Source organism: Corynebacterium lubricantis DSM 45231 (assembly GCF_000379425.1).
Taxonomy (GTDB): domain Bacteria; phylum Actinomycetota; class Actinomycetes; order Mycobacteriales; family Mycobacteriaceae; genus Corynebacterium; species Corynebacterium lubricantis.
In genome coordinates this window covers 1-57,671 of the sequence record NZ_KB902186.1, presented here as the reverse complement: position 1 = coordinate 57,671, position 57,671 = coordinate 1, and the positions used below count along the sequence as shown (strand labels likewise).

The 57,671-nt window shown below is 58.1% G+C and carries 49 protein-coding genes and 2 tRNA genes (1 of these 51 running past the window's edge); 23 read left to right on the top strand and 28 right to left on the bottom strand.

Annotated elements, in window-relative coordinates; translation table 11 throughout:
- Positions 1 to 263: the start of a L,D-transpeptidase gene (locus A37O_RS0104075; protein WP_425386894.1), read on the bottom strand. 955 nt of this gene lie to the left of the window's left edge; 263 of the gene's 1,218 nt are visible here — the first part of the coding sequence; the start codon lies at positions 261 to 263; its stop codon lies off the left edge, out of view.
- Positions 264 to 494: 231 nt separating this feature from the next.
- On the opposite strand from A37O_RS0104075, the gene A37O_RS0104070 reads away from it, so the two are divergent.
- From A37O_RS0104070 to A37O_RS0104025, 11 genes are all read left to right on the top strand, one after another.
- Positions 495 to 570 (top strand) — tRNA-Lys (locus A37O_RS0104070).
- A gap of 85 nt (positions 571 to 655) precedes the next feature.
- Entirely contained in the window at positions 656 to 2,536 is a 1,881-nt protein-coding gene (locus A37O_RS16055) for a chorismate-binding protein (protein WP_018296222.1), read from the top strand.
- Entirely contained in the window at positions 2,533 to 3,228 is a 696-nt protein-coding gene (locus A37O_RS0104060) for an aminotransferase class IV (protein ID WP_018296221.1), read from the top strand. The genes A37O_RS16055 and A37O_RS0104060 overlap by 4 nt, the downstream gene beginning before the upstream one ends.
- Before the next feature lie 232 nt (positions 3,229 to 3,460).
- Positions 3,461 to 4,582: a LacI family DNA-binding transcriptional regulator gene (locus A37O_RS0104055; RefSeq protein WP_018296220.1), complete on the top strand. Its 1,122-nt coding sequence runs from the start codon at positions 3,461 to 3,463 to the stop codon at positions 4,580 to 4,582.
- A gap of 69 nt (positions 4,583 to 4,651) precedes the next feature.
- Complete coding sequence (locus tag A37O_RS0104050) at positions 4,652 to 5,413, top strand: isocitrate lyase/PEP mutase family protein (RefSeq protein ID WP_018296219.1); 762 nt, start codon at positions 4,652 to 4,654, stop codon at positions 5,411 to 5,413.
- A 94-nt stretch (positions 5,414 to 5,507) separates the two neighbouring features.
- Complete coding sequence (uxaC, locus tag A37O_RS0104045; protein WP_018296218.1) at positions 5,508 to 6,914, top strand: glucuronate isomerase; 1,407 nt, start codon at positions 5,508 to 5,510, stop codon at positions 6,912 to 6,914.
- The gene (locus tag A37O_RS0104040; protein WP_018296217.1) at positions 6,911 to 8,272 is read left to right on the top strand and encodes a mannitol dehydrogenase family protein; all 1,362 of its coding nucleotides are present in this window, start codon (positions 6,911 to 6,913) and stop codon (positions 8,270 to 8,272) included. Before uxaC ends, A37O_RS0104040 begins: the two co-directional genes overlap by 4 nt.
- Before the next feature lie 190 nt (positions 8,273 to 8,462).
- Complete coding sequence (locus A37O_RS16875; RefSeq protein ID WP_281167714.1) at positions 8,463 to 9,290, top strand: MFS transporter; 828 nt, start codon at positions 8,463 to 8,465, stop codon at positions 9,288 to 9,290.
- Between the two features lie 59 nt (positions 9,291 to 9,349).
- Complete coding sequence (locus A37O_RS16870) at positions 9,350 to 10,633, top strand: cytidylate kinase family protein (RefSeq protein ID WP_281167713.1); 1,284 nt, start codon at positions 9,350 to 9,352, stop codon at positions 10,631 to 10,633.
- Between the two features lie 164 nt (positions 10,634 to 10,797).
- Positions 10,798 to 11,298, top strand: a complete 501-nt coding sequence (locus A37O_RS0104030) for a gluconokinase (protein ID WP_018296216.1) — start codon at positions 10,798 to 10,800, stop codon at positions 11,296 to 11,298.
- 38 nt (positions 11,299 to 11,336) lie between these two features.
- Complete coding sequence (locus tag A37O_RS0104025) at positions 11,337 to 11,900, top strand: isochorismatase family protein (protein ID WP_018296215.1); 564 nt, start codon at positions 11,337 to 11,339, stop codon at positions 11,898 to 11,900.
- A gap of 9 nt (positions 11,901 to 11,909) precedes the next feature.
- Here A37O_RS0104025 and A37O_RS0104020 read toward each other — a convergent pair whose 3' ends face one another.
- Positions 11,910 to 12,509, bottom strand: coding sequence for a DUF305 domain-containing protein (locus A37O_RS0104020; RefSeq protein ID WP_018296214.1), 600 nt, complete (start codon positions 12,507 to 12,509; stop codon positions 11,910 to 11,912).
- An 88-nt stretch (positions 12,510 to 12,597) separates the two neighbouring features.
- Positions 12,598 to 12,876 carry a DUF3618 domain-containing protein gene (locus A37O_RS0104015; protein ID WP_018296213.1) on the bottom strand — a complete coding sequence of 93 codons (279 nt, stop codon included), beginning with the start codon at positions 12,874 to 12,876 and terminating at the stop codon, positions 12,598 to 12,600.
- A 91-nt stretch (positions 12,877 to 12,967) separates the two neighbouring features.
- Here A37O_RS0104015 and bcp point away from each other — a divergent pair, with 91 nt between their 5' ends.
- Together bcp and A37O_RS0104005 are read left to right on the top strand one after the other, a co-directional pair.
- Positions 12,968 to 13,441, top strand: coding sequence for a thioredoxin-dependent thiol peroxidase (bcp, locus tag A37O_RS0104010; RefSeq protein WP_018296212.1), 474 nt, complete (start codon positions 12,968 to 12,970; stop codon positions 13,439 to 13,441).
- Between the two features lies 1 nt (position 13,442).
- Positions 13,443 to 14,084 carry a TetR/AcrR family transcriptional regulator gene (locus tag A37O_RS0104005; protein WP_026196130.1) on the top strand — a complete coding sequence of 214 codons (642 nt, stop codon included), beginning with the start codon at positions 13,443 to 13,445 and terminating at the stop codon, positions 14,082 to 14,084.
- A 174-nt stretch (positions 14,085 to 14,258) separates the two neighbouring features.
- Here the strand turns inward: A37O_RS0104005 and acpS are convergent, their stop codons facing one another.
- The 3 genes from acpS to A37O_RS0103990 form a co-directional block, all read right to left on the bottom strand.
- Entirely contained in the window at positions 14,259 to 14,639 is a 381-nt protein-coding gene (acpS, locus tag A37O_RS0104000; protein WP_018296210.1) for a holo-ACP synthase AcpS, read from the bottom strand.
- 2 nt (positions 14,640 to 14,641) lie between these two features.
- The gene (locus tag A37O_RS14590) at positions 14,642 to 23,482 is read right to left on the bottom strand and encodes a type I polyketide synthase (protein ID WP_018296209.1); all 8,841 of its coding nucleotides are present in this window, start codon (positions 23,480 to 23,482) and stop codon (positions 14,642 to 14,644) included.
- Positions 23,483 to 23,768: 286 nt separating this feature from the next.
- A tRNA-Leu gene (locus A37O_RS0103990) sits at positions 23,769 to 23,853 on the bottom strand.
- Between the two features lie 101 nt (positions 23,854 to 23,954).
- Between A37O_RS0103990 and A37O_RS0103985 the strand changes: the two genes are divergently transcribed.
- Together A37O_RS0103985 and A37O_RS0103980 are read left to right on the top strand one after the other, a co-directional pair.
- Entirely contained in the window at positions 23,955 to 24,428 is a 474-nt protein-coding gene (locus A37O_RS0103985) for a hypothetical protein (RefSeq protein ID WP_018296208.1), read from the top strand.
- Positions 24,429 to 24,821: a DUF3817 domain-containing protein gene (locus tag A37O_RS0103980; protein ID WP_018296207.1), complete on the top strand. Its 393-nt coding sequence runs from the start codon at positions 24,429 to 24,431 to the stop codon at positions 24,819 to 24,821.
- Here A37O_RS0103980 and rdgB read toward each other — a convergent pair whose 3' ends face one another.
- The 9 genes from rdgB to clpS all read right to left on the bottom strand — a co-directional run bounded on the left by rdgB (position 24,822) and on the right by clpS (position 31,116).
- Positions 24,822 to 25,433: an RdgB/HAM1 family non-canonical purine NTP pyrophosphatase gene (rdgB, locus tag A37O_RS0103975; protein ID WP_018296206.1), complete on the bottom strand. Its 612-nt coding sequence runs from the start codon at positions 25,431 to 25,433 to the stop codon at positions 24,822 to 24,824.
- Entirely contained in the window at positions 25,427 to 26,158 is a 732-nt protein-coding gene (gene rph / locus A37O_RS0103970; protein ID WP_018296205.1) for a ribonuclease PH, read from the bottom strand. Before rph ends, rdgB begins: the two co-directional genes overlap by 7 nt.
- A gap of 49 nt (positions 26,159 to 26,207) precedes the next feature.
- On the bottom strand, positions 26,208 to 26,978 hold the full coding sequence (locus A37O_RS0103965; RefSeq protein ID WP_026196127.1) for an MBL fold metallo-hydrolase: 771 nt from the start codon (positions 26,976 to 26,978) through the stop codon (positions 26,208 to 26,210).
- A gap of 50 nt (positions 26,979 to 27,028) precedes the next feature.
- Positions 27,029 to 27,880 carry a glutamate racemase gene (gene murI, locus A37O_RS0103960; protein ID WP_018296203.1) on the bottom strand — a complete coding sequence of 284 codons (852 nt, stop codon included), beginning with the start codon at positions 27,878 to 27,880 and terminating at the stop codon, positions 27,029 to 27,031.
- Between the two features lie 11 nt (positions 27,881 to 27,891).
- Complete coding sequence (locus A37O_RS0103955; RefSeq protein ID WP_026196125.1) at positions 27,892 to 28,365, bottom strand: MarR family winged helix-turn-helix transcriptional regulator; 474 nt, start codon at positions 28,363 to 28,365, stop codon at positions 27,892 to 27,894.
- A gap of 154 nt (positions 28,366 to 28,519) precedes the next feature.
- Positions 28,520 to 29,170 carry a rhomboid family intramembrane serine protease gene (locus tag A37O_RS0103950; protein WP_018296201.1) on the bottom strand — a complete coding sequence of 217 codons (651 nt, stop codon included), beginning with the start codon at positions 29,168 to 29,170 and terminating at the stop codon, positions 28,520 to 28,522.
- An 80-nt stretch (positions 29,171 to 29,250) separates the two neighbouring features.
- Complete coding sequence (locus A37O_RS0103945) at positions 29,251 to 30,198, bottom strand: P1 family peptidase (RefSeq protein WP_018296200.1); 948 nt, start codon at positions 30,196 to 30,198, stop codon at positions 29,251 to 29,253.
- 34 nt (positions 30,199 to 30,232) lie between these two features.
- Positions 30,233 to 30,769: a DUF2017 domain-containing protein gene (locus A37O_RS0103940; RefSeq protein ID WP_018296199.1), complete on the bottom strand. Its 537-nt coding sequence runs from the start codon at positions 30,767 to 30,769 to the stop codon at positions 30,233 to 30,235.
- A 59-nt stretch (positions 30,770 to 30,828) separates the two neighbouring features.
- Entirely contained in the window at positions 30,829 to 31,116 is a 288-nt protein-coding gene (clpS, locus tag A37O_RS0103935; protein WP_018296198.1) for an ATP-dependent Clp protease adapter ClpS, read from the bottom strand.
- A 179-nt stretch (positions 31,117 to 31,295) separates the two neighbouring features.
- On the opposite strand from clpS, the gene A37O_RS0103930 reads away from it, so the two are divergent.
- The 5 genes from A37O_RS0103930 to A37O_RS0103910 all read left to right on the top strand — a co-directional run bounded on the left by A37O_RS0103930 (position 31,296) and on the right by A37O_RS0103910 (position 36,718).
- Positions 31,296 to 31,826, top strand: coding sequence for a CAP domain-containing protein (locus tag A37O_RS0103930; protein WP_018296197.1), 531 nt, complete (start codon positions 31,296 to 31,298; stop codon positions 31,824 to 31,826).
- Positions 31,827 to 31,913: 87 nt separating this feature from the next.
- Entirely contained in the window at positions 31,914 to 33,254 is a 1,341-nt protein-coding gene (locus A37O_RS0103925; RefSeq protein ID WP_026196122.1) for a nicotinate phosphoribosyltransferase, read from the top strand.
- A gap of 11 nt (positions 33,255 to 33,265) precedes the next feature.
- The gene (locus tag A37O_RS0103920) at positions 33,266 to 35,248 is read left to right on the top strand and encodes an ATP-dependent DNA helicase (RefSeq protein WP_018296195.1); all 1,983 of its coding nucleotides are present in this window, start codon (positions 33,266 to 33,268) and stop codon (positions 35,246 to 35,248) included.
- Between the two features lie 24 nt (positions 35,249 to 35,272).
- On the top strand, positions 35,273 to 36,019 hold the full coding sequence (locus A37O_RS0103915) for a Crp/Fnr family transcriptional regulator (RefSeq protein WP_026196121.1): 747 nt from the start codon (positions 35,273 to 35,275) through the stop codon (positions 36,017 to 36,019).
- Between the two features lie 78 nt (positions 36,020 to 36,097).
- Complete coding sequence (locus tag A37O_RS0103910) at positions 36,098 to 36,718, top strand: hypothetical protein (RefSeq protein ID WP_018296193.1); 621 nt, start codon at positions 36,098 to 36,100, stop codon at positions 36,716 to 36,718.
- 154 nt (positions 36,719 to 36,872) lie between these two features.
- Here the strand turns inward: A37O_RS0103910 and A37O_RS0103905 are convergent, their stop codons facing one another.
- The 4 genes from A37O_RS0103905 to nrdF form a co-directional block, all read right to left on the bottom strand.
- Positions 36,873 to 37,619, bottom strand: coding sequence for a peptidyl-tRNA hydrolase (locus A37O_RS0103905; protein ID WP_018296192.1), 747 nt, complete (start codon positions 37,617 to 37,619; stop codon positions 36,873 to 36,875).
- Positions 37,619 to 38,872 (bottom strand): phosphoserine phosphatase SerB, encoded by a 1,254-nt coding sequence (gene serB / locus A37O_RS0103900; protein WP_018296191.1) that lies wholly within the window; start codon positions 38,870 to 38,872, stop codon positions 37,619 to 37,621. The genes A37O_RS0103905 and serB overlap by 1 nt, the downstream gene beginning before the upstream one ends.
- 165 nt (positions 38,873 to 39,037) lie before the next feature.
- Positions 39,038 to 40,732, bottom strand: a complete 1,695-nt coding sequence (gene ctaD / locus A37O_RS0103895; protein ID WP_018296190.1) for an aa3-type cytochrome oxidase subunit I — start codon at positions 40,730 to 40,732, stop codon at positions 39,038 to 39,040.
- A gap of 443 nt (positions 40,733 to 41,175) precedes the next feature.
- Positions 41,176 to 42,171: a class 1b ribonucleoside-diphosphate reductase subunit beta gene (gene nrdF / locus A37O_RS0103890; protein WP_018296189.1), complete on the bottom strand. Its 996-nt coding sequence runs from the start codon at positions 42,169 to 42,171 to the stop codon at positions 41,176 to 41,178.
- A 380-nt stretch (positions 42,172 to 42,551) separates the two neighbouring features.
- On the opposite strand from nrdF, the gene A37O_RS0103880 reads away from it, so the two are divergent.
- A complete protein-coding gene (locus A37O_RS0103880; protein ID WP_026196119.1) occupies positions 42,552 to 43,730 on the top strand; it encodes a glycosyltransferase family 4 protein in 1,179 nt (392 codons plus the stop codon).
- Here A37O_RS0103880 and A37O_RS0103875 read toward each other — a convergent pair.
- The 6 genes from A37O_RS0103875 to A37O_RS0103845 form a co-directional block, all read right to left on the bottom strand.
- Entirely contained in the window at positions 43,720 to 44,412 is a 693-nt protein-coding gene (locus A37O_RS0103875) for a sugar transferase (protein ID WP_083912582.1), read from the bottom strand. The genes A37O_RS0103880 and A37O_RS0103875 overlap by 11 nt on opposite strands.
- A gap of 87 nt (positions 44,413 to 44,499) precedes the next feature.
- On the bottom strand, positions 44,500 to 45,270 hold the full coding sequence (locus A37O_RS0103870) for a glycosyltransferase family A protein (RefSeq protein WP_018296185.1): 771 nt from the start codon (positions 45,268 to 45,270) through the stop codon (positions 44,500 to 44,502).
- A gap of 70 nt (positions 45,271 to 45,340) precedes the next feature.
- Entirely contained in the window at positions 45,341 to 46,585 is a 1,245-nt protein-coding gene (locus A37O_RS0103865) for a lipopolysaccharide biosynthesis protein (protein WP_018296184.1), read from the bottom strand.
- 67 nt (positions 46,586 to 46,652) lie between these two features.
- Positions 46,653 to 47,690 carry an ATP-grasp domain-containing protein gene (locus tag A37O_RS15795; RefSeq protein WP_018296183.1) on the bottom strand — a complete coding sequence of 346 codons (1,038 nt, stop codon included), beginning with the start codon at positions 47,688 to 47,690 and terminating at the stop codon, positions 46,653 to 46,655.
- Complete coding sequence (locus A37O_RS0103850) at positions 47,687 to 48,838, bottom strand: DegT/DnrJ/EryC1/StrS family aminotransferase (RefSeq protein WP_018296182.1); 1,152 nt, start codon at positions 48,836 to 48,838, stop codon at positions 47,687 to 47,689. Before A37O_RS0103850 ends, A37O_RS15795 begins: the two co-directional genes overlap by 4 nt.
- Positions 48,835 to 50,574, bottom strand: a complete 1,740-nt coding sequence (locus A37O_RS0103845) for a polysaccharide biosynthesis protein (RefSeq protein WP_245533784.1) — start codon at positions 50,572 to 50,574, stop codon at positions 48,835 to 48,837. The genes A37O_RS0103850 and A37O_RS0103845 overlap by 4 nt, the downstream gene beginning before the upstream one ends.
- Before the next feature lie 716 nt (positions 50,575 to 51,290).
- Here A37O_RS0103845 and A37O_RS15790 point away from each other — a divergent pair.
- Positions 51,291 to 52,817, top strand: coding sequence for an LCP family protein (locus A37O_RS15790; RefSeq protein ID WP_083912580.1), 1,527 nt, complete (start codon positions 51,291 to 51,293; stop codon positions 52,815 to 52,817).
- A gap of 189 nt (positions 52,818 to 53,006) precedes the next feature.
- Positions 53,007 to 53,720, top strand: a complete 714-nt coding sequence (locus A37O_RS0103835) for a FadR/GntR family transcriptional regulator (RefSeq protein ID WP_026196117.1) — start codon at positions 53,007 to 53,009, stop codon at positions 53,718 to 53,720.
- A 72-nt stretch (positions 53,721 to 53,792) separates the two neighbouring features.
- Here the strand turns inward: A37O_RS0103835 and nrdE are convergent, their stop codons facing one another.
- The 3 genes from nrdE to nrdH all read right to left on the bottom strand — a co-directional run bounded on the left by nrdE (position 53,793) and on the right by nrdH (position 57,006).
- Positions 53,793 to 55,958 carry a class 1b ribonucleoside-diphosphate reductase subunit alpha gene (nrdE, locus tag A37O_RS0103830; RefSeq protein WP_026196116.1) on the bottom strand — a complete coding sequence of 722 codons (2,166 nt, stop codon included), beginning with the start codon at positions 55,956 to 55,958 and terminating at the stop codon, positions 53,793 to 53,795.
- 84 nt (positions 55,959 to 56,042) lie between these two features.
- Complete coding sequence (gene nrdI, locus A37O_RS14575; RefSeq protein WP_018296177.1) at positions 56,043 to 56,588, bottom strand: class Ib ribonucleoside-diphosphate reductase assembly flavoprotein NrdI; 546 nt, start codon at positions 56,586 to 56,588, stop codon at positions 56,043 to 56,045.
- 184 nt (positions 56,589 to 56,772) lie between these two features.
- A complete protein-coding gene (gene nrdH, locus A37O_RS0103820; RefSeq protein WP_018296176.1) occupies positions 56,773 to 57,006 on the bottom strand; it encodes a glutaredoxin-like protein NrdH in 234 nt (77 codons plus the stop codon).
- Between the last annotated feature and the right edge of the window lie 665 nt (positions 57,007 to 57,671).

Here is a 57,671-nt window from a genome sequence, read left to right as displayed (position 1 = left end):
ATCTCCACGGCTTTCAGCTCGGTTGCCGAGCTCACCGTGACCGGGTCAGAGGGATCGACGTCAACCGCCCCGTCATCCACGGATACTGACGGGGCTTGGCTTTCAGGGCTTTCAGGATTCTCTCCCGAAACTTCCTCGCCCTCAGCCACGGGAGACACGTCCGACGAACTTCCCGTGTCGATTGTGCATGCCGTGAGCCCACCAAAAAGCCCCACGGTTGTTACTACAGCAAGAAGAGTTCTCGCACCGACTTTAAATTTCACAAAATCCCTTGCCACTTCATACAACACATCGACCAGCGCTACTGGTACTCAACATGACAAGCCTAAGTGGGATCACTGCGAACGCATAGCGGAAACGCGCATCGTTATCACTTTGTATCATAGCCGTTATTACCCTTAAAAACATTGAATAACCAGGCGATTTTACCTAAGTAAACAAACGGTGTTATATTATTCCTCGTTGCAAAGACAGCAACAACGAAATCAAAATACGCGCCATTAGCTCAGTTGGTAGAGCAACTGACTCTTAATCAGTGGGTCTGGGGTTCGAGTCCCTGATGGCGCACCATAGCAAAGCAGAAGCCACTTTCCAAACAATTGGAAAGTGGCTTTTTCTTTTGGTTCCAACCTGCTTCGCTCTATGCTTATTTTCCATGGATCACGATTCCCGTTCCCAGCTGCGGTTGCTGCTCATTGACAACTATGACAGCTTCTCGGGAATCCTCGCCCACCTTATTGATGAGGCCACGGGCACCAGCCCCGTAATCCTCTCCCACGATGATCCCCGGCTCACGCCCGAACTGATCGCCGAGCAGGACGTGGTTGTCATTTCCCCCGGCCCGGGCAATCCACATAACTCCCGCGATCTTGCAGGCTCCGCCCTGGCCGTAGCCCAAACCGAGGTACCCGTGTTGGGCATTTGCCTCGGCATGCAGGCCATCGCGGTCGCCGCGGGAGCCACTGTTTCGCGCGCCGCGCACCCCATGCACGGTCGTACGAGTTTCATCACGGGGTTCGCCGGGCTCCCAGGCCCGATCGAGGTGACCAGGTATCACTCCCTCGCCGTCGAGCCCAACAGCGTGCCTAGCAACCTCGAGGTCACGTCGCTGGCAGAAGATGGCACGATTATGGCTTGTCGACGACGCGATGCGCCCCACTATGGCCTCCAATTCCACCCCGAGTCGGTGGGGACCCACCACGGCCGCGACATCATCCGAGCAGCCCTGGCCGAGATCGGTGTGGCCCTGCCACCCACACAGATCTGGCTGTCGCAGCGTCTCGATCCGGAGGTCACCTTGCCGGAAATGGCCGCGACATTGGATGCTCAGGCCAAGGCCATGGCCTGGCTTGATAGCTCAGACTCTGCCCACCCAACGGGGCAACGCAGCATCCTCGCAGCCGATCTGGGGACGGGCTTTTCTGCAAGAATTGATCTGCCCGCCCAGGAACATTTGCTGCACGCTAGTCCGCAGACAGTAGTTTCCGGTGGCGGTACTTTCCAGCCGGGGCGCTTTGTCGTCATTGACTACTCGGGTACCTCCGCTCTCCTGCTGACTCCCGACATCGTTTATGTCGAAGAAGCCGGCGAAACCTGGCGCTATCTGCGCCAGGGTGCAACACCACCCACGATCACTGCTGCACCCCCTATCGCCGCTGCTCCCCCAGCGCTTCGCCAACCACCGCAGGCCGACCTGGATCGCTCCGAGTACCTCACGGCCGTGCGGCAGTGTCAGGAGTTTATTGCCTCCGGCGACTCCTACGAACTCTGCATGACCACGAATGTGCGCGCGGAGCTCGTCGTAAAGCCAAATGCTCTGGGACTTTACCTGCGGTTGCGGCAACACTCGCCTGCGCCGATGGCGAGTTTTTGGCGTATCGACGACACCGTGGTTCTCTCGGCATCTCCCGAGCGATTTTTGTCGATCGATCACGACCGCACGGTGCGCGTCAGCCCGATCAAGGGAACCCGCGGGCGCGGAGCGACCCCGGCAGAGGACGAGCATCTGCGGGAGGAGCTGGTGTCGTCGGTTAAGGATCGTGCCGAGAATCAGATGATTGTGGATCTGATGCGCCATGATATTTCGAATTTCTGCGAACCCGGGACCGTGCACGTCCCGGAGCTATTTGGTGTGCATTCCTTTGCCACCGGGCATCAAATGATCAGCACGGTGACAGGTCACCTGCGCAGTCAGGCGAGATCTTCCGAGGTTGTGCGTGCGTGTTTGCCACCGGGATCGATGACGGGCGCGCCCAAGAAGCGAACTGTCGAGTTGCTTGCAGGCTTGGAGCCAGAATCGCGCGGGTGGTATTCGGGAGTGGCAGGTTTTCTCGCTGCAGACGGAACAGCGGATTTCGCCGTGCTGATCCGCAGCGCTGTGCTCGAGGGTTCGCATCTTAGTTATGGGGCAGGTGGGGCGGTGACGGCCCTGAGCACTCCCGCTGATGAGGCTGATGAAGTAATGGTCAAGCTCCTTCCCTTGCGCCATCTTCTTGGGCTCGCCTCGACACAGAATTGGCTGAAAGGATGGTCATGAACGAGCTGCTCGCCGCCGATTCTTTTACTGTCCGCGATGGCAAGGTGCGTGGGTTAAGCCTGCATCTGGCACGGTTCCAGAAGGCATGTTTAGCCCGTGGGTACTCGCTCAGCATGGACAAGCTTAATGCGCTGGTTTCCCAGGCCGAAGGCTCACCACGCCTGGAGCTGCACGCCAGCGGGGTCGGCCTGCGAAATCGACCCGCCCGCAAAGAAACTGACACAGTGACTTTGGCGGACACCGGTGCGAGAGATACCCGGAAACTGCCTCTTATTAAGGGCCCAGATCTGGATTGGCTGGGGAGCATTCTGGCTGACAGCCCGGCAGAAGAGGTTGTGTTGGTCGATTCCCACGATCGCGTCGTCGAGGCATGCTTTTCTACTCCCGTGCTATTTCACCAAGATCACACTGGGAGTTGGATAGCGGAGTTTCCCCAGCACCCGCGACAATTGGACAGCGTGACGGCACGTTTGGTCCGCGCGGCTCTCAATGCTCTGGATGTCGATGTCTTCGATGGTCCCCCGACTACTGTCCCGATCCTTTTGGAGCAGCCGGCATGGTTTCTGAATGCGACCCACGTGCGAAGGATTGAAAATCCGGATGGGCCAAAATGGCCTACCGAGTTACTCGCGCTGCAACGCGACGTTGTTGTGTGGTTAGACGATCACGCGGAAGTTCTACCCGAAAATTAGCGAGAGGCGCGACTCATCACTGTCGCGCCTCTCATACATTGTTCAACCTAATGCACATGAAGTTCTTTAGGCATCAGTGCCAGCGGGTTCATCACTTCCCGTGACACTTTTGGACTTTATCACCAGGCACCTTATCGTGCATAGCATATACATAAGACATTTGCTGATATGACCATCTTTTTTATTTGGAGAACCCAAATTTGAATCGCTTCTACAGCTAAGGTGGAGGTCTATGACCCCGGAACGGCCTGATCTGAGCCCGCAATCCACACCACCGGTCACAATTTACGATATTGCGGAAGTCGCGGGTGTGTCCCCTTCAACGGTTTCTCGCGCCTTTTCCCGACCGGACCGAGTCAGCTTCACCACCGCAGAGAAAATCCGCACCATTGCAGCGGAACTTGGCTACCGGTCGACCTTAGAAACTCGTAACACTGTGAGTCAGAATAAGGACGTCATCGGATTCATTGCAGCCGACCTACGGAACCAATTTTTCGTTGAGATTCTCCGCGGGGCCTCGCACGCAGGCTGGGTTGAAGATGTCTGGGTCCATGCCAGCGATGTACAAGAATCCGGAATAAAGGCACGTACCGCGATAGAGAAAGTATTGCCACACGTCGATGGCCTAATTCTTGCCTCGTCTCGGCTGACCAATGCGGACATCCAAAAAATAGCGCGGACCACACCCACGGTGGCAGTAAACCGCCCTGTTCCCGGCGTGCCCAGCGTGCTCGTTGACAACTACGACGGCGCCATCCGCCTAGCCAACCATCTCGCCGACCAAGGTGCCCGCTCTGTCACGTACCTGTCATGGCCGAGCGATTCTTGGGCAGACTCCATGCGGTGGCGCGCCCTACGCGATACTTTCGACGGAAATGGAAATGACGACACTCCTCTGATCACCCGGTATAAGCCTGGTCAATCTGGCCAGAGTGGCGCCACTGAGCGGAAAGCCTCCGTAAAACTAAACAAAATCCAGTTGTCCACACCCGACATTCGCGGTGGCCAAGAGGCTTTTCAGCAATGGAAGAAACACCCCACTGATGCCGTTGTCTGCTTCAACGATCTCAGCGCGGCCGGTTTTCATTATCAGGCCACGATGGAAAACATCGCGATTCCAGAAGACGTACTCATCGCTGGATTCGACAATATTGAGGTCGCCAGCCTTGCCTCTCCCCGCATCACCACGGTTGCAGGTCCACTGCGAGCCGTTGGCCGAGTATCGGCCGCCAACCTCATCGCGTTGATCCGCGGAGTCAAGAAACCACTGACAAAACCACGCGTGCTTCCCACCCGACTCATCGTCAGGGGATCCACCTTGCGCGCGGAAACGGCGCGCGCCGAAACTCGTTAGGATGGGCGCCACACTCACTTTCACCGATTTTACTCGCATAAATTCGGACACCTAAGGAGAACTGATCCCATGTCTATCAATCGCGAACTCGCCCACACACTATCTGCTGCCCACGCTTCCGGAGACACTCTCGTCCTGCCTACAGTCTGGGACGTTTGGAGTGCACAAATCGTCGAAAAGGCGGGCTTTAAGTTCCTCTCCATCGGCTCCCACCCCGTGGCCAATGCAATCGGCGGAGAGGACGGCGAGAAGATGGACTTTAGCCATTACATGGCTATCACCAGGAACATCGTCGAGTCCGTTTCCATCCCCGTCTCTGTCGACGTGGAATCCGGTTACGGCCTGTCCCCTTCTGACCTCTTGCACCGCGTCGCCGAAACCGGCGCAGTGGGTGCAAATATCGAGGACACGGTCCACGTTGACGGCGGACGAATTCGCAGCGCAGAGGAGCATGCGGAGTACATCGCAGGTGTTCGCGCAGCAGCCGATGAACTTGATCTCGAGTTCGTGATTAATGGTCGCACCGATGCAATGAAGCACGGTGAGTCGGTCTTCGATGATCCAGAGGCCGAGGCCATCAAGCGCATGAAGCTCATGGCTGATGCCGGTGCGCGCTCCTTGTACCCCGTCGCGGCCACCTCAGCGGAACAAATTAAGCGGCTCGTCGCGGCAACAAACCTTCCTCTTAACGTCACCACGGATCCGATCGCTCAGACTCCGGCTGATCTGCAAGGACTCAAAGATCTCGGTGTGCGTCGGCTGACGTGGGGCCCGAAGTGGCAAATGGGCCTGGGGCCAGTTTTGAGCGATACGCTCAAGGCGTGGCTGTAAAATTTCGGGGACATGGGAAAAGTCACACCAAGAAAGTGATGCAACAACTGGCAACTGCTTGAATGTGAGTTAAATCGTAGCTGACAATGGATCTATGAGTAGCTCACATGCATCCCACCCTGACCGCTTACTACCGGCAGACCCCGGGACCCGCGAGATTGCCCGCAGGCTCCTGGCCAATGTCGAAGATCTGCCTATCATCTCTCCCCACGGCCACCTCGAGGCCCAAATGTTCGTGGACGATGCCGCGTTCCCGGACCCAACCAAGCTGCTAATTTCCCCTGACCACTACCTCACACGCGTACTGCACTCCGCAGGCTACGAGCTCTCCGAGCTCGGCGTGGGAGGCCACGAAGCCGATCCGAAGGAAGCTTGGCGGATCTTCTGCTCCAACTGGGCGCTTTACACAGGAACCGCCACCGGTTACTGGGTAGAGCAGGAGTTCGAGCACGTCTTCGGCATCAACCCCGACCGGATCTCAGGCGAAAACGCCGATGATCTTTACGACGAACTCTCGGCAATCATCGCGCGACCTGATTTCCGCCCACGCGCACTGGCCGAATCCTTCAACCTAGAGGTGCTGGCCACCACCGACGATCCGCTCGACGATCTCAAGGCACACAAGACGCTTGCCGACGATCCAACGTTTACCCCTCGCGTCCTGCCAACCTTCCGCCCAGACGCTCACACCAAGTTCTATAACGCGAAGTTCGCGTCTAATGTCGAACAGCTCATCGATCTCTACGGTGGCGGCAAGACGGGCTACGAGGGCTACCTTGAGGGACTGCGCAATCGTCGTCAATTCTTTAAGGAGCACGGCGGCACCTCCTCTGACCACGGCACGCACAACGCGGAATCGACCCCGCTCGACGCCGCGGAAGCCTCTCGCCTCTTCGACAAGGGCCGTGACGGCTCCTGGACCTGGGACGAGGCTTATGCCTTCGAGGCCAACATGACCTACCGCATGGCCGAAATGGCCCAAGATGACGGCCTGGTCATGACCTTGCACCCAGGTGTGTACCGCAATCACTCCACCTCTGCGTTTGAGAAGTACGGCGCCGATGTCGGCCACGACATCCCATTCCAGATGGAATACACCAAGGCCCTGCAGCCACTGTTGTCTAGCTTCGGCGAGAACAAGGACTTCAACTTCGTCCTCTTCACCATCGATGAGACCACCTTCTCCCGCGAGATCGGTCCTCTGGCTGGCTACTACCCTGCGGTCTACGCAGGTGCACCATGGTGGTTTATCGACGAGATCGACGCGATGGCACGATTCCGCTCCGCCACCACTGGTACTACCGGTTTCTCCCGCTACTCCGGCTTCATCGATGACACTCGCGCGTACTGCTCCATCCCGGCGCGCCACAACACCTCTCGTCGCGTTGAGGCAGGCTACCTGGCCAAACTCGTCGCAGAGCACCGCATCACCGAAGACCGCGCAGCAGAAATCATCGTCGATCTCATCGACGCATCGCCAAGGAGGACGTTCAAGCTATGAGCCAGGCACTCAATCGCACAAACTATGACGCGCCGGCTCCCGCCGTTCGCCTCGTCCACGTCGGTCTTGGCGCGTTCCACCGCGCACACCAGGTGTGGTACACCGAAAAGTCCGATCCGAGCTGGGGATATGCTTCCTTCACCGGCCGCAGCGCCGGTGTCGCGGATGCCCTCAAGCCACAAGACGGCCTGTACACGCTGGTCACCCGTTCCGGCGACGGGGACTCTCCTGAGGTCATCACTTCGCTCGTCGAGGCACAGCCTGCCACGAACCTTGAGCGTTTCAAGGAACTCGTCGCCTCTGAAGAAGTCGCGGTCATCACCCTGACAGTCACCGAGGCTGGCTACCACTTGGCCGAGGACGGTTCTTTGAACACCTCGAGCCCCGACGTGATTTCAGATCTTGCGGCGCTCAAGGCCGGTGACCCGGAGTCCTTGGACACTGCGGCCGGTCGCATCATCGCAGGCCTGCAAGCCCGCCGGGCCGCAGGGTTGGGTGGCATCGCCGTGATGAGCTGTGACAACGTCGCAGAAAATGGTCCGCTAACCCAGGCTTCAGTCTGCGGCATGGCCCGCGAAGTCGATCCGGAGCTTGCGGAGTGGATCGAGGAGGAAGTCACCTTCCCATCCACGTCGATCGACCGCATTACCCCGGCCACCACGGACGAGCTGATCGCCGACGTCGAGCAGCAAACCGGTTTCGCGGATCAGGCACCTGTTGTCACCGAGCCTTTCGCCTCGTGGGTCATCGAGGGAGGCTTCCCTGCGGGTCGCCCTGAGTGGGAGCGCGCTGGTGCCATCTTCGTCGATGACATCGAGCAATTCGAGCGTCGCAAGTTGTGGCTGCTCAACGGTTCTCACTCGCTGATGGCCTATTACGGTCAGCTCAAGGGGTACGACACAGTCGCCGAAGCAATTAACGACGACGACGTGCGCGCACGAGTCAACCAGCTCTGGGACGAGGCTGCTCACCACCTCACCGCCGACGGCCTGGATGTTCCTGGCTACCGCGAGCAGCTGATCGAGCGCTTCGAGAATCCTCGGATCCGCCATAACCTTGCTCAGATTGCTATCGACGGTGGCACCAAGCAGCGCATGCGTGCCGTGCCCATCATGAAGGCGGAGCTTGCCGCCGGACGTGACGGTGCCGGTGCCGCGCTCTCGATCGCCTCGTGGGTCGAGTACATTCTGCGTGCCGACGAGATCCAAGATGCGCGTGCCGCAGAGCTTGACCAGGCGCGCAAGGATGCCGATCCGGTCAAGGCATTGGTCGCGGCGCTCGACGAAGACCTAGCGAACAATGAGCAAGCTTTGGCACTGATCCGTTCGATCAACGGGGATTTGAAGGAGTTGAGCTGATTGTAAGAAGTTCACGGAGGAACCCTTCACGGGTTTCTCCCCCAGGTCCCCTGAAATTACGCGCTCAAGATAATTCAAAAGGGCAGTTTCGCATTATTCAAAAGTCTTATACATCGGTTTGTGGGCCAGTCGCAGGTAAGTAAGCGACTCCCCTGCTTACCTGCTTCCACGGTCACCTCTAGGAGTGAAAATGACCACCACAACCAAACAACAGGTGAATGCGGCGGACACCAAGTTGCCCGGCCACAGAATTCTCACCTATACATTTGGCGATGTTGCTAACAACTTGTCGTTCATGATGACGTCCATGTTCCTCATGGTCTACATGACGGACATCGCAGGCCTGACAGCCGGTGTCGCCGGCGCCATTTACGGTATTACCAAGATCTGGGCTGGCTTCGCTGACCTGATCGCTGGCCAGACAGTCGACCGAGCCAATACCCGCTGGGGCAGGCTCCGCCCATGGATCCTTTTCGGTTCCACCCCACTGGCCATCGTTTTCGTCCTGCTGTTCTCCACCCCGGCAGGGCTGAGTAACACAGCCACCATCGCCTGGATCTTCCTCTTCGACGCGGCCTTCCAGCTGGCCTACTCGTTTGTGAACATCCCTTACGGCTCCCTTGCTTCCGCAATGACGCAGGACCCAGTCGATCGTTCCAAGCTCACGGGTGCCCGTTCCATCGCATCCTCGCTGACCACGGTTGTCCTCTCTGCAGTCGTCGCACCACAGTTCGAGGACACCACAGCAGACGGTATCCGCCTCAGGTTCACCATTACCTGTATCATCCTCGGCGTCATCGCCGTGATTTTGTACCTGATCTGTTTCGCAAACTCCCGCGAGGTTGTTCCTCGTGGCCAGGGCGAGATCTCCTTCAAGAACACAATGAAGATGGTCCGCCAGAACCGGCCACTGATCATTCTCTGTAGCGGTGCCTTCTTCCTGCTGACTGCAAACTTCATTTTTAACGCGATTGGTATGTACTGGGCCCGTGACGTGCTCGGCAACGCTGGCTGGTAGTCTTCCTGACTGCAGCATCCACAGTGGGCACCATCCTCGCTGCTTCATTTGTACCTACTGTGACCAAACGCTTCGGCAAGCGCAATGGCTACATTGGGTACGGCATCCTGATCATCCTCGGTTTCTTGCTGCTGTACTTTGTGCCAAACGGCGCTCTCCCACTGGCAATCATCGCCTGGTTCATCTACGGCCTTGGCAATGGCGGCACTAACTCGTTGATGTTCTCGATGCAGGCCGACACCGTTGACTACGGCGAGTGGAAGACCGGCATCCGCGCTGAGGGCGGTTCCTACTCCATCCTCTCCTTTACCCGTAAGGTCGGACAGGGTGTTGGTGGTTGGCTTGGTGGCGCTATCATCGGCGCCTACGGTTACGTCTCCGGTGCCGCAACCCAGACCCCAGAAGCTATCCACGGCATTAGCGTCGCCTTTGGTCTCGTCACCGCGGCCTTCGCTCTTGTCGCAATTCTTGTGATGGTGCGCTACCCACTGGATGCGAAAACCCACGAGGGAATCATCACGGATTTGAATGAGCGTCGCACCCAGGCTGCGATTGGTAAGGCCAAGGATGTCGATCCTTCCCGCACTGTTATGGCCGAAGACACTCTTGTCGGTGATGGACGTAAGACCCTGCTGCGCAAGGCAGAAGACAACCATCCGCCAATCGTGACCGTCTTCGGACTCCGCGGTTCCGGTGCCACAGATATTGCGCCAATGGTGGCGAAGGAACTCGGTGTCGAATACATCGGTCAGGCCTTCAGCTCCTCCGAACTGGCTCAGGTGGAGAAGAAGGACCTCATCTCTGACAACACATTCGACCGCTGGATGCGCGCAGTTTCCGCGGGTGGTATTAACGACGGTGATTTGGACTCTGCAACAGCACAATCCGCGAACCGGAATCTTGCAAGCCAAAACACCGAGTTCGTCCTCAATGCAGTTGATAATGGTGGCGTGATCCTCGGACGCAACGGCGCCCACGTTCTGGGTGATGTCTACGGTGCCATCCACGTGCGCCTGGTTGCTCCGATTGAGAAGCGCACCGAGCGTGTCATGGCACAAACTGGATTGAGCTATAAGGAAGCCCGCGAACAGTGCATCACTGAGGACCGGATCCGTGCTGAGATGTCCGATCGACTCTACTCGTGGGATCCAAACCACGATTCCGATTACGACATCGTGCTCAACACCGGGTCTGTGACCTACAAGCAGATTGCCGAGTTCATCGCCGCGATCTTCCGCTCGAAGTACCCAGACTCATTGCCTAACGATGCGTCACTGAAGGCCGCTCCGACGGAAAATGAGCTGCCAGATGAGAATAATCCAATGGAGCCTTCCAAGGATTAGTGATGTGACAAGCTAGAACCGGGCGTGTGCAATATTTCCGCGCCCGGTTTCTCGTCGCTAAGCATGCCCCCATTACCAAAAGATACTATCAATTGCTCCCTGCCTGGAGTATCCTAGATACATTAGGCCACAAAATCACACATTTACTTTCGTTGGAGGTCACAATGTCTAAACACATCGTCGTTATGGGCGTATCCGGCTCGGGAAAGTCCACCGTCGGTGCCATGCTGGGCGAGGCCCTCGAGCTGCCTTACAAGGACGGTGATGATCTGCACACCCAAAACAACATCGACAAGATGGCGCAAGGCATTCCGCTTAGCGACGATGACCGCTGGCCGTGGCTGCAGCACATCGGCGAATGGCTCGTCGACCACCCTGACGGCGGCATTATTGGTTGCAGCTCGCTGAAGCGTTCGTACCGCGACAAGATCCGCGAGTACGCACCTGATGCGGTGTTTATCCATGTACACGGCAGCAGGGACCTCCTCTACTCCCGGATGTCGGAGCGCCCCGGACACTTCATGCCGGCGTCATTGTTGGACTCGCAGCTGGAGACGCTCGAGGAGCTGCGGACCGACGAGCGCGGTGATGTGTTCGATATCGCCGAATCGCCTTCGGAAATCGTCGCCAATGCGGTGGCGTGGTTGAAGGACCACGACAATTAACCTGCCTGTTGGCGAAGTCGTGGCGCTAGAATGGCGCTATGACTACTCGCGCTCTGATCATCGTCGATGTCCAAAATGATTTCTGCACCGGCAGCCTTGCCACCGAACGCGGACCTGAGGTGGCTGCCCTGATCGGCAGCTTCCTCGGTTCCGAAACTGCAGACCTCAACGAATACACCCACGTCGTGGCCACACAAGATTGGCATATCGATCCGGGCAGCCACTTTTCCGTACATCCCGATTTCATTGACTCCTGGCCAGTGCACTGCAAGGCCGACACCGAAGGCGCTGCGATTCACTCGGCGATTGACACGTCAAAGATCGTGGCCTTCTTCCGCAAGGGAGAATACGAAGCTGCTTACTCCGGCTTCGAAGGAAAATCTGAGGGTGTTTTGCTCGCGGATTGGCTCCGCGAGAAGAATGTCGATGCTATTGATATCTGCGGTATCGCTACCGACCACTGCGTCCGAGCAACAGCGCTCGACGGCATTAAGGAAGGCTTCCAGGTCCGCGTTCTCACCGGAATGTGCGCCGCAGTAGACAACAAGCGCGGAGACCAAGCACTCAACGAAGTCCACGCTGCTGGAGCAGAGCTGATCTAGCTCCGCTAATTATTGGGGGTTCGGAACGAAGCCGAGTAGGTCTTCCATCTCCGCCATCTCGGCGGTTTGTACCTCGATCATCTCGGCACCCAGCTCGATCAACGGCTCGTAGCCGCCGTTGTCTACCTCGTCCTGGGTCATAGCGATGACCTCGGCGTGGTGATAATGCATCAATTCGAGGAAGCGGACGCGCAGCTCCTCACCCCTGAGCTCGCTGTAGTTTTGCATCACCGTAGGATTCACCATGCCATTGGCAATGTGGTGAGAATGCAGCTCCATGGCCTGGTCCTGGCCCCATTCAGTGCCCCACTGCTCCATGATCTCATTCTCACGGGCCTGGCCATCCCTGATCCGCTGCGCCAGGTCACGTACAGCTTCGTCTTGTACATCAGAGGCCAGAAGGATGTCGCTCATCTCAATAGCCTGCTCATGGTGAGGAACCATCATGGCAACAAAATGCACGTCTGTCGTGTTCGCTTCGGCCGGCAAGGTGTCGGATTCGACTACTCCCTCGGCTTCGACGTTCGAGCTAGGTTGCACCTCTGCTTCGGGTGTAGAGCACCCCGCCAGCAATAAGCCCATGGCCACGGGTAGCAAAAAGCGACGCATTATCTCACTCCTGGTAAAAAGTTACTTTCTAATGGAATGATCTTAGCGCCGCATGTCTGGTTGCTGCTCACAACCCACGAGAAAACCTTTAAGCGCGCTCAGCGAGGATGCGCTGCAGTTCCTTCAGGTTTTTCTTCTTCTTGCGGCCATTGGCTACGCTCAACACGATCAAGCCCACGACAGCAGCACCGATACCGAGGAGAACCTTCTGGACCGTCGGGTCCTGGAGCTTTTCATTAGCCTGGTTCTTCGCGTCGTCGACCAAGTTCTGTGGCTTGGTGCGGTTTGCCAGCTCATCGAGGGTTCCCGCCAGCTGTTGACGGGTACGTTCGATGTCGCGCTGGATATCGTTGATGTCTCGTGCCACTGTTCAAACTCCGTTTGTTGTCAAGTAATTAATCGTGCTTTGCTCCCACAATAGTGTAGTCGCGAATTCAATGTCCGGTAAGGTATTGGACATGACTGAATCCTCACGTCTGGCCCCAGGCGACACCGCTCCCGCTTTTACCCTGACCAATGACAAAGGCGAGCAAGTTTCGCTCTCGGATTATGCGGGCAAGCGTGTCCTTGTTTACTTCTACCCTCGCGCAAATACACCTGGCTGCACCACCGAGGCCTGTGACTTCCGCGATAACTTCGCCCAGCTCAACGACGCTGGAGTGGATGTCATCGGGATTAGCCCGGACAAGCCTGAAAAGCTTGCCAAGTTCCGCGCCGACCATGATTTGAACTTCACTCTCCTCTCCGACGAGGACAAGTCGGTCATGACGCAGTGGGGTGCCTTCGGCGAGAAGAAGAACTACGGCAAGGTTGTCCAGGGTGTCATCCGCTCGACGTTCCTGGTCGACGCTGAAGGTGTTATCGAATCTGCGCAATACAACGTGAAGGCAACCGGCCACGTCGCGCGATTGCTGCGAGACCTACCGCTATAAAATGTCTGAAGAGCAGGAACTTCTTGTCCCGCGACGCAGGCCAGCACAGGCCCGCTCGCGGGAGAGGTTTGACCGGATCTTGGCGGCCGCACGGTCCGTACTGGTTGACGTTGGCTTCGAATCTTTCACCTTTGATGAAGTAGCCAAGCGCGCCGAGGTGCCCATTGGCACCCTGTATCAGTTCTTCGCGAACAAATACGTCCTCATCTGTGAGCTCGACCGAGTGGATACGGCAGAAACCGTGGCCGAGCTTCGACGCTTCTCCGAACAAGTTCCGGCTCTCCAGTGGCCCGATATTCTCGACGAATTCATCGACCACCTCTCGCGCATGTGGCACGAGGACCCTTCGCGCCGCGCGGTCTGGCACGCGATTCAATCCACCCCGGCCACCCGCTATACCGCGTCGGTGACCGAGCGCCCGATGCTGGAACTGATCGCCGACATCATGCAACCACTAGCAAGTAACGCTCCTCTAGAGGTGCGCTACAACTTAGCCGGCCTGCTCGTGCACACGGTCTCCTCGCTGCTCAACTACGCGGTGCGCGACTTAGACCTCGATGGCGGAGAAGCATTCTTTTCCGGGGTTGTCCCGGAGATCAAGCGAATGGTTATCGCGTACCTCTTCGCCGTGGCCCAGGGCTAGCGCTCTCACGCGTCCGGCTCGTCTACTGAGAACCCACTTCAACGGTTGAGGGGCAACGAAAGCCGAGGTCGACTCGAATACAGGTTTCGAGGCGACCTCGGCTTTCGTTTATCCTGAACCGTTAATCTGCGCGGCTGCGCCTAGCCCGCGGCTGCGCCTAGCGCGCGATTGCGCCTAGCCCGCGACGATGCAGGCCGCCATGGCATAGTCGCCGTCATGGCTAATCGACAAGGATTGCGCCGGCAGCGCCACGGATGCCACTTCGCCGTGTAGCTCAAGGGCAACACGTCCGAAGCGGTCGGCCACGACCTCGATTTCGGAGAAATCCACGCGGTCGGGCTCGATCCGGTTCGGCAGGCCGTAGAGCGCCTGCGACCAGGCCTTGATAAAGGCCTCCTTCGCCGCCCAGCGCCCCGCCAAATGCTCGGCTCGATCTGGTTTGCCGTTTGCTACCCGCAGCTCGCGGGCAGAAAACACCGACTCGAAGGTAGAACCCGGCACAGCAAGCTGCGCGCGGAACTCCGAGATACACACTAGATCGACGCCGATATGCATAATTAGCTCTCCGAACTCGTTTCACCGGTACGTAGGACACCATTGACTAGGCGGGCGGAATCGTCGAGAAGCACTGCTGCCTCAAGCTCCTTGCCACCATGACCCAGGTTACGGTCTGCCGGGCGCTCGTAGAGCGGTGCCCCGCCGTGGATGGCGTCATTGATCCGAGCCAAACCGGCTTCCTCGCGGGCAGCGGCGCGAGCGTACCAGCCGTCCGCGTCGAGACCCGCGTTGCGCAGGGCGGACAGGAAGGCACCCGGGTGCACCACGGCAACCAGCGCCGAGACGTGACCGAAGCCCAGCGAGGTCACAAGGCCAGCCTTCGCCTCCATCTCGATCGGTTCGCGCAGCCACACCATGTGGGCATCCTTCTTCAGGGCCGGGTCGACGCAATCGAGCGCGCGGTTCGCCGGAACCAAGCCAGAACGCAACACCTGAGTCAGGCCGACCAACTGGAAGGCAGCGGCGCCGCCCTTGGCGTGGCCGGTCAGCGACTTCTGGGAAATCACGTACAGCGGGTTACCCTCAGCGCGGCCCAGGGAACGGGCAATGCGCTCGTGCAGGTCGGACTCGTTCGGGTCGTTGGCGTTGGTGGACGTATCGTGCTTGGACACGATCGCGATCTCGTCGGCCGAGACGTCGAGGTCACGCAGCGCCAGTGCGAGACGAGAGTCCATGCCACCGCGGGCTGCGGACAGCGCGCCAAGGCCAGGAGCCGGGATGGACACGTGGGCGCCATCAGCGAAGGACTCCGCGAAGCCCACCACGCCGAGGACAGGCAAGCCCATCTCGTAGGCCACACGACCACGCGCCAGGATCAGCACGCCGCCGCCCTCGGACTCGATGAATCCGCCGCGGCGCCTATCGTTGGCCCGCGAGAAGTAGCGGTGCTCGATACCCTTGGCTTCCATCGCCGCGGAATCAGCGGTAGCGGCCATATCGCCGAAGCCGGTGATGCCCTCGATGGACAGGTCGTCGATACCGCCTGTGACCACGACATCTGCCTTGCCTAGGCGCAGCTTGTCCATGCCCTCTTCTACCGATACGGCAGCGGTGGCACAGGCTGCAACGGGGTGGATCATCTGGCCGTAGCCACCCACATAGTCCTGCATGACGTGCGCCGCGACAACGTTCGGCAGCGACTCCTGCAAGATGTCGTTCGGACGTGGTTCCGCGAGGATTCCGTCGACGTAGAGCGAGCGCAGGGATTCCACGCCGCCCATACCGGTGCCCATCGTCGAGGACACGCGTGCCGGGTGCACCGAACCGAGCAGCTCAGCCGGGCTAAAGCCCGAGCTCAAGAACGCGTCCACCGTGGCCACAAGGTTCCACTGCGCCACGCGGTCGAGGTTGTCGATCATATCCGCTGGCAGACCCCACAGTGCTGGATCGAAGTCCTCAGGGATCTGGCCGCCGACAAAGCGCGACATCGTCACGCGACGAGGCACGCGCACCGGAGTACCCGCCTTACGCGTCACGCTCCACTCCGCACCGTCAAAGGTGGCCGTGGTGTGCTCGGGATCGGAGTCCACGAAGGTCTTCGCGGTCTCGCGGTCATCGACCGTAAAGGTCATGTCGTGCTCGAGGTAGATCGTGGTCAGCTCAGGCGCGAGGTTGTCGACCATGTGGAAATCGTCATGGTAGCGACGCACACCCACACGACCCAGCACTTCGTCGTGGTAGGTATCGAAGATTTCGGCCTCGTCGAGCTCGTTGCCAGCGGTGTCTTCCCACTGGCCGTTCTCGTAGCGAATCAGACCCATCGACCACGCCAGCTCGATGACACCAGCGGCGGTGAGATCGCCGGTGAGCTCGGCGTCGAAACGCGTACGCGAGGAGCCGTACGGTCCGACCTCGGCGGCACCAACAATGACCACCATGTCGTCGATCGATTGGTTGACATCGAAGTCTGGCTTCGTCCACTCGATGCGCTGATACGGCGTAGGCAGTGCCTTCACCGTGCGCGGTGCTTCCGCTTCTTGCTTATCGACGACCGGCGCCGCCGCAACCTCGCGAGCAAGCTCAGGCAGATTCACATCGGCCTGGCCCAGCCCACCGGTGAAGTCGGCGACGACAGGGCCGTTCGCCGCATCAGCACGGATCTCTGGGCTGATCTGGCCGAGCAACAGCTCGGAGATCTCCTCGGTGGAGTACGTGCGCACGCCCTTGGCCTCTACGGCGTCGACGAGTGGATCGTTGCCGCCCATCAGGCCGGTGCCGCGCACCCATCCGATCAGAGCGTGGACGATGCTGGTGCGCTTGCCCCAGACTGGTTCTGCGTGCCAGCGGGTCACCACCGCGTCGAGGGCGGCCTTCGCCTCGCCATAGGCGCCGTCGCCACCGAAGCGGCCACGGTTCGGGGAACCAGGCAGCACGATATGGACGCGGTTGCCCACGTGGGTATCAGCACCCAGTGCGGACAGACCCGCGATCAGGCGCTCTACGGACCACAGCAGCAGACGCATCTGTGCTTCTGCCGCAGGACCAGCGTCAGCAAGCGTTCCGGACACGCGCGGTGCAGCAAACGGGAAGAGCAGCGTCGGCACGAGTGCCGGCTTGGTGACCTTCTTGTCCGCACCAACGGTGGTGGTCTGCTCGGTGCCAATCCACTCAACCAAGGCGTCGAGGTCGTTCATAGCCGACAGGTTCGCCGGCACCACCCACAGCTTCGCGGTGCCGCGCGCGTGTTCACGGTAGAGCTTCTTGTAGAACTCGAGTCGGTCGTGACCAAGATGCGAGGACGTGACAATCACGGTCGCTCCCCCAGCCAGCAGCCCACCGGTCACGGCGGCGCCGATACCGTTGGGTGAGGCACCGGTGACCACGGCAACATCGCCGGCATATGCCAACGGGGATTCGTCACGAGCCTGCGCTGCCTGGACCGATTTGCCCAGGAACTCGGCCATGACCGCGACGTCTTCGCCGAGGCCGGTGACATCCACGTCGAGCCCGCGTGCGAGGTCTTCGCGTGCCGAGGCCCAGCGGTCGTCGAGAAGCACTGCCTGGTTCGCATCGAAGGACGGTGCGACCTGGCGAGGCCAGTCCGAGCCGAGCTCGCGGGTGACCAGATCGAGGATGTCCTCGTCGGCCTCCTCGAAGGTTTCTGGAGTGGTGTGCTCGTGTCCGAGACGACGCAGCAGCTCGCGGGCGGTCTCTGCCAGCACACCGGATTCGCCGGTGACCTGCTCGGCAAACTCGCCGAGTGCTTCGGAATCGACCACTCCACCAGCGCCACCGCCAGAGGAAGGCAGCGCCACAGCCACGCCTTGGTCCTGAGCGACTGCTTGGACAGCCGCATCAATCAAAGCATCGAGCTCGGCTGCAGAAGTGGCAGACGGCAGGGTTGCCAGGTCGCCACCGCGCAGGGAGGCTCCTTCGCGGGTGCCCATCACGACTGCCGCCGTGACGTGGTCTGCCCAGCCCTGACCCAGCTGCCACACGCCGGTGACGCGCTCGGCGACATAGCCAGGCTTCTTCCCGGTCGGGCCGGTAATGCGGCGCAGCGAATCGGCAACAGAGTCGCCGAGGACGGGACCGAAGGCCTGGTAGCCCTTGGCCATCTTGGTCACGGTCACCTTGAGGTCGTTGAGCTCGGCATCAGCGGCACCGTCGATGGCGCCCAGGCCGAACTCGACGCCGAGGTCGAGAAGCAACTGATTGCGTCGCGACGACACGCCTTCCACCAAAGTCTCGATGGAGTCGGTCGCACCCATCTGGTCGGGGCGGACCTTCGTCCACACGCTGACCAGCATCTCTGTCGCATCCGCTGGGGTGAATGGGATGTCGGCTGGGCGTGCGCCACCGGTGGCGGCAGGTGCGGCTGGAACCTCGGTCGGTGCAGGGTTCGGCGACTGTTCCGCTGCTTCCGGCGCTGCAGGCGCTGCCGCAGCAGGTGCTTCTGCTTCCTCGACCTCGGGGACCTCGCGGACGATCTCGTCGGTGGCAAACACGCGTGCGCGATCGCGCTCGAGGTTGTTGACCTCGATCTGGGCGCCAGCGAACTTCGGCAGAGCCAGGGTCTGGCCGAGCATATTCGCGAGCGTAGGCGACGCGCCGACACCCACCTCGACGAAGCTTTCAATGTCCAGATCGGTCAAGATCAGCTCCTGGGTTTCAATCCAGCGCACTGGGGAGGCGAACTGCCAGGCCAGAAGCTCGATCAGAAGCATACGGCCCAGAGCCACGTGGTCGGTGGCGGCCTTGTCGAAGTCCTTGAGAATCGCCTCGATGTATGACGACTCCACGACCTCGGCAATGGACTCGACGAAGTCACGGGTCAGCTCGAATGGGCGTGCCACCAGGTTCGGGATGTAGCGGCCCTCGAGGGACTGCAGGTCGACATCGGCCGGGATCAGGGAATCCAGGTGCGCGCGGAAATCGTCGACCCCGCCGAGCAGCTTCGAGGAGTGGAACGGCACATCGATGCCCGGGATCATCACCAGCGCGCGCTGGCCGGGGCCGCGCTGTTCCGCGTCGGCGCCGAGAGCCTTCAAACCTGCCAAGGTGCCGGCCACAGCATACTGGCGGCCGTCGATGTTGTAGTTCACGATCTCGAGGAACTCGCCCGTGGCCTTGGACAGCTGCTCCACGTAGGATTCCACATCGGCGCTGGCCAGACCCATCTTGTAGGGGCGCAGTGCGGCCAGTGCGTAGTTGGAGTTGCCGTCCTCGTCGCGCTCAACCAGGCGGTGCATGGTCAGGCCGCGACGGTAGACGATCTCCACGACGGCTTCGAGGGAGAGCACCTCTGCGTAGGCAGCAAGAGCGTTGTACTCGCCCACGGAGTGGCCAGCGAAGAAGGCATCCTCGTTGAGTACATGCGCCTCGCGCATCTCAGCGATCTGGGCGCAGCCCAAGGTAGCCATGGCCACCTGGGTGAACTGGGTCAGGAACAAAGCACCATCGGGGTGGTGGAACGCTTCCCCATCGACAACGACCTCGGCTGGGTTGTTGCGCACGATCTCCAGAATGGAAAAGCCCAGCTTCGCGCGGGTGTGCTGATCTGCGCGGTCCCATACGGCACGAGCCGCAGGTGAGGACGCGTAGGAATCCATGCCCATACCCTGGGACTGAATGCCCTGGCCTGGGAAGCCGTAGAAGGTGCGTGGTTCGCGCAGCACCGCGGTGGCCTTGACGGCAAGCTCGCCGTCGGCGGTGACCGACACGGTGCGCACTTCGCCGCGGCCCACGCGGTCGTCGATACCCGTGCGCTCAACGTCGATGGAGATTTCCGAGCCCGGCAAGATGGTAGCCAGCATCGTAGCGGTGTACTCGATGATTTCGCCGCCGGCATCGACTGCCATGAGCTGGGCAATCGCCGAGGTCCACATGCCGTGCACGATTACGCCGTTGGGCAGGCCTGCCAGGCGTGCTGCGTTGTCGGAGACGTGGATCGGATTGCGGTCGCCGGAGACAACTGCGAACGGCAGCATCGACTGCGGAGTCATCACCTGGGCGTAGCCGCGGTGCGAGTGCGGGGTGTCAATGATCGACGGCAGAGCCGACGAGTTCGTCGTAGCCGTCGCCTTCCCGGCGCGCCCACGGATGGCGAAACGCTCGGACAGGGTGGCCAGCTCTGCGCCGTCGGCGAAGATCTCCGCGCGCACGACCACCACGCGACCGAGGCCGGTGTCGGCAACCTCGTCGGTATGCGCGGTGACAGTCAGCTCAGTGTCCTCGTCTGGCAGCGGTGCCAGCATGGTCAGGTGGTGCTCCAGGTGCACCAGAGAGAGCATTCCTTCCACAGCAAGGTCCTCAGTGCCCGGGATCTTGGCGTCGGCCACGGCCGCGAAAACGGCAGGCCAAGCCTTGCCGACGAGCACGTCAGGGGCACCGCCGGTGGCAGCTGGAAGGTAACCCGCGGTGACGTTGTCGTAGTCCGCGCGGTCAATTGTGCTCAGGGATGCAGTCCAAGTCGCAATGCCATCAGACACAGGTGCGAGTTCTCCGCCGGCAGCAACACGGGTCAGCTCCAGCATGGCCTGCTCGGCGTCTGCTTGGGTGACCTTCGGGCTAAACGCTGGGTCAGAAGGTGCCTGGATCTTGATGGTCAGATCGGTCTGGCCAACGTTGACGGTCAGCGCCGCGGTGTCCGCGTCGATGTCTTCCAGGGTGTATTCGGCGTCGCCAAGGCGGGTGATCAGGCTGGTCTGCTCGAGACCTGCCCAGTTCAGGCCCGGTGCGCGCAGGATGCGCTCGGAGGCGGTGGCCTCGTCGCGAAGCGGTGTCGTGTCAATGGCCTCGACGCCGGCCTGCTCGAAACGTCCGAGCAGTTCAGCGACAGGTTCGTTTGCCCGCTCGATGCCGTCGACGGCGACGATGCCCGGGATGATGCACACGGCATCGGCGTCGTAGCGCTCGTCGTGGGCCTGCCAGAGCGAGTCCGTGCGGTAACTGCGGCGCAGGTCAGCGTCGATGGCGGGCACGAAGCCGACAGGCTTGCCTGGGCGGCGGCACAGCGCGACGAACCAGTCGGTGTCGGCAGGGTGCAGCTTCTGCGTGGTGGCCTGGGGGTAGGCGGCCACCAGCTCGTCGATAAGCGTGCTCGGATCGGCCTCAAAGGTTGGCTCGACCACAGGGGTGAATTCGCCGTGGTCCTGCTCGTTCAGGCGTGCCTCGGCGCGCTCGAGCATGTCGGCGAAGCGGGTGTACCAGGTGATATCCACCCAGCCGGTGCCGTTCGGTGCGGAGAGCTCCGCGTAGCGACGAAGCCACTGCTCATAGCTCATTTCCGCGGTTGCCCCGAAGTAAGGGCGACAGGTTGTGGCAAGCGCTGCGATGATTTCGTCGCGACGCGCCTCGGCTGCCTCGGCATCACCGTTGACCTCGTCGATGAGGCGGCCGGTGCGAGCCCAGGAGTTGTCGATTTCGTAGAGGTCGGCGCCGAGCTGGGAGATTGCCGACGCCATGCCGTCGCGGCCCTCGCCCTTGCCTACCCAGCCTTCGATGCTGGAGGTCTCGGCGAGCAGCTGCTTGACGGATTCGGAAGCCGTGGATTCCTTGGTGGCCATTGCTGCGGTGCCCACGAGGATGCCGTCGACAGGCATAGCTGGGAGGCCGTGCTTGAGGGACCACTGGCCACTCAAGTAATCGGCAGCACCTTGCGGGGTGCCCACGCCGCCGCCGACAATGAGCACGACGTTTTGGCGGGAGCGAATGTCGTCGTAGGCGGAGATGAGCAGTTCGTCGAGGTCCTCCCAAGAGTGGTGACCGCCGGCTTTGCCTCCCTCAAGCTGCATCAGGATGGGGGTGTCTGCCAAGTCGTCGGCGATCTTGAGGATCTTCGAGATCTGCGCGACCGCGCCCGGCTTAAACGCCACCCATGGAATGCCGCTTTCGCGCAAGTTCTCGACGAGTGCTACCGCATCGTCGTGTGGCGGGATGCCCGCAGAAACAACAACGCCGTCGATCGGGGTGCCGTTGCGACGAGCGCGCGGAACCATGCGCTTGCCCTCGATCTGCATACGCCACTGCTGTGGGTTAAGGAACATCGAGTTGAACTGAGCGTTGACACCCGGCTCGAGCAGCTCAGTCAGACGAGCAAGGTTGTCTTCCAAGACCTCTTCGGTGACCTGGCCGCCGCCTGCGAGCTCAGCCCAGAAACCAGCGTTGGCTGCGGCTGCGACGATCTCGGGATCCACCGTCGATGGTGTCATGCCTGCCAGCAGGATCGGGCTGCGACCAGTGACTTCAGTGAAACGGGTCTGCAGTCGGTTCTTGCCGCCGCGCTGAATAACCTGTGGCGCGAACTCGGAGTACGCGCGAGGCGCAACAGGAGCCATGCCGTAATCAAAGAGGCGCGACTGGCCCTCTGCGTCAGCGACCGGAAGGACTCCGATGCCCAGACCTGCGACGTTGGCCTTGGTCAGGCTTGCGACTCCCTTGGTTGGCCCGACTTCCAAGACCCACTGCACGCCTTGATCGGCGAGGTCGCGGGTTTCTGCCAGCCAATCGACCGGCGCGACCATAACCTTGTGTGCCAGCTCGCGGGCGAGCTCGGTGTTCAGCCCTGCAGTCTTGGCCCATGCTTCGACCTGGTCCACAGCAGGTTCTAGTGCTGGGTGGTGGAAAGCCACCTGAATATTCAAAGGAGCAAAGGTCGGGTTGAACGGCAGGCCACCGCGACGCTTGTTCTCTACGGCCTTCTTGTCCTTGGCGGATGCAGCTTCGAGGCGCTTGACCACTACATCTAATTGCTCTGGGTTACCGCTGACAACAAAGTTGGTGCGGCCGTTGCACAGGGCGACGGCAAGATCGGTGCCGGCGAGCGCCTGGTCCAGCTGTTCGCGCGTGATGTTGCCGATGGAGACCATCGGAGCAGCATCGACGCTGCGCACGAGGCCTTCGAGGCGTCCGCCACGCGTGATGGCGACACCAATCAATTCCGCGATGGCGAGGATTTCTGCTGGGTCATTCTCGAGTGCGGCCACGCCGAGGATGCCCTGGGAGTGACCGATGGCGGTGCTCCGCTCGTCGATAAGCAGCCCTTGACGCTTAAGGCTTTCAACGACCGCGAGCTGGGAGACGAGCACACCTGGGACGCTGACGGCGGCGTCGGAGGCATCAAACGCATGGTTGGTCTCGCTTTCGGCCCACGCAACGGGATCGAATCCGAACGGGCGGTATGCCGCGAGCTCATCGCCCAGCGGGCTAAGCAGCTCGCGGGACTTCTCGACGAGTGCGTTCAGCGCAGATCCAACGCCTGCAGTCAAGGCGGTGTTCAGAGTTGGCAACCAATCAAACCCTTGCCCAGAAAAGGACATGGCAAAGGGCTCCTTACCGGGGCCGGTGCCAAGCTTTTCGTTGAGGCGAACCTGACCAGGGTTGGTTTTTGCATCTGTCACGCGGAAGACTCCTACTACGGTGTTTTGCTGGAAATACGATTTTCACGGTTGATGACGTGAGCTGAAGCGACCCACAAATCGTGAGGATTTCTTCATCTTTTCAGTCGTGGAGAGAGATATTACTCTTTAAAGACGATCAAGTCATTTCACACTAGAAAGTGTTGCAGGGTTTTTCGAGCGGGGCCAGCCGACTGCGATTTTGCGGTGCGTTAGGTTCGGCAGGGGGCGTCGTCGTGAAGCAAAAAACTCGCAGCACCGTAGTAATACAGTGCTGCGAGTAATCACATGGTGGGCCTGGGGAGACTTGAACTCCCACGTCCGAAGACACTGGAACCTAAATCCAGCGCGTCTGCCAATTCCGCCACAAGCCCGTAGCTCGTTTTATCTTACTCATGAGTTCCGTAACACAAAATCGCACCCATATCGCCTCGGAATGTTACAACTTTAGTTCGACTTGATACACTCAAGCGTTGTGAGCGATACAAAGGATTTCCACGAGGCAGCAGGCGCAGAGAAGCCCGCCGAGGGTGCTCCTAAGCGTTCGCGGATCAAGATTAAGGCTTGGCACGTTGTGCTGCTGGTCGCAGCCGTGATTACCACCTTATTGTTGGCGTGGTGGCAGTGGACTCGTTTCCAAGAGGGCTCCGGCACGTTTCAGAACTTAGGATATGCCTTGCAGTGGCCTCTCTTCGGTTTCTTCTTTGTCTACGCCTATCGCATGGGCATCAAGATGGAGAACGACAAGATCGATGCCGAAAATGATGCCGATGATTTGGACTATCTTTACGAAGCCGACCTCAAGGAGTTCGGCGACGCTAACGAAGAGCCCGAGATCACAGAAATCGAAGAGGATTTCCTCCCCGAGCGGCCCGAGATCAACGTCGAAGAGTTCAACGAATTGAACCAACCGCGCCGTCAGCGCCCCGAGAATTCAGAAAGTGACTAGATGACCACCCCTACGAACCCGCCAGCAGGCAACGCCGATCAAAAGACACCGAAGATCCACCCAGAGCGGAAGCGCCGCGTAAAAACTGCGCTGAACCTCTTCTCCGCCACTGCGTGGATCACCGGCATCATGTTGTTGCTGCTTGTTGTCCGGATGGTCATGCAATACTTGCTGCACATGGACGTCAGTATGTTCGGCTGGGTGGCCATCGCCCACGGCTGGTGCTACCTGTTCTTCTTCCTGGCCTCACTCAACCTGGGGCTGAAGGCGCGCTGGACCATGCCTCAGTGGATTGTCACGGTTCTCGGTGGCGTCGTCCCGTTCCTCTCCTTCTTCGTGGAGAAGTGGCGCCGCGACGAAGTCACCAAGAAGTTCCAGCTCAACGAGGCTTAATCAGCCAGCCTGATGCGCTAGCACAGCAATCCACTGCGCGAGCTCACGCAACGCCTGCCCCCGATGGGAGCGGGCGTTTTTCTCGTCCGGGGTCAGTTCCGCACTTGAGCGCCCCGGCGCATCGACGGGCTCGAAGAGTGGGTCATAGCCGAAACCGTTCTCTCCACGAGGCTGCGTGAGCAGTGTGCCCTCCCAGCGGCCTTCGGCGGTGTGCTCTTCTCCTCCCGGCACGACCAGCGCGCAGCAGGAAACGAACGCCGCATCGCGCAGCGCAATATCCGTCATCTGGGCCAGCAGCAGATCATTGTTCGCCTGATCGTCGCCATGCGTACCCGACCACCGCGCCGAGAGCACACCGGGCATTCCGTTCAAGGCCGCAACCGCCAAGCCCGAGTCGTCGGCAATGCACGCCATTCCAGTGGCTTGTGCCCCCGCACGGGCCTTAATCAGTGCGTTTTCCTCAAAAGTCAGCCCTGTTTCCGCGGGTTCCGGGTAGGCGGCAACGTCCTTCAAAGAGTGGAGCACGACATCGCTTATCGACGATTCCTGCAGCACCGTTTCCAGCTCGCGGAGCTTTTTGGCGTTCCCGGAGGCGACGAGGATGTCTACCATCCCAGCGCCGCCTTTTGAGCTGCGACGAGTTCGGAGCAGCCCTTCTGTGCAACGTCGAGCATTGCGTCGAGTTCCTCGCGTCCAAAGAGGCCGTTTTCTCCAGTGCCCTGAATTTCAACAAAGTTGCCGGATTCCTGCATTACGACGTTGAGGTCGACCTCAGCACGGGAATCTTCCTCGTAAGGCAAGTCGAGGCAGATCTGGCCGTCGACGATGCCCACCGAGACAGCGGCAATCGGCTGTAGCAGCGGCTCTCCTGGTACGACGCCGCGTTGCTTGAGCACGTCAATCGCGTCTGCCAGGGCGACATAGGCGCCGGTAATGGAGGCTGTGCGAGTGCCGCCGTCGGCCTGGAGCACGTCGCAATCGAGTTGAATGGTGTTCTCGCCGAGCTGGGAGAGATCGACCGCCGCGCGCAGTGCACGACCGACGAGGCGCGAGATTTCATGCGTGCGGCCCTTGACCTTGCCCTTCATGGATTCACGTGGCATACGGTCGTGGGTCGCCGAAGGCAGCATTGCGTATTCCGCGGTGAGCCAGCCTTCTCCAGAGTCCTTCTTGAACCGTGGCACGCCCTCTTCAACACTGGCCGTGCACATCACACGGGTGTTGCCGAATTCAACCAGCACGGAGCCTGCTGGGTTATCAGTAAATCCGCGCGTAATCCTGACGGCACGCAGTTGATCTAGTTCTCGGCCATCGGCGCGTTGGAAAGTTTCAGTCATGCACCCCAGGTTACTAGGCGCAGCTCCCTACAGCCCGCTGCCTCCCGCCCTAAAGAGTAAATTCCTGGCCCGGGTAGCCGACGACAATCTCACCGTCGAATTCTTCGGCAGCCGCAGCAAGTGTCTTTTCCTGATCCGCCCACGGCTGAATATGGACCAGCACCAGCTTCTTCACGTTTGCCTCTCGCGCCACCTGTCCAGCTTCTGCACCGGACATATGCATCCCTGCTGCTTTACCTTCGCTGCTTGGACCCCACGCTGCTTCGCAGAGGAAAAGGTCTGCATCGCGAGCAGCATCGACGAGCAGTGGTGTGTAGGCGGAGTCACCTGAATAGGTCAGAACTTTTCCGAGAGAAGTCTCTTCTACGCGCAATGCATGCGATTCCTGGGCAGGGTGTACGACGGGATAAGGAGTAACAGTCGCATGTCCGAGGAGTTCTTTTTGGTAAGGAACCCACGCTGCGGCCGCGAACGTATCAGAGATATCGTCGAAATCACCTGGGCCATCAGCTCCCATGCGCCCAAATAGCTCTGGTGCGTACGAAGGGCCGAAAAGTAGGTTTCTCCCTTGTGCCGCCAATTCTGGGTGGTAACGGCGCCAGATGGCCAAGGAGGTGAAATCAGAGCAATGGTCTTGATGGAGATGAGAAAAGACCAGGTGTGCGTCCGATGGGTTGCGCACTGATTGCAGAGCAGCGACGGATCCCGGCCCTAGATCCATCACGATCGCTGGGGAATCATGAACCTCGACCAGGTAGGAAGAACCTGGATTGCCCGGAGCCCCCAAGGATCCGGAGCAGCCTAAGATGGTCAATTTCATATCAATACTGTCCCACGTATCGCGCAGAAATTCAGGCGACACGGCAAATTTTATGCCGTCTCAATGTGCTGCACATTCTGCAGCGCAGGACCCAGAAATCTACTTGCCAACTGTTTAAAGGTGCGAACATCACCAGTCGATTCGAAGGCCACCACGGGCTCATGATCGGGGTCAGCGAACATGTCCTTCTCTGTCAGCACACGCATGACATCCTTGGTGGTCTCTTCTGCTGATGACACAAGCGTAACGTGATCACCGATTGCAAGTTGGATTACACCCGATAGCAAAGGGTAATGGGTGCACCCGAGGACGAGCGTGTCCACTCCCGCAGCTTGCAGAGGTTCGAGATAGCCCTGTGCAACGCCGAGAATTTGGCGTCCGGCTGTCACGCCGCGCTCAACGAAATCAACGAAGGCGGGGCACGCAGCTGCGGTGACTTCGACGTCCGGGTTCAGGGAGAACAGATCCTGGTAAGCGCCGGATTTGATGGTGCCGGCCGTTCCGATGACGCCGACTTTGCCATTGCGTGTTGTCGCCATGGCGCGTCGCACTGCGGGACGGATTACTTCGACAACGGGTATATCGTAGCGTTCACGCGCATCGGCCAAGAAGGCAGCTGTTGCCGTGTTGCAGGCAATGACCAGCATTTTGGATCCGCGTTCGACTAGCTCATCAGCGATCTTCATCGCATGTTGACGCACTTCTGCGATGGGGAGAGGCCCGTAGGGGCCGTTGGCTGTATCGCCAATATAAGTGATCGACTCTCCGGGCAGTTGTTCCATGATCGCGCGTGCGACCGTCAGCCCGCCAACACCTGAATCGAAAACTCCGATCGGGGCATTATTGCCTGCATCATCTGCAGGGGCCGAATTCAGCTGGGCATTGAAGTTTGGCGGAGTCACAATTAGGAATCTTACGCGTTTCTATCAGAGTGCAAGGCCTTCGCGATTTTGGCCATCGCCGAATCAACGGCGTGAAGTTCACTTTCGTCCAGGTTGTCGAAAAAGATTCGCCGTATCTCCGAGGTGTGTTCTGGTTCGGCTGTCTCAACGACCTTCTTGCCCTCGGAGGTTAACTCCGCGATGGTCGAGCGCCCGTCTTGTGCATCGGGAATACGACGAACCAGGCCGTTCTTCTCCAACCGCGTAATCACCCTGGAAAGGTGCGAAAGCGACATATCTGTCGCAGTGGCAAGCTCGCTTAAGCGAATTGCGCCCTGCTGGCTCACGGAAATTTCTCGCAGAGCCATGAAATCAAAGTGACCGATTCCGGCTTCTCGCTTGAGTCGCGCATCTAACTTCGCGGGTAAGGCCACATGTAATGACCATAAATTCCCCCACGTTCGCGACTCCTTCTCGTTGAGGAATGTGACTCTTTCAGTACTCATACTGGCATTGTACGTAACGATTTAATAAAGATAGCACAACGGACCGACTACAAAACGCTTTCTCAAGTAAGCATCGAATTGACCAGTCGAGATGAAAATTCTTTCATGTCGATTTTATGAAATTGCCAGATCAATCCCTGCCGTCACACAGGAACTATCTCCGTGCTTGGCGAGCACGTCGCTTCGCCTGCAGCGCCGGCGGATCATCGGAGGTAATAATCATCCCGGCGAGAACGCCTCCCACTGCCCCGAACAGGTGCGCCTGCCAACTCACACCCGGAGTACCGGGGAGCATGCCCCACACCAAGCCCGAATAGGCAAAGCCGAGAACAACACCCAACAAAATCTGCCGGAAGGAACGGTTAAAGATGCCCCGAACAACGAGGTAGAACAACCAGCCGTACACCAAACCGGAGGCGCCAATGTGGTTCGTGCCAATTCCGCCGAAGAGCCACACGCCGGCCCCGCCGACGACCGTGACTATTCCCGTGACCTCCCAGAACACTCTGTGGCCCGAGAATCCGATGATGAAACAGAAAATCGCACCCGGAATCGAGTTAGAGATCAAGTGCTCCAGGTTGGCGTGGAGAAGTGGCGAAGTGAAAATATTTGGTAGACCAGCCGGATCCAGCGGGTGGATTCCGAAGGCCTTCAAATTGCCGAAGAAAAAGATCTCGTCGACGAAGAAGACTGCCCAAATCACCACGAGGTAGCCGATGGCATAGGTTAATCCGGTCTTGGCCCCGTAGCTGCGTGCATGCTTTTTGGGCACCTGGTTCGGCATCTGATTGCCGTAAGGCTGCATGGGGCGCCTCCCCGACGGCTGTTGCGAGTACGGGGAGTTATAGCTGGAGTTCGGCGGATAGTAAGTCATTAGTGGCTAGCTTACTGTGCAATCTCTTGCCACGTCTTTACGTTATATCCAACTTGTGCGCTCTTCACAGCATCAACGATCGCCTCTTCGACGCACTGCGCAGCCGCCTCACAGAGTCTGCCCAACAGCATCGAGTCTTGCACCTGTGTCTCCTCTGCAGTGGAAACAGCGAACAAGGTATCGCCATCAAGTGGCGAATGCGCAGGTCGCACCGCCCGAGCCAGTCCATCATGCCCGGTCATGGCCAGACGCTGCAGCTGCGCCACCGGCACAGGGGCGTTCGTCGCAATGACGCCGATGGTCGTGTTCAGCTTCGGCATGGGTCGCTCAAGAGCACGAAAAGCTTGCTTATCGACGACGCCGTGATCCCCCGCAGCGAAGAACTCACCGGTCGCCTCATCAATCACGTTGCCCATGGGGTTTGCCACAACCGCCGCTGCGACCACGTACTCGTCGACAAGCGATGATGCCTGCCCGAAGCCGCCCCGCAGCACACCTGCCGTCGCCCCGCACCCGGCGCCAATGCTTCCCGACGAGGAGTCGGGCGCATCGAATGCTGCCGCGACCGCGCGGGCTCCGTCGTCTGCCGATGGCCGAATCGGGTCGCCCAGGATCAGATCGAAGATGACGGCCGCGGGAACAATGGGCACCCGCGGCCCGGGGTTGCCCTCCCCGAACACCGCGAAGCCGCGACCGCGCGACTCCAACTCGCGCATCGCGCCATCAGCGGCGGCGAGCCCAAACGCGGAGCCACCCGACAAGATGACCGCGTGCACACGCTCGACCGTGTTGTGGGGTGCGAGCAGGTCGGTCTCGCGTGTCCCGGGGCCGCCTCCGCGCACGTCGACGGCACCGACCATCCCACCCGGCGCGTCGGAGACGATGGCGGTCACCCCGCTTGAGCCAAGAGACTGATGGCCTACTCGGATGCCGGGGACATCAAGGATCGTTCCGCTCATGTGGGTGCCTTCCCTTCCGGGCCTTTTCTGACGATTAGTTAGCTAGTACGTCGAGCAGACTCTCTTGGCAATAACCCATCCACTCGACGAGGTTCTGCCGGTCTTGCTCCGCGCCCTCGCCGCCGCGCTCATCTGCAGATACATACAGGCGCAGATCGTTGAGCCCGGCAAGGAACTGGCGCGCCTCGGCCTCGTCGAGGGACACCTCCACACCCCCATCGGGGCCGAGTGCCGTATTAATTACTTGCAGGTTCTGCAGTTTGGTCTTAATAATGTCGGTCTCGTGCAGGCTGCGCAGCAAGGAATTGTCGCCTTCGTACTCTTCGTCGCCATCGCGCTCGAAGTCCGGCAACAAGCGGGCAAGGGAGGGATCCTGCGGCGCATCCTTATGCCCCGAGGGAAGATCCATCATCTGTGCCAGCTCATCTTTCGGTGCGGATTGGGCACGACCGATCAATGCCTCTGACACCGTTGCGGTGAGGTCGCCGAGGATCTCGCGCTCCATCGGATCAAACTTGGTGGTGTATTTGACGCTTCGCATCAAACCCTTTTTCCTGCGCCAAGCCTCCATACAACTTCCTCTCCGTTGTTTCTTTACTCGGTCTGTCTTACTTTTTTGCGGCTGCTTTTCTAGCCTGCTTGCTGCATTGTGGCCCAGAGGCCGGCGGTGTGGAGCTTTTTCACATCGCCTTCGACTTTGTCCTTCTCGCCGGTAGAGACAACAGCCTTACCTTCTGTATGGACCTGCATCATCAGTTCGTTGGCCCGCTTCCGGTCGTATCCCAAGACGGTTTGGAAAACATACGACACGTAGCTCATCAAATTGACGGGATCATCCCAGACTATGCACATCCACGGCAGGTTCTCCGCGGAGGCGACGTCAACTTCAAGCTGTTCGTCGAGGTCCGGGGTGGCCATAGGGGATCCCATGCGTGGATTTCCGTTCATGTAATAAAGAATACTCAATGACAGCGACGAAGTGCAGGTGGGTAAGTACGCCACCAACCTATAAGTTAGGATTTACTTAAACCCCGCTGAAAATTCTTTCAACATCTCCTGTACGATTCTGTTCGATTAGTTCGATTTAAAGGACACGTATGTCTGACCTCGCCGCACTCCTCAACCGCTACCGCGACATGCTTCGCCCTGCTGCTGCAGCACTCAGCGTCGTCATCGCGTTGCTTGCCACCGTGTTTGCTGCGTCTACTTCTCAGACACCCTCAGCCCCGCTCGACGATGACCGCAATAGCGGATATGTGGACCCCTCCTTCGAGGACGGTCAAAACCTCGAACAGATCCGCCAGGATTTCTTCTATGCTGTACTCGTGCTGCGTTCTGCGGAGCCTGGGGTGGGTCCAGTCACGATGGATCTTGAACTACAACGTATCGCCCAGGCGCACGCTGAAGGCAACGCGGTGACCGGGGTGGAAGAAAACCTCAACCAACCAGTAGCGATGGTCCAACACCACCTCCCAGTGGAAAGCGCCACGGGCCGCTCATTGCTCGATGCTTTCCTCTATTCGGACGCTCATACTGGAGTTTTCCTCGATTCTCGCCACGAACACGTCGGCATCGGTGTCGCGCAGGGGCACGGCAATGTGTGGATTACAGTGGTGTTTTCGCAATAGCTTTGCCACAATATCGTCACTATTTCCCTCGCTGACTCTCGCTTGACCCTCGCTGTGACCTAGGTCCCTGCGATATGCTGGGAAACTGTGAATGCATCTTCCTCAACTAGTCCAGAACGCTCAACATCGTTTCTCACTGATAAATATGAGTTAACAATGCTTGAGGCGGCGCTCCACGACGGTACAGCGCACCGTGCCTCTTCCTTTGAAGTGTTCTCGCGAAAACTTCCCAACGAGCGCCGCTACGGCGTCGTCGCCGGCACGGCACGCGTACTCCGCGCGATTAGGGATTTTCGTTTTACCGAGGAACAGTTAGCCACCCTCGACTTCCTCGACGAGGGCACCATTGAGTACTTGCGCAATTACAAGTTCTCCGGTGATATCGATGGGTACCGCGAAGGTGAGCTCTACTTCCCTTACTCCCCGATTCTGACGTTGCGCGGCACTTTCGCCGAATGTGTCGTCCTCGAGACAGTGGTCCTGTCTATCATGAATGCGGATTCCGCTATCGCCTCGGCAGCATCGCGCATGGTTACTGCCGCCGACGGCCGCCCGATCATTGAGATGGGTTCGCGCCGCACCCACGAATACGCAGCCGTTACTGCTGCCCGCGCAGCTTACCTCGCGGGATTCGAAGCGACCTCCAATATGGAAGCAGAATACCGTTACGGTGTTCCCGCCTCGGGCACATCGGCTCACGCCTGGACGCTGTTGCACATCAACGAGGATGGCTCCGCCAACGAGAAGGAAGCCTTCCGCTCTCAAATCGAGTCCCTCGGCGTGGACACCACCTTGCTCGTGGATACTTACGACATCACTCAGGGAGTAGCCAACGCTATCGAGGTCGCCGGCACCGAGCTCGGAGGCGTGCGCATCGACTCTGGAGATCTCGGGGCGGTTACCCGTCGCGTCCGCCGACAGCTCGACGAACTGGGTGCCTATAACACGAAGATCGTTGTCTCCTCCGACCTCGACGAATTCGCCATCGCGGGTCTGCGTGGCGATCCTGTTGATGTCTACGGTGTGGGCACTTCCGTGGTCACCGGTTCCGGCGCCCCCACCGCGGGCATGGTGTACAAGCTAGTCGAGGTGGACGGCCATCCTGTGGCGAAACGCTCCCGTGGCAAGACGATGATGGGTGGCACCAAGACCGCAGTGCGCGCTTATCGGAATACCGGTGTTGCAGTAGAAGAAGTTGTCACCCCCGCTGATCATCCGGAACCGGAGAAGGCTGGGTTAACCTGTCGCCAGCTGGTCGTTCCCCTGGTCCGTGCGGGTGAAATCGAGCAACAGCCGACCCTGGAGGAATCTCGCGACTACCTCGCGGAACAAATCCACACGTTGCCGTGGGAGGGCTTGGCTCTCTCGCGCGACGAACCCGCTATTCCGACCCGGCTGGTGGGCTTCCCGGAAGACGATAGTCGCTAGACTCTTTCGTTGTGAGTGACCAGCCTTTAAACCAAACAACCACCGACCTGCTCAGCGCCGCCGTCGCAGCGCTTGGGGGCGCCGAGCGCCCTGGCCAGGTCGCCATGGCAAAAGCTGTCACCTCCGCGCTCGATTCCGAGCGCCACCTCGCCGTCCAAGCAGGCACGGGCACGGGTAAGTCCTTGGCCTACCTCGTGCCGGCGATTCGTCACGCCCAGGCCAGCGACACCACCGTCATTGTCTCCACCGCCACCATCGCGCTGCAGCGCCAGCTCGTCGAGCGAGACCTCCCCCGTCTCGCCGATGCGCTCGAGCCCCTGATGGAGAAAAGGCCCACCTTCGCGATCCAGAAGGGCCGCTCAAATTACGTCTGCCTGCACAAGCTCGCCGTCCCAGATGAGCCACCAGAAGCGCTTTTCGACGATGAGAGCACCTCGCAAACCTCATGGATGGGTAAACAAGTTGCTCGCGTGCACGATTGGGCGCAGGAAACCGAAACCGGCGACCGCGACGACCTTGAACCCGGTGTGCCCGACATGGCCTGGCGCCAGGTCTCTGTTACCTCCGCCGAGTGCCTGGGCGCCACCCGCTGCCCGCACGGCGCGGAGTGCTTCGCCGAGCTGGCGAAGGCGCGCACGAAAGACGTCGATATCGTGGTCACCAACCACGCGCTGTTGGCCATCGATGCGCTGGCTGATGTGGATATTCTTCCCGAGCACGACGTCGTGATCGTCGACGAGGCCCACGAGCTCGACGGCAGAATCACCTCGGTGGCCACCTCGGAGATCTCCGCCCGCGCGCTCAGCATGTCTGCTCGTCGCGCCGGCAAGCTCAACGCGACACGAGAGAAAGACGACCTGGAAAAGGTAATCGACGACTTCACCGCGACTGTCGATCTGGAAGAACCGGGACGCTGGGAAAACATTTCCGATTCAGCCCGCGGCGCTTTCGTCGGTGTGCGTGACGCTCTCTGGAAAACACGGGAGGCCATTTCCAAGGCCCCGGACGGCGAATCCGCCAACGATCCCGAACGCTTCGCCGAGCGCGAGAACTTAAAAAATCACATCCAAGACCAACACGACGCCATCGTGCGCATCCTCGAGGTCTTCGACGAGGACAACCCTGCCGACTATGACGACGTGGTCTGGCTCGAGCGCTCCAAACGCTTCGGCGACACCGTGGCCGTGGCTCCCCTGTCCGTGTCCGGGTTGCTCCGCGAAAAACTCTTCGGCGAACAGACTGTTGTTCTCACCTCGGCGACGTTGAACGTCGGTGGCAATTTCAACGCTATGGCCGCAAGTTGGGGGCTGCCCGATGGCACCTGGGATTCCCTCGACGCGGGCACCCCGTTCGATCCCCGCAAATCAGGAATTTTATACACGGCGAAGCACCTCCCCCAGCCCGGTCGCGACGGTCTTGCCGAGGAGACGCTTGACGAGATCGCCGGTCTCATCACGGCCGCCGGGGGTCGCACGCTCGGGCTTTTCTCGTCGAAACGCGCTGCCCAGCAGGCTGCGGAGGCGATGCAGAAGCGCCTTCCCTTCGATATTTTGGTCCAAGGAGAAGATTCCACGGGGGCACTCGTCGATAAGTTCTCTGCGAGCGAGAATGTCTGCCTCTTCGGCACTCTGACGCTGTGGCAGGGTGTCGACGTGCCGGGGCGTTCCCTCTCGCTCGTGATCATCGACCGGATTCCCTTCCCCCGTCCCGACGATCCGCTGCAGCAGGCGCGCGCCAAGGCCGCCGATGCCGCCGGCCGTTCGGGATTTATGGAGGTCTCCGCGACGCATGCCGCGCTGCTCATGGCGCAGGGCGCGGGCCGATTGCTGCGCAGCGTCGATGACCGCGGCGTCGTGGCCGTGCTCGACCCACGTTTGGAGACGAAGCGCTACGGCAGTTTCCTGCGCAAGAGCCTGCCCGATTTCTGGTCGACCTCAGATCCCGACGTCGTGCGAGGCGCTTTACGACGATTAGTTGCCCCCGTACCTAAATAAATACGATTGAGATAGTGTTAAATCATGGCTCGTAACCCGGTTCGTTCCAGCTGCGCCCAACCGCATGAATGCGGGCTTGACGTGCGGCTTAATGCGCTTGCCCGCAATCCCCTGACCAAGCACTTAACCCACGATGATCACCTCTTGTTGGATACCTACGTCTCCGCTTGGGCGTGGGGCGCTGACGAACCGATTGTCTTCGCCGGCGAGGAATCCGAAGGCAGCTATCTGATTGTCCATGGTCGCGTCCGCATGTCCCGCGACACCGCCGATGGGCGCAACATCACCATCGATATCGCCGCACCTGGTGACATCGTTGGGCCGATCTCCTCGCATGTGGCCACCGCGGAAAGTTCCGCCTGGGCGATGGAAACCACCTGTGCCCTCTACCTCGAGCACACCGCGTTGGCGGAAGTACTCGAGCGCTGGCCTTCGGTTGGTGTGGCCTTGTTGCAGCTGCAGCAGGCCCGGCTGACGGAAGCCAATGATCGCGAGGTCGCACACGTCTCCCGCACCGTCGAGCAGCGCGTCGCTGCCGTGTTGTTGCGTCTCGACGAAAAAATGGGTCAGCACATGTCAGACGGAAGCCACCTGATTCAGGTGAAAGTACGCCGCGAAGACATCGCCGGAATGGCAGGCACCACTGTGGAATCTGCCTCTCGCGCAATGTCGGGCCTGAAGAAGAAGGAGATCATCGACTCCGGTCGCGAGTGGGTGCGCATTCTCAATGTTGATCTCCTCGAGGATATTGCCCACAGTTTGGACGGCTAAGGGGAAGTTTCTCCTCTTGCCTGGGACTACACTGGGACTCAATCCATCGGCCAACTCGGGCCCGCGATTGGAGTGCGTATGAACGACTCTGTCTACCTCGACGTATTCGTCACACCCTCATCGCTAGATTCCCAAACATTGCGTGAGCTCCATCGCTTCACGGATGTAACCATTGCCGATTTGTACGACCGAGCCTTAGCACGTGAGCCTGTGTTCACCACCCAGTTGTTTAATGATGAGTGGTACGCCGGAACCTCGCAGCGTCTACTGCAACTTGTCGAATCTTTATCCACCCGCGGTGTGGGCTACCATCTCGAAGTCGGTCCAGTGACGCTGAGCCTGGAAACGTTGCGCCGCATCATTGCCGCGGGAAAGAATACAGATCAAAGGATTCTGGACCAGGCCAGCCCGCCCAGCGAATTCAATTGGCGAATCAACAGAGGGATGGAGGATCCAGAGGTCCTCGCCGAGCGGGCACGCAGGCTCCGTGTCTCTATGCCTGAGCTCAAGACCGTCCGTGGCCAGGCGCAAAACGAACTTGCGTCTTCCATTGCCCACGTTGTCGAACCAGCCGGCTTTCGGCGAGAAAAGGCTGGGCTGTGGGTGAAGTCAACACCGCCAAGGCACGGCACACAGGTTGGGGCATTTCGAGTATTCGATTCCCGCGTCGAACCGCATAGCTTCCCTGGATTATTATGAGCTGGTTGCTGATCCCGAATTCATCCCTTATTTGATGCGGCTTCTCGAAGATCGGGCATTGCCTTTTCTTTCTGCAGAGCTGGAGCCCACACCAGTAAAGGCCCACAATTCGTGGATCTCCAAGATTTTTGGCGCTAAGCCCCAAGAATAGGGCCTATGCCGTTAGTGTTCCGGGGCGAGCGGCAACTGTTATCGAATCGGGCGCGACTTCGGTAAAGCCAGCATCGCGCACCAATACAGCATCCTCGTGGGAAATGAAATTGTGGTAATCTTCGCCCTGCATTTCCACCACATTGAGTGGGAACCCTGCCTGAGCCCACGCCACCGCTTGATCCGTAGGAAGGGAGGCCGCAAAGAGCATACTCGCGTGGCCCACCTGGGCTGCAGCCTTGCCGGCTGTCATCTGCAGTGAGGCATCTACTGCAATGGTCGGCAGCTCAGGATGGAAATGCGCCTCGCCACCTTCGTGCACATCAGTGCCCTGGATCTGCAACTTCTTAATTTCTGCCGGTACTTCGCTCACGGCAGAAGGAATGAAGGCACGCACTCGAGCGCTACCAAAACTGGTTGTGACACCAGCGAGGGCCTGCACGTCGTCCCAGGCTTTGTTCCGACCCCGCCGGGCGACCTTTCTAATCAAGTGTCCATACCATTGCTCTAGGTGGGAATGCCAGATCTCATCGCTGATCGCCTCCGGAGCCAGACACACCCCCACCACCGCCTGGGCGGTGGCGACGAGTAAATCATTGCGGGCGGGTTGCTCCGACTTCGGGATGTACAAAGCAATCTGCATTGCCTGCACTGTGGCCGGGTCGTCGGGGTTTTCGCTGTGCTCTCGTCGGTCGTTGGAAACACTTGTCGCGAGGAAATCGTGTGCCTTAGCAATGAGATCAGACTGCATTATTGCAACGGTACTCGTCGATAAGTGCCTTCCTCCAGATCGGAGGAATCAATCTCACTCCGAGGAATACCCATGATGTGAAGCACAGTGTCCAAAAATGGTGTGGTCACCGAAGTATCAGCAACTTCCTTCAACGCTGGCTTGGCATTAAAAGCGATACCAAGGCCGGCTGCCGAGAGCATATCGATGTCATTCGCACCGTCGCCCACGGCGACAGTTTGTGCCATCTCGAGGCCCGAATCAGCCGCGAATTCCGCGAGGAACTCCGCCTTAGCTTTCCGATCGACGACCTTGCCAATCACGTTGCCCGTCAGCTTGCCATCGACGATTTCAAGGGTGTTCGCCCGCACGTAGTCCAGTTCAAGATCCTCAGCGAGATCCGCGAGCACCTGGATGAACCCACCGGAGACGACCGCGGTGCTATACCCCATCTTCTTGAGCGTACGAATGGTGGTACGCGCACCCGGGGTCAGCTCGATGTCCGCAGCAACAGCATCGATGACCGAGGCGTCCAGCCCAGCAAGAGTCTTCACACGCTCGCGCAGGGATTCCTCGAAATCGAGCTCACCGCGCATCGCGCGCTCTGTTACTTCGGCAACCTCTGCTTCTTTGCCAGCATGTGCGGCGAGCATTTCAATGACTTCACCGGTAATCAGGGTGGAATCGCAGTCGAAGCACACCAGGCGCTTCGCACGACGAGCAAGACCCGCTTCTTCAATGGCGAGATCGATGCCCAGGCGAGGTGCGAGCTCCGCCAACGCCTCACGGATTGCTTTGCCGTGCTCGTGAGCAGACTCTGGGATGGTGAGGTAGAGCTCGAGGCCCGTGACTGGGTAGTCGGCAATACCGCGGATGCGGTCAATGTTGGCATCATAGTTGGCTACAGTGCGGCCGACTTCGGAAACGTGCTCCGCTGTGACTGGATTACCCAGCATCACCACAACGTGGGTAGAACGTGGACAACTCTTGATGGCAACCTCGGAGCCGACTTCGACGGTGACGCGCTGGCCGTAACCCTTGAGAGTTTCCGACAAGCCCTCACGAACTTCGTCCGTCTTCGCTGCGTTGACACCAATGAAGGCTGCCAGGTAAAGATTGCCACGAAAGTTAGCTTGCTCGACATCAAGAAGCTGAACGCTGTGGCTAGAAAGCACGCGGAATGTCGCGGCTGATACGCCCGGGCGGTCCGGCCCGGTGACAGTTACAACTGCATGCTCAAGCCCCGGCTGCAGTTCGACTACTTCATTGGTCACGAGGAAATGTCACGTCCTTGAAAATTGTTTTAAGTATCTGTTGTGGCAATGCGTTGCCGGTGGATTTTTGAACCCACCTTATTAAACCCTAAACCCCCAAGACTCGGGTAAACCGAGTCTTGGGGGCAGAACGTAGTCAGTTAGTTCTTCGGGCTCGTCAGGCTCCTAGTGGGAACCGACGTGCGCTTCCTTGCGCATTCTCTCAACCATGTGCGGGTAGTGCAGCTCGAACGCTGGGCGCTCGGAGCGGATACGTGGCAGCGAGGTGAAGTTGTGGCGTGGAGGAGGGCAAGAGGTTGCCCACTCCAGGGAGTTGCCGTAACCCCAAGGGTCGTCGACGGTGACAACTTCGCCGTATCGCCAGGACTTGAACACGTTCCAAACGAGTGGGATAACCGAAGCACCCAGGACGAAGGAGAAGATCGTGGAGATCTGGTTGAACAGCGTGAAGCCGTCGGAGTCCAGGTAGTCGGCGTAACGACGAGGCATACCCATGTTGCCCAGCCAGTGCTGGATCAGGAAGGTGCCGTGGAAGCCGATGTAGGTCAGCCAGAAGTGCCACTTTGCCAGACCCTCGTCTGCCATACGGCCGGTGATCTTCGGGAACCAGAAGTACATGCCAGCGAAGGAGGAGAACACCACGGTACCGAAGAGGGTGTAGTGGAAGTGAGCGATCAGGAAGTACGAGTCAGCCAGGTGGAAGTCCAGTGGTGGGGATGCCAGCATAATGCCGGTGAGACCACCGAAGAGGAAGGTGGACATGAAGCCCATTGCCCAGATCATTGGCGACTGCCAGGTGATGTGGCCATTCCACATCGTGCCCACCCAGTTGAAGAACTTCACGCCGGTTGGAACCGCGATCAGGAACGTCATGAAGGAGAAGAACGGCAACAGAACTGCACCGGTGACGTACATGTGGTGAGCCCACACAGCCATGGCCAGGCCTGCAATTGCGAGCGTTGCGAAGACCAGGCCGATGTAGCCGAAGATTGGCTTACGGGAGAACACTGGAACGATCTCAGAGATGACGCCGAAGAATGGCAGTGCCAGGACGTAGACCTCTGGGTGACCGAAGAACCAGAACAGGTGCTGCCACAAGATGGCGCCACCGTTAGCGGAATCAAAGATGTGTCCGCCGAGCTTACGGTCGTACAGGACGCCAAGTGCCGCTGCGGTCAGCAGTGGGAAGATCATCAGCGCGAGGATCGAGGTAGCCAGAATCGTCCAGGTGAACACTGGCATACGGAACATGGTCATGCCTGGAGCACGCATGGTCAAGATGGTGGTGAGCATGTTGATCGCGGAGGCAATGGTACCGATACCCATTGCACCAACACCGATGATCCACAGGTCAGCGCCAACACCCGGGGTGTGAACCTGGTCAGACAGTGGGACATACATGGTCCAACCGAAGTCTGCCGCGCCACCTGGGGTAAGGAAGCCAACCAGCGTCGCGATGATGCCGGCCTGGGTGATCCAGAAGCCGAATGCGTTCAAACGTGGGAAAGAAACGTCGGGTGCGCCGATCTGCAGAGGCAGCACGTAGTTCGCGAAGCCCCAGACGATTGGCGTACCGAATGCAAGCAGCATGATGGTGCCGTGCATGGTGAACAACTGGTTAAACTGCTCGTTCGACAGGAACTGCAGGCCCGGGGAGAACAGCTCCGCACGGATCAGCAGCGCCATCAGGCCGCCAACGAAGAACCAGATAAACGACATGATCAAGTACCAGACACCCAGTGTCTTGTGATCAGTCGTAGTTAGAATTTTATAGAGCTTTGCACCTTTTCGTTCATTACCGAAAGGTTCGGGCCTCTCCGGCGCGACGTGGTCGTCGAGCCTTGGCGCCACTGCGGTCATACGATCCTCCTGACTACTGACGCGCCTTCCCATGCAACTCACATTGCACATCAAGGGCGCGCCCATTTTGCTACCGATTCATCGTAGATGATCGGTACAACGATTTCCTAGCCACAGATGGCCAGCAACAGAGTTGAGTTTATCCCTTTTTGGAAACCTTGAAGTTAAATGCCCACAGGTCCCCCCCAAGAAGTTGGTAGAAAACCCAGTAAGCAGGCATTTTTAGCCTTTTGTGTGTTCTTCGCCCCATTCGCTTCACTGAATTCACACCCACATCACCCCCTAATGAGGTTCAAACTATTGGTTGACTAAAACCGTGGTCTGCGCGCCCTATGGAAGCAACCTGAAAAATTCCTGTACGGAGAAATAAAATAAGCCCCTTGAAGAATGCATAAAAAGCATTTAACAAGGGGTTTTACGGACTTAGCCGCGCAGAGAAGTGATTAGAAATCCCAATCGTCGTCAGTGGTATCTTCTGCCTTACCGATGACATAGGAAGAACCTGAACCCGAGAAGAAGTCGTGATTCTCGTCGGCGTTTGGAGACAGCGAAGCAAGGATCGCCGGCGACACCCGGGTTTCGTCTACCGGGAAGAGACCTTCATAGCCAAGGTTATTCAGCGCCTTGTTGGCGTTGTAGCGCAAGAAGCGCTTCACATCTTCCGTCCAGCCAATCGAATCATAGATATCTTCGGTGTACTGAGCTTCGTTCGCATACAGGTCGAACATCAAGTCGAAGGCATATTCCTTGAGTTCGTCCTTGCGTTCCTGCGTCTGCTCGGCGAGACCCTGCTGGTACTTGTATCCAATGTAATAACCGTGGACTGCCTCATCGCGGATGATCAGGCGGATAATGTCTGCGGTATTCGTAAGCTTGGAGTGGACCGACCAGTTCAACGGCAGGTAGAAGCCCGAGTAGAAGAGGAAGGATTCGAGCATGACGGAGGCGATCTTTTTCTTCAGCGGATCGCTGCCCTCGTAGTAGCTCTGAATGATCTTCGCCTTGCGCTGAACTTCTTCATTCTCCTCGGTCCAGCGGAATGCATCATTGATCTGAGGCGTCGACGCCAACGTCATAAAGATGTTGGAGTAGCTCTTCGCATGGACAGACTCCATGAATGCGATGTTGGTGTACACAGCTTCCTCATGCTGAGTCCGAGCATCCGGCATCAATGAAATAGCGCCGACTGTTCCCTGAATCGTGTCCAGCAAGGTCAGATTCGCGAAAACTCGCATTGTCGCAAGCTGTTCGTCTGCGTTGAGGGTCTTCCAACTTGGAATGTCGTTGGAGACAGGAATCTTCTCCGGCAACCAGAAATTGCCTGTCAGACGGTCCCAGACTTCAAGATCCTTCTCATCGGGAATCTCGTTCCAGTTAATCGCCTTTACGGGTGCCTCATGCGTGCGCAGGTACTCGTCGTATTCATGCTCGTCGGGCATGCCCACCATTCCTTTTCTTTTCTATTTCTTGAATCCGAACTCATCCTACCGCCCAACCAATTGCTAGGACGAGTCTCCATCTCAGCTTAAGGGCTGGGGGCCAGGTTACTACCGGAGTGTCCGCACGCCGGACGAATTTATAGGTCAACGCCTCACCCCAAAGAGTTAAAAGACTACCGATCTCCTATTGGTGCCACCAATTCCCTCCGAATTCACCCTTCGGAAAAGGCTATTTGCCAAGGAGAGAGGCACTTTTTGCCCCACACCGAGAACGCCTGGGTGGTAGGATTAATGATCTCTAAGAACAGTAAGACCTCGTACGGCATTGCCCGTTGCACAAATACTTGCACCTTTTTAAATCCTTAAGGCCATCTTTTCTAATGAAAATTACTTATATCCATCAACATTTTGTTCTGCCCACTGAAGCTGGCGGCAGCCGTCCTTATGAATTCGCGCGCCGTATGGCGGATCAAGGTCACACCGTCACCATGGTGTGCGGAGGTCAAGAAAGCATGGACGCTGTCGTCGACGGTATCCACGTCAAAAGGCTTCACACCCCGTACAAGAACGCGATGTCCTCGGCCGAGCGCATCCGGTCATTTATCCGGTTCATGGTGAAGTCCAGCTACGTGGCGGCACGCACCGACGCTGACGTTATCTACGCCAGCTCAACTCCCTTGACTGTTGCCGTGCCAGGTATCGTCGGCAAGTTCGCTCGACGAGTCCCGATGGTTTTCGAAGTACGCGATCTTTGGCCTTCCGTGCCCATTGAACTGGGCTATCTGAATAACCCGGTGTTCGTGTGGATGGCCCGCTTGCTCGAAAAGTTGGCGTATAAGAATTCTGCCACGGTCGTCGCACTCTCCCCGGGGATGCGAGATGGGGTCCTAGAGGTCACGCCAGAAAAGGAAGTCGTAGTCATTCCTAATGCCTGCGATTTTGAAAGGTTTGATAAATCAACGCAGCAGCGCCAAGATTTTCGGGACTCGCAGGGATGGACCGAGGACGAGAGCGTGGTGGTCTACGCGGGTGGCCTTGGCCCGTCTTATCAGACTGAGTGGATCGTAGAGCTCGCCGCAGAGTTGCGCGATTCCACTATGCGCTTCATTATCCTCGGCCAGGGCAAAGACAGCGAGAAGTTGCATCAGCTTGCTGTTCAGCGTGGACTTGACCCGGAGCAGATTTTGCTGGGAGAAAAATCCAAGGAAGAAGTCTCGGATTTTGTTTCCGCAGGCGACATCGTCATGTCAACACTTTTGGATAAGCCCAGTTTGCAGGCGAACTCGCTCAACAAGGTGTTCGACGGGTTGTCGGCGGGACGTCCGATTGTCTTGAACCACAAGGGATGGTTGACGGAGGCAGTTGTCGAGGCAAATGCCGGCCTGGCGCTCGATCGTTCCATTCCCAAGGCAGCCGCCCAGCTGCGCGAGTACGTAGCTGATCCGGCGACACTTGAGGAAGCTGGCAAGAACAGTGCGGCCCTGGGCAGGAGCCGATTTGACCGCAATGAGCTCTTCCAGTCGGTGATGCAGGTCCTAGAAAAGGCCGTTAAAGCTTAGAGTCGTCCTCGCTCGAAGGAACCTGGTCCGTTCGAATGCGATAGTCATCCAACGGCTCGGTTTCTAACTGTCCCTCGGGGAGAACCCCATCGCGACCCAGCACTACGCCTATAGTGTGTAGGACGATGTGGGCATCGTCGCGAAGCGTTGCCGTGCGCGCATACTCCGCATCGTAGTTGAGCTTCTCGTCCCAGCCGAGGTTGTTGCGGCCGTTGACCTGCGCTGCACCGGTGATCCCAGGACGAACCGAATGGCGGGCCTTTTCGCTCTCCTTGTAATAAGGCAGATAATGTTCGAGCAACGGACGTGGACCGATGATGGCCATGTCGCCGCGGAGCACGTTGAGCAGCTGCGGGATCTCATCCAGACTCAGTTTGCGTAGCACGTTGCCAAACTGTGTCTGTCGCTCGACTTCATCTTCACCATAAATGGAGCGTTCCGTCTCTGGCAGCATCGTGCGAAACTTCATGATCTCGAAGGGCTGCTCATTCAAACCGATACGTTTTTGCTTGAAAAGGACAGGACTGCCCAGGAAAACGCGGACGAGTCCCGCAGTGACGACGCCGACAGGAATCGTCACCGGTGCGGTGACGACGACGAGCGCGACGTCGATAAGCCTCTTTTTTCTGTTGAAAGATTTTCTGTCCGCAACGCCATCAGCCATGGAAGTTCTCATCCCCATTTTTCGATTCCCCTGCTTTCCACCCACATAGGGTACTAACGCTGTCCACACCAGGGTGGTTCTTTCGATCTATCTGGTGCCTGTCGGCTACCTCTGCGCCCCTTCGCGCATCAGCTGAAACATCTCGCGACGCGTTCGTCCTTCGCCGACGACCTTATGCTTCCGAATCACGAACTGTGCGATTAACGGGAGATAGAAGCGTGGCGACAACGACCGGTACAGCGTTCCTCGGTCACGAAAATATCTATCGGTGTAGCCTTCGAACCACGTCGACGTGGTGTGGTGAACTCGCCCGATTTCCGCTGGAGATTTATACACTTTCAGCCCGCTCCCCAATACAGTAAAGATAAAGAGGCTGTCTTCTCCGCTGAGATATTTGGCACCCCCTCCGAAGAGCAATGAGAAGAAAATATTCTTCTCCAGGATCTTTTCTCGTCGAAAAGCCATCTGATACGTGGCGTAGCGCAATGAATTGAACTTCCTGACGCGCTCTAATTTCCGAATCGTGGAGGTTCCTCGACTGGCATCGACGGAGGGAACGTTGAACACGATCATGTCGGCCTCGGGATTATCCCGAAATTCGCTCAAGATGAGGTCCCGGTATCCGTCCGCGTAGACAACATCGTCGTCGGACATCAAAACTATGTCCGCATCGGCGCGCATGAGAGCACTGTTTCGGCTGAGACCCACGCCTCGCTCATCGAAGGAGAGGAATTGGATTCTATGTCCGTTGTGGTCAAAGACCTCTTTTTTGAAAGTGTCACACTGGTTGACGATGATGGCGTCGCTTTGAATATTCGCCTTCGAGACAATGTCGTGAGATTGATTCATTACCGACATGAGTACTTGCAGGTTCATTGAAAACTCCAGGTCCTTCGTTCTAAGCAATCGTGATTAACTTCGACAAGGTCGAGCAGGCAGCCAAGCATCATGCCCGGCTCCTTGCCCGGGCCACATATGTCAGGGCGATTGCCCCGCCTATCGCGGTCACTCCGTAGCCGACGATGGAGCCGTACGCCGCACCGAGCATGCCCAGGCTCGGAATCAGCGCCAAATAAGCAACAAGTGACGCTGCTGTGCCGATGAGCTCCACAAGGGAGACGCGACCTTCGGCACCCAGGGAGATGAGAATTCCCTGTTGGACGCGAGTAATACCAAAAACCACAGACGACACCGCCAGCGGGATAATGACATTCATCGCGGCCATGTAGGCATCGGGCAGGACATACAAAATCATCAAATAGGTGGCAAAGCTCAGAGCCACGGTGAACCCAATCAGCAGCAAGATGGATTGCCCCATCAGCTTGAGAATTGGTCCCCGAATGGGCGCCGTAGACTCCTTCATTGCCTTGGACCAATTCCGTAGCGACGCATCGACCCACTGCTGGACCGGCCAAGTAGCCATCTGAATCACAGTGGACACCGTGACGTAGAGCCCCAACTGCGCCGAGCTACTCAGAATCGGCAGAAGCAGGCGGTCTGCGTATGTCATCGCCGAGTTGCTAAAAGCAGAGGGCAACAGGACCCAACCGCGACGCCGCAGAGCCTTGGTTTCCGCCTCGCTTGGCCAATTCGGTTCCTCCCCGCGACGCACCGCTGTCCACATGAGGATCAGCGCCGGAATTCCGGAGGCCACGTAGACCACCAGCCACAGCACCGAATTGGACACGTTAAGCAAGGTGAGAAGCAGGGCACCGAGAATAATGATGATCTGAGAGGTAATGGCATTGAAGCCAAATTTTTTCAGGTCGAGGCTGCTGACATAAGCAACACGAACTCCGACAACCATGGAGTTCAGTCCAATGTAGAGCCCTATGAGAAGGGCACCGACCCACAACCACGAGGCGCTGAACGGAGAAAATAACGCCAACACAATGGCGATCGGAATGACGAGGTGGATTCCAGGACGCACCATGCGCATAAACACGCGGTACTCGGAATTAAAGCTGCCCGTGCGCGAAGCCATAAATGGCCGTTCAAGTCCCATCATCGCAAATACGCCCAGAAAATAAGTCAATTGCAGAGCGTATGCCAGGTCACCACGAGCCGAGGGGTCGAGAACTCGTGCCGCCAGCATGTTGACGGCCAGAGCCGCTACAGCTGCGAGCAGCTGCGAGCCGACCAGAATGATCGCTGCATTCCGGGCGCTGCCCCCAGTTTCTTTTGTCTCCACTGGTTCCTCCCTGGAGATTGGTTGAGCAGAAAGAAATCAGATCCCCAGATCCGAAAACCATCTAATATTAATCTGCGCCATCGACTTTCACAGCTTCTACATACTTGCTTCCGAAAGTTCCTGGGGTGCTCTCGAACCACTCACGTTGCACGTGCAGTCCGGCGGCCCAGGCCACATATGCACTGGGGATGTGCGCTCCTGCCAGGTGGGAGAACGGATACCCTCCACCGAAGCGTGGATTCACGTCAATCACAAACTGGTTTCCATCGCCGTCGACGAGGACGTCGATGTCGATTACTCCAGGATGCGGGACCACGGCAGCCACCTTCTTGGCTACTTCGGTAAAAGCATCAGGTGCGACCGTTTCGGCCCGGTCAGTTTCTCCTGCTCGCATCGCAATTTTACGACGAGCCAACGCCGCAGCGAAGTTTCCCTCAAGATCACACACAACATCGACACCATATTCAATACCCTCGATGCGCTCCTGCACAATGACTAAGGACTCAGGTGCAACGTCTTTTTGTTCCAGCGCCGCGATACCCTGCCGGGTAGTGACCTCGAGGGTCGCAATCTCGATGGCATTGGACAACGAGTCCGCAGTGGCGAAGTGCAAGCCACGGGAGGCCGAACCATAGCGACCCTTCGTTATAAATTTGGAGCCGGTGCCACCCGATTTCTCGGTTGACACTCCCCCAGTAACCTCGCTACCCAGCCAGGTTGCAGGGGTGCACACTCCCCCGGCCGCTAGAGCCTCCCCCATCTCGAATTTATCTTCCACCAACCGCTGCGTCTCAGGAGTCAACCGCAGCAACGGTGCCCACTCCTGAGTATGAGGCAGTAGTGCCCATTCAGATAACTCAAAATCGTTGATGGAAACAGCCAGGTCAATGCTGTATTCCTGCAACACATTCGCCAACCAGTCGCGGTAGGCTGGGTCGTCGACACGCGGTGCGATCACGAAATCCGTCGCAAATGCCTGCGCCGGAGAGTAGGGGTCAAGATCGGCTGCGATTGCTCGACCCGACAAATTATTCGCGGAAAGCGCTTCCCGAAACCAGCGGATCAGGTAGGGCCTGCGCCCGATTGAGGTCAATAAGATATTCATTGGTGCGCCTTTAAGAACGCCTGGACTGCCTCGTCGACACGCGCCCGATCAGCTTCAGTCAAAGCCGAGCCGCTAGGAAGGGACAGGCCTTCGGAAAAGAGCCTTTCGCTCGTTCCGTCGACAAAGGCGCGTCTGTGGCTATAGACGGGCTGGAGGTGCATCGGCTTCCAAATCAGCCGCGACTCAATGTTGAGTTCTTCGAGATAAACTCTCAGCTGGTCGGCGGTAAATCCAGCCTCAGCCTCGTTGACCAGAATCGATGAGAGCCAAAAATTGTCCCGTGTGTCCCCGCCATCGGCGCCCGACGGCTCGCCGAACATAGTCACCCCAGGCACGCCGGCGAAAAGTTCCTTGTAGTGCAGGCGATGCTGGCGACGCTTCTCCAGCATGTCGTCCAGCCTGGACAGCTGCGCTCGCCCAAGTGCGGCAAGCAGGTTGGAGAGGCGGTAGTTGTAGCCAATTTCCGTGTGCTCGTAATAAGGCACCGGCTGCTTCGCCTGGGTGGAGAAATACAGCACACGCTTGGCAAATTCCTCGTCGTCGGTCAGTAGCGCGCCGCCGCCCGAGGTCGTCATGATTTTGTTGCCATTAAATGACACGGCTGCGGCTTTACCGAATGAGCCCGCGGGCTTACCATCGCGGGTCGCGCCGAGGGATTCAGCAGCATCGGACAAAACTACAGCACCAAAGCGCGACGCGATCTCGTCGATACGCGCGTGATCCACCACCTTGCCCAACATGTCTACAGGCAGGACCACCTTCGCCGGGCGACCTTCTTTCTCTAACTGTGACAGCGCCTCTTCCAACAGATCCGGATTCATGTTGCCGGTTTCGTCGCAGTCGACGAGCACCGGCTCCGCACCGACGTAGGTAATCGCGTTCGTTGTTGCGGCGAAGGTCAAAGAGCTCGTGACGACGATATCTCCTTGCCCGACGCCTAAAACTACAAGCGCGAGATGGAGCGCGGCCGTGCCCGAAGAAAGTGCCACGGCGTGGGAGCGCCCTGAATACTCAGCCAGCTCAGATTCAAAGCTTGCGACCTCAGGGCCCAGCGGTGCAATCCACCCAGACCGGAATGCTCGAACGATGCAATCTTCTTCTAATTGCGTGACATCTGGTGGCGAGAGAAAAATCCGACTTTGCGTCATTTCGAGCAATCTTTCTGTGGTTCACGAACTCCGGGATCATTGCTTACCGCTTCGAGGTACTCATCCAGATCCAGATCTGCCGGGTCGAGGCGTTCTGCATGCGCGTGGGAAATCAGCGGGTGGTACGGACGGTTTGCCCTCTCGTCGTCGTCGACGAGGACTTCATGGAGCTTCTCGCCAGGGCGCAGTCCGGTAAAGACAATCTCTATGTCCTTTCCAGAGATTTCGATCATTTGCTGCGCGATCGAAAGAATATTCATCGGCTCACCCATATCAAGAATGAGTACTTCGCCCGCTTTCCCGATACCTCCGGCCTGAAGTACCAACTGGCAGGCCTCGGGGATGGTCATGAAATAACGGGTGGCCTCCGGGTGAGTCACCGTCAGTGGCTTGTCTTCCTCGATGAGACGCATAAATGTAGGGACCATCGAGCCACGACTGCCGATCACATTGCCAAAGCGGACGGACAGGTAATTCTTTCCCGTTGTCTCGCCAAACCATGCGGTCAGCTTTTCTGCGTATCGCTTTGAATGTCCAAGTGCGCTGGTTGGGTTGGCCGCTTTGTCGGTAGAGATGTTAATGAAGGTATCCACATTGACAAGTCTTGCTGCTTCCAACACGTTCAACGTACCTTCGACGTTGGACTTCCACCCTTCTTCTGGGTACTGCTCCAACATTGGCAGGTGCTTGAGTGCCGCAGCGTGGAAAATAACCTCAGGTTGGCGCTCGAAGAAGATTTCCTTAAGCCTGTCCGCGTCGCGAATGTCCGCGAGGATCACCGAATTTGTCGCGAGCAGGCCATTGCCCTCGATGGCAATAGCGGAAGATTGCAGTCCGGTCTCATCACGGTCCAGCATCATCAACTCGGACGGACGGAATTTAGCGATTTCCGCGCAGAGCTGCGAGCCAATGGAACCGCCTGCGCCCGTGACCAGCACTCGACGCCCCGAGATATAGGAGGCGATTTCACCCAAGTCAGTATCTACTTGCTTCCGACCTAGGAGATCTTCGATGCGCAGATCACGAAGGTCGCGCTGCTTGACAGGCTTGTCATCTTGCACAAGGTTGTCGATAGAGCCGATCACCTTCACTTTGATACCGAGCTTTTGCGCGCGTTCTTGCACTTCGCGGAAGAGCTGAGTATCGGCATCCTTGATGGCAACGATCAAGACCTCGGCACCAGATTTTTGCACGGTGGATTCCAACTGATCGAATCCGCCATAGACCTGCACTCCACGGATGCGCCGGTTGTGAGTCTGTCGCGCATCATCCAAAAGAGCCACTGGCCGATAGCGCGATTCAGACTCAGAAAGCATCCATTGTACAAGGACATTTCCGATGTATCCCGCGCCATAAACAATGGTCGGGGTCGAATCAAGACCGGGCCGGTTGGAACGCTCGAGGTAAACACGCACCGCGTATCTGAGGGCAAACATGAATACGATTACCAGCAACGTCGCCATGAGCACCTTGTTCGCATGCATCCGCCAACTAGCACTTAGGAGAAAGGGGACGGCCCAAAGCACAACGCCGATCAGGGCACCGCACACCGCAACCGCAAACGCCTCATCAAAACCGCCAATGCGAGAAAACCTCGTGCGCCCATAAAGTCCCACTGCTAGGCCGAAAACAAGTTGAAGCACACAGGCTGCAAGTGCGTAGCCAAGTACTTGCTTCCAATTGAACGGGTCTGTGGCCAAATCACTACGGACCAATTCCGCGGCTACGAATGCCACTACCCAGGCCAAGGCATCCAAGGGAAAAATTCGGAAGATAAACTTCGGGGCATTCACCCGTGAAGGCGGGCGTTTGGGGCACCCTCTCGGCCTTGCGGTCGTTTGTCATTTTCCTTCCACCACTTCTAGTGCTTTCTGGTTTGCGCTTTAGACGCTCCGGATAGTTTTGAGATTTATATTTGCAATGGGTCACCACATCAAGCACGCGGTGAAACGCATTGCGCAAAAGCAAAGCAGAAGTTTCAGCAAATTAGTTGATATGACACTACATGAATCATAAGCATGTGCCTCTACAATTTGCACGTTAAATAATGCGTGGTACCTGCTATTATTTCACTCCCCTGACGATGGTGATTGACGTTCGTTTGTAACAAATTAGAATCAATACACCCGTCAATGAATATAAAATATTGATTCCACCCCAGCTAGAATAAATAGAGAATCGCAAGTCTCTATTTGTTTCGCTCACACAAAGGTAGTTGACGGGTCACTTTAATTCAGCGGTTCTTGGAAATTAGATCCAAAGTCGTGCCAAATTCGTTTCCAAGGTCACAAAAACAGCCCAAAATGCCCCCTAAAGCGGGGGCGATAAAGATATTATGATCGTTTCTTTGTCAATAAATAGTTTGCTACAACTACCTCTACCCTGCCGTTTCAATGGGGACTTTATTGGAGAAGAAGTGCCGAATCAACGATAGAACGCATGTCTTAACGCTATGCTTCCACACACAGAGTCGATGCCACGCCAGGCCGATGCCCCATCGTTCACGGAGAATCACATGCACAGTGCCCCCAGCACATCCAGCGCTTCTCACGCCTCTAGCTCACCCACGAGCTCAAACGGGCGTTCCTGGCATGTATGGCTCTTCCGCCTGGTGGCCCTCGCAGTAGCCATCGCCGGGGTTGCCGCAGTCATCCTCGTGTCCGTTAAGGTTCCGGCCCCAACCTTATACAAGACCATCTTCGTGGTGGGCTACCTACTGGTGACGAGTCTCATCGTCTTCTGGCTGCTGCGGGTGGAGAAAAGCAAGGCCGTGGTCTCCAAGGCGATTGCCCTGGCCGTGGCCATCGTGATGTTGATCGCCAGCTTTACCGTCATTCATTATTCATCCTCGACTAACAACCTGCTTCGCGCCATCAACAATCCTGATGCCCAGCAGTCAGAATGGTTGATTCTAAGCTCACGACCTGAGGTCACAACAGACAACGCGCAAAGCATCGGCGCCCTGGCCGACGATCTCGCCCATACAAGCTTGGAGCAGGCCTCAGCTACGTCCACGAAGGCTCGCCTTGTCTCCCAAGATGATTTGCCGGGAATGATGCAGTCATTGCAGGACAGCAACATTGACCTGGCCACGATGAAAACCTCGTTCTTCGAGGCCTTGGCAGCCTCTGCCCCACAGTTAGAGCAGGATCTGATCATCCTCGATACGTTCTCTCTAGAAGACCCGAAGCGAAGCACCGCGGATTCTCCCGACGTGAATGTACAAGAGCCCTTCACCATCTACATCAGTGGCGCTGACTCTGCCGGGCCGATTGAGGAATCCGGCCGCAGCGACGTCAATATTCTCGCGGTGGTTAATCCGAAGACTGGTGAAATCCTCCTGGTCAATACTCCTCGTGACTACTATGTCCAGGTGCATGGCACGTCTGGGCCCAAGGATAAACTCACGCACGCCAGCATCTACGGTGTAGACACGGCACGCAAAACAATGGAAGACCTCTACGCTCTCGATATCCCCTACTACGCTCGGGTGAACTTCAATACCCTGATCGAAACCATCGATATCGTCGGGCCGATCGAGGTCTACCTCGACAATCCCGTAGGAAACTACCCCGCCGGACTCAATACATTCGACAGCGAACAGGCCCTCGACTTCTCGCGCACGCGCTATGGCTTAGAAGGAGGAGATCGCCAACGCGGAAATAACCAGCTCCTTGTCCTGCAAGCCGTCGCCGAGAAGCTCATGTCCAACCGGGACCCGCGCGCTGTTTCTCGCATCGCCGAGCAAATTTCCGGCAGTGTGGAGACCAACATGGATGACAATTCCATTAAGACTTTGATCGAAGACCACGCTCAATCTAGCAATTCGTGGTACTTTGAGCGCACTTCGGTGGACGGGTTCGATGCAACAGAAATCACCTACAGCATGCCGGGGACCCCGCTGTATGTGATGATCCCGGACGAAGAATCCGTCTCCAATGCGCATGACAGGATCCTTCGGGTGATGAGCCGGTCGTAACTGACATCACCAATGGAGGTAACCCTTATTAAAATACGTCGTCTCATTGTTGCGTAAACTAACTGGTAAGCAATGATGTGATATCACAGAAATATGGCATTGACATTGCCTGGAAATTGCCTGGCCTCTAATTGAATACGAATTATCCACATCAAGATGCACAATGAGATCACAAGGATGGTAGCGATTATGCCCACCACGCCCGAGTCGCCAGCAGCTCCGCTCCTGACCACGGTCCTCGACCAGCTCGGCAGCGAAATTGTCGCAGGTACTCTCGCAGAGGGGCGTACCTTCACGCTGCAGGACATTTCAGCCCGCTTCGGTATCTCTCGCACCGTGGCCAGGGAGGCCATGCGAGCCCTCGAGCAGCTCGGGCTGGTCTCCTCTTCCCGTCGCGTCGGCATCACGGTCCTTCCGGAAAGTTCGTGGGCAGTATTTGATCAGTCAGTCATCCGCTGGCGCCTCGCTACCGAGGAGCAGCGCTCCAAGCAGCTGCGTTCCCTGACGGAATTGCGCGTCGCCATCGAGCCAATCGCCGCTTTCAATGCTGCCAATCACGCAACGAAGGAGCAGTCCGATAAGATCGTTCAGCTCGCCGAGGAGCTCCGCGAGCTGGGCGCCCGTGACCGTGGTGCTAGTGAGGAATTCCTTGAGGCAGACAAGCAATTCCACATGTTGATCTTCCAGGCTTCCGGCAACGAAATGATCACCGCGCTTGCTCCCTCCCTTCTCTACGCCCTCGAGGGTCGCACTCGTTACGGCCTCCAGCCAGAGCAGCCCGCCGAGGAGGCGTTGGATTCCCACGAGCTGCTGGCTCAATCCATCGCCGCCGGTGATGCGGATAAGGCCGAGGAGGCATCGCGTTCGCTGCTCGCCGAGGTTCGCGGTGCGCTTTATACATAAAAAGCTTGACGACGAAGCCCCTGCTCTAGGTTTTCCAATCTAGAGCAGGGGCTTCGTCGTGAAGCGATGTCCTTAAAGCATGCAGGACACGCAGCCCTCAACCTCGGTGCCAGCGAGAGCCATCTGGCGGAGGCGGATGTAGTACAAGGACTTGATGCCCTTGGTCCACGCGTAAATCTGCGCGCGGTTGATGTCGCGGGTGGTCACGGTGTCCTTGAAGAACAGGGTGAGCGACAGGCCCTGGTCGACGTACTTCGTGGCCACTGCGTAGGTGTCAATGACCTTTTCGTAGCCGATCTCGTACGCATCGTCGAAGTACTCGAGGTTGTCGTTGTCCAGGTGAGGGGCCGGGTAGTACACGCGGCCGATCTTGCCTTCCTTACGGATCTCGATCTTGGAAGCGATCGGGTGGATCGAGGAAGTCGAGTTGTTGATATAGGAAATCGAACCGGTCGGTGGGACGGCCTGCAGGTAACGGTTATAAATACCGTCGCGTGCGACGTCTGCCTTGAGCTGTGCCCAATCCTCAGCCGTTGGCACGTGCGCGGTGGAGTTCTCGAACAGCGCCTTGACCTTGTCGGTCTTCGGCTGGAAGTCCTCTGGGTTGTAGCGATCGAAGAACTCACCGGTGGCGTACTCGGACTTCTCAAAGTCGTAGAAGCGCTCCCCGGTCTCCACGGCGATCTTGTGCGATGCTTTGATCGCTTCAAACATGACGGTGGCGAAGTAGGCGTTGGTGAAGTCCAAGCCCTCTTCGGAGCCGTAGTGGATATGCTCGCGGCCCAGGTAGCCGTGCAGGTTCATCTGGCCCAAGCCGATCGCATGGGAGGCGTCATTGCCCTCGCGGATGGAAGGGACGGAATCGATGGCGGTCTGATCAGCCACCGAGGTCAGGCCACGGATCGCGGTCTCGACGGTGCGGGAGAAGTTAGTCGAGTCCATGGTCATCGCGATGTTCAGCGAGCCCAAATTACACGAGATGTCCTGGCCAATGGTGTCGTAGGTCAGGTCCTCGTTGAGCACGGAAGGCGAGTTGACCTGCAGAATCTCCGAGCACAGGTTGGACATGTTGATGCGGCCGGTCTTGACTGGGTTCGCCTTGTTCGCGGTGTCCTCGAACATGATGTACGGGTAGCCGGACTCGAACTGGATCTCAGCAATGGTCTGGAAGAACTGACGTGCCTTGATCTTCGACTTGCGGATGCGAGGATCTTCGACCATTTCCTCGTACTTCTCGGTCACAGAGATATCTGCGAAAGGCTTGCCGTAGACGCGCTCCACATCGTATGGGGAGAACAGGTACATGTCATCATTGCGCTTGGCCAGTTCGAAGGTGATGTCTGGAATAACAACGCCGAGCGAGAGGGTCTTGATGCGGATCTTCTCGTCCGCGTTCTCGCGCTTGGTATCCAAAAAGCTCATGATGTCTGGGTGGTGCGCATTGAGGTACACCGCACCCGCGCCCTGACGTGCGCCGAGCTGGTTGGCATAGGAGAAGGAGTCTTCCAAAAGCTTCATCACAGGGATCACGCCGGAGGACTGGTTCTCGATGTGCTTAATTGGTGCGCCGGACTCGCGAATGTTCGACAGCAGCAGCGCGACACCGCCGCCGCGCTTGGATAGCTGCAGCGAGGAGTTAATCGCACGACCAATGGACTCCATGTTGTCCTCGATACGCAGCAGGAAGCAGGAGACGAGCTCGCCGCGCTGTGCCTTGCCGGCGTTAAGGAAGGTCGGAGTTGCTGGCTGGAAGCGGCCGGTCATAATCTCGTCGACAAGCGCGGAAGCAAGCTCGCGGTTGCCGCGTGCAAGGAACAATGCGGTCATGGAGACGCGGTCCTCGAAGCGCTCGAGGTAGCGCTTTCCGTCGAAGGTCTTCAGGGTGTAAGAGGTGTAGTACTTGTACGCACCCAGGAAGGACTTGAAGCGGAACTTATAGGAGTACGCGCGCTTGAAAGTATCCTTCACGAAATCCCAGTCATACTGATCGATGACTTCGGTCTCGTAATAGGCGTTGTCTACTAGGTACTTAATCTTTTCTTCCAGGTCGTGGAAGTAGACGGTGTTCTGGTTAACGTGCTGCAAGAAGAACTGGTTTGCAGCTTCGCGGTCCATATCGAACTGGATCTTGCCATCTTCGTCATAAAGATTCAGCAGTGCGTTCAGCGCGTGGTAATCGAGCTGGTCAGACTGGTTAACCGGTTCGGCGACAGTTTTACCCACTGTTTGAGTAGTCACAGGCAAGGACCTTTCTTCGTCTTGGTAGGGAGATGTTGGGTGGTTTTCTCATGAAGTTGTGGAGCGACTGTTGTCTGGGTCAGTCTACGCGTCGGCATGGACACCGTAGCGGGCGCGGAGCTTGGCCAGCAGATCCGCCGACTCTTGCTGCTGTACCCGCTGCACCTCCTCGATGCCTGCCAACTCGCGCTCGTCGCCCGGGCGCAGGCCCAGCTGCTCAGCGTTGTGCACGAGCTCGGTGCGAACGTGTTGTACGTCTTCGGCCGATCCCATCAGCTCGAAGCGGTACAGGTACGGCACGTTGCACTTGTGCGCGATCACGTCGCCCGCCAGGCAGTAATCGCGCCCGAAATTCGAGTTGCCGGCGGCGATGACGCCCCTGAGCAAGTCGCGGTTGCCTTTGTTATTCAGGAAGCGGATCACTTGCTTCGGCACCGGACGGGAATTCTCAGCGTCGGGCTGGTTCACCGATACGCCGCCACCATAGGTGGGGCACACGAGGACATAGGGTTCGTCGACCACCAGTGGCTCATCGTCCCGATAGATCGGGACGCGCTTCGCGGGAAGACCTAGCTTATCGACGAACCGGCGAGTGTTTTCAGTGACGGACGAGAAATACACAATGAGCATGTGCTCGCCTTTTCCTTCCAACCCTTCAGCTTGTGAACGCTAAAAGGAGTGTGTGATACGTGTGGCATGCGGCTGAGCGCATAAGGAAAGGCCACCTGCTTGTATAGAGTCGGCGGCCAGATTTCCAGATAGTGAGAACTTGTGCGCGGGGCGCGCAGCAGGTGCGCTGTCCGTGTGAGCGAAGCTACGCTGCAGCTTCGACCAGGGTGCGGATGCGCTCTGGGCGGAAACCGGACCAGTGCTCGCCGTCGACCTCGACGACCGGAGCCTGCAGGTAGCCGAGAGCCAGAACGTAGTCGCGAGCAGATTCGTCGAGGCTGATGTCCACGAGGTTGTACTCCAAGCCTGCCTTATCAAGAGCTTTCTTGGTTGCGGTGCACTGGACACATGCTGGCTTGGTGTAAACGGTAATGGACATCTGGCTTCCCTTTCAATCTCGCTGCAAACGCATCTTTGCCAGCGTTTCTCACTAGGTTTTATCTCAGTTTTCTGTCGTCTCCACTGTTCGTGGTGACAAGAAAAGACACTATACTTTGTGTCGTTTTATCGCAACTAACACTACATATAGTAGTTACAACCATGAAACTCCCAGGATGCACCAAGCGAGTTACCCACATGTAGTTCCCGCCTTGACGGATTGGCCCAGAGCGTCAACTTACATTCGTGAAATTTCCCCGGGAAACGCCGCACCTTCGGCGTGTCGTTCACCGGCCCGTAACCTTCGTCCCACGCTTTTGGGGGTACTAGCGTCCGGTTTGACTGCATTGCCAGCAGGGAAGCCAAGTCAGCCGGACACCGTCGAGCTGACACCCGCGTGAGCTGGCACAGCGGGAACAGTTGCCCACCACGAACCGCTACAACCAATTCCGCCGTATGATCACACCAACACGATGGCAATGGTTCAAAGCATGTGTGTCGTTGAACCCCAATTCAGCAGACACAACACGCACACTCATCGCTTGGCCGACGCGTTCTCCAAGTCCAGCCTAATCCTGATCGCTCAATAATTGAAACACACCGCTCACAACAACCTCCTAAATCAAGCGGTGTTGCAACGATCATCTGAACCTAAGCACACCTGCG

Excerpts from the sequence above, each read along its gene's own strand:
- A37O_RS16055 (WP_018296222.1), top strand. The coding sequence starts at position 656 with ATGGATCACGATTCCCGTTCCCAGCTGCGGTTGCTGCTCATTGACAAC.
- A37O_RS0104060 (WP_018296221.1), top strand. The coding sequence starts at position 2,533 with ATGAACGAGCTGCTCGCCGCCGATTCTTTTACTGTCCGCGATGGCAAG.
- A37O_RS0104055 (WP_018296220.1), top strand. The coding sequence starts at position 3,461 with ATGACCCCGGAACGGCCTGATCTGAGCCCGCAATCCACACCACCGGTC.
- A37O_RS0104050 (WP_018296219.1), top strand. The coding sequence starts at position 4,652 with ATGTCTATCAATCGCGAACTCGCCCACACACTATCTGCTGCCCACGCT.
- uxaC (WP_018296218.1), top strand. The coding sequence starts at position 5,508 with ATGAGTAGCTCACATGCATCCCACCCTGACCGCTTACTACCGGCAGAC.
- A37O_RS0104040 (WP_018296217.1), top strand. The coding sequence starts at position 6,911 with ATGAGCCAGGCACTCAATCGCACAAACTATGACGCGCCGGCTCCCGCC.
- A37O_RS16875 (WP_281167714.1), top strand. The coding sequence starts at position 8,463 with ATGACCACCACAACCAAACAACAGGTGAATGCGGCGGACACCAAGTTG.
- A37O_RS0104030 (WP_018296216.1), top strand. The coding sequence starts at position 10,798 with ATGTCTAAACACATCGTCGTTATGGGCGTATCCGGCTCGGGAAAGTCC.
- A37O_RS0104025 (WP_018296215.1), top strand. The coding sequence starts at position 11,337 with ATGACTACTCGCGCTCTGATCATCGTCGATGTCCAAAATGATTTCTGC.
- A37O_RS0104020 (WP_018296214.1), bottom strand. The coding sequence starts at position 12,509 with ATGCGTCGCTTTTTGCTACCCGTGGCCATGGGCTTATTGCTGGCGGGG.
- bcp (WP_018296212.1), top strand. The coding sequence starts at position 12,968 with ATGACTGAATCCTCACGTCTGGCCCCAGGCGACACCGCTCCCGCTTTT.
- A37O_RS0104005 (WP_026196130.1), top strand. The coding sequence starts at position 13,443 with ATGTCTGAAGAGCAGGAACTTCTTGTCCCGCGACGCAGGCCAGCACAG.
- acpS (WP_018296210.1), bottom strand. The coding sequence starts at position 14,639 with ATGCATATCGGCGTCGATCTAGTGTGTATCTCGGAGTTCCGCGCGCAG.
- A37O_RS0103980 (WP_018296207.1), top strand. The coding sequence starts at position 24,429 with ATGACCACCCCTACGAACCCGCCAGCAGGCAACGCCGATCAAAAGACA.
- rdgB (WP_018296206.1), bottom strand. The coding sequence starts at position 25,433 with ATGGTAGACATCCTCGTCGCCTCCGGGAACGCCAAAAAGCTCCGCGAG.
- rph (WP_018296205.1), bottom strand. The coding sequence starts at position 26,158 with ATGACTGAAACTTTCCAACGCGCCGATGGCCGAGAACTAGATCAACTG.
- A37O_RS0103965 (WP_026196127.1), bottom strand. The coding sequence starts at position 26,978 with ATGAAATTGACCATCTTAGGCTGCTCCGGATCCTTGGGGGCTCCGGGC.
- A37O_RS0103955 (WP_026196125.1), bottom strand. The coding sequence starts at position 28,365 with ATGAGTACTGAAAGAGTCACATTCCTCAACGAGAAGGAGTCGCGAACG.
- A37O_RS0103950 (WP_018296201.1), bottom strand. The coding sequence starts at position 29,170 with ATGCAGCCTTACGGCAATCAGATGCCGAACCAGGTGCCCAAAAAGCAT.
- A37O_RS0103945 (WP_018296200.1), bottom strand. The coding sequence starts at position 30,198 with ATGAGCGGAACGATCCTTGATGTCCCCGGCATCCGAGTAGGCCATCAG.
- A37O_RS0103940 (WP_018296199.1), bottom strand. The coding sequence starts at position 30,769 with ATGGAGGCTTGGCGCAGGAAAAAGGGTTTGATGCGAAGCGTCAAATAC.
- clpS (WP_018296198.1), bottom strand. The coding sequence starts at position 31,116 with ATGGCCACCCCGGACCTCGACGAACAGCTTGAAGTTGACGTCGCCTCC.
- A37O_RS0103930 (WP_018296197.1), top strand. The coding sequence starts at position 31,296 with ATGTCTGACCTCGCCGCACTCCTCAACCGCTACCGCGACATGCTTCGC.
- A37O_RS0103915 (WP_026196121.1), top strand. The coding sequence starts at position 35,273 with ATGGCTCGTAACCCGGTTCGTTCCAGCTGCGCCCAACCGCATGAATGC.
- A37O_RS0103910 (WP_018296193.1), top strand. The coding sequence starts at position 36,098 with ATGAACGACTCTGTCTACCTCGACGTATTCGTCACACCCTCATCGCTA.
- A37O_RS0103905 (WP_018296192.1), bottom strand. The coding sequence starts at position 37,619 with ATGCAGTCTGATCTCATTGCTAAGGCACACGATTTCCTCGCGACAAGT.
- ctaD (WP_018296190.1), bottom strand. The coding sequence starts at position 40,732 with ATGACCGCAGTGGCGCCAAGGCTCGACGACCACGTCGCGCCGGAGAGG.
- nrdF (WP_018296189.1), bottom strand. The coding sequence starts at position 42,171 with ATGCCCGACGAGCATGAATACGACGAGTACCTGCGCACGCATGAGGCA.
- A37O_RS0103880 (WP_026196119.1), top strand. The coding sequence starts at position 42,552 with ATGAAAATTACTTATATCCATCAACATTTTGTTCTGCCCACTGAAGCT.
- A37O_RS0103875 (WP_083912582.1), bottom strand. The coding sequence starts at position 44,412 with ATGGGGATGAGAACTTCCATGGCTGATGGCGTTGCGGACAGAAAATCT.
- A37O_RS0103870 (WP_018296185.1), bottom strand. The coding sequence starts at position 45,270 with ATGAACCTGCAAGTACTCATGTCGGTAATGAATCAATCTCACGACATT.
- A37O_RS15795 (WP_018296183.1), bottom strand. The coding sequence starts at position 47,690 with ATGAATATCTTATTGACCTCAATCGGGCGCAGGCCCTACCTGATCCGC.
- A37O_RS0103850 (WP_018296182.1), bottom strand. The coding sequence starts at position 48,838 with ATGACGCAAAGTCGGATTTTTCTCTCGCCACCAGATGTCACGCAATTA.
- A37O_RS15790 (WP_083912580.1), top strand. The coding sequence starts at position 51,291 with ATGCTTCCACACACAGAGTCGATGCCACGCCAGGCCGATGCCCCATCG.
- A37O_RS0103835 (WP_026196117.1), top strand. The coding sequence starts at position 53,007 with ATGCCCACCACGCCCGAGTCGCCAGCAGCTCCGCTCCTGACCACGGTC.
- nrdI (WP_018296177.1), bottom strand. The coding sequence starts at position 56,588 with ATGCTCATTGTGTATTTCTCGTCCGTCACTGAAAACACTCGCCGGTTC.
- nrdH (WP_018296176.1), bottom strand. The coding sequence starts at position 57,006 with ATGTCCATTACCGTTTACACCAAGCCAGCATGTGTCCAGTGCACCGCA.